The 55,491-nt window shown below is 63.7% G+C and carries 57 protein-coding genes, 1 tRNA gene and 2 riboswitches (2 of these 60 running past the window's edge); of the genes, 19 read left to right on the top strand and 39 right to left on the bottom strand.

Annotation, left to right across the window (positions count from 1 at the left end; all coding sequences use genetic code 11):
* A protein-coding gene (soxG, locus tag SLT36_RS13725; RefSeq protein ID WP_432288141.1) for a sarcosine oxidase subunit gamma family protein crosses the window boundary here: on the top strand, window positions 1–17 show its 3' end. It extends 571 nt beyond the left edge of the window; only the last 17 of its 588 coding nucleotides appear in the window; the start codon falls outside the window, past its left edge; the stop codon is at window positions 15–17.
* A gap of 12 nt (window positions 18–29) precedes the next feature.
* Here the strand turns inward: soxG and SLT36_RS13720 are convergent, their stop codons facing one another.
* Together SLT36_RS13720 and SLT36_RS13715 are read right to left on the bottom strand one after the other, a co-directional pair.
* Complete coding sequence (locus SLT36_RS13720; RefSeq protein WP_432288140.1) at window positions 30–425, bottom strand: VOC family protein; 396 nt, start codon at window positions 423–425, stop codon at window positions 30–32.
* Between the two features lie 22 nt (window positions 426–447).
* A complete protein-coding gene (locus SLT36_RS13715; RefSeq protein WP_432288138.1) occupies window positions 448–921 on the bottom strand; it encodes a DMT family transporter in 474 nt (157 codons plus the stop codon).
* Between the two features lie 82 nt (window positions 922–1,003).
* Here SLT36_RS13715 and SLT36_RS13710 point away from each other — a divergent pair, with 82 nt between their 5' ends.
* The 3 genes from SLT36_RS13710 (at window position 1,004) to SLT36_RS13700 (ending at window position 3,390) form a co-directional block, all read left to right on the top strand.
* Window positions 1,004–1,945: a LysR family transcriptional regulator gene (locus tag SLT36_RS13710; RefSeq protein ID WP_432288136.1), complete on the top strand. Its 942-nt coding sequence runs from the start codon at window positions 1,004–1,006 to the stop codon at window positions 1,943–1,945.
* Between the two features lie 45 nt (window positions 1,946–1,990).
* Complete coding sequence (locus SLT36_RS13705) at window positions 1,991–2,497, top strand: SRPBCC family protein (RefSeq protein ID WP_432288135.1); 507 nt, start codon at window positions 1,991–1,993, stop codon at window positions 2,495–2,497.
* Between the two features lie 173 nt (window positions 2,498–2,670).
* Window positions 2,671–3,390 (top strand): glyoxalase superfamily protein, encoded by a 720-nt coding sequence (locus SLT36_RS13700; RefSeq protein WP_432288133.1) that lies wholly within the window; start codon window positions 2,671–2,673, stop codon window positions 3,388–3,390.
* Between the two features lie 40 nt (window positions 3,391–3,430).
* Here the strand turns inward: SLT36_RS13700 and SLT36_RS13695 are convergent, their stop codons facing one another.
* Window positions 3,431–4,141: a nitroreductase gene (locus SLT36_RS13695; RefSeq protein ID WP_432288131.1), complete on the bottom strand. Its 711-nt coding sequence runs from the start codon at window positions 4,139–4,141 to the stop codon at window positions 3,431–3,433.
* A gap of 182 nt (window positions 4,142–4,323) precedes the next feature.
* Here SLT36_RS13695 and SLT36_RS13690 point away from each other — a divergent pair, with 182 nt between their 5' ends.
* The 6 genes from SLT36_RS13690 to SLT36_RS13665 all read left to right on the top strand — a co-directional run bounded on the left by SLT36_RS13690 (window position 4,324) and on the right by SLT36_RS13665 (window position 12,572).
* On the top strand, window positions 4,324–4,914 hold the full coding sequence (locus SLT36_RS13690) for a helix-turn-helix domain-containing protein (RefSeq protein WP_432288130.1): 591 nt from the start codon (window positions 4,324–4,326) through the stop codon (window positions 4,912–4,914).
* A 21-nt stretch (window positions 4,915–4,935) separates the two neighbouring features.
* Window positions 4,936–7,389, top strand: coding sequence for a GcvT family protein (locus SLT36_RS13685; protein ID WP_432288128.1), 2,454 nt, complete (start codon window positions 4,936–4,938; stop codon window positions 7,387–7,389).
* Entirely contained in the window at window positions 7,386–8,075 is a 690-nt protein-coding gene (locus tag SLT36_RS13680; RefSeq protein WP_432288326.1) for an HAD-IA family hydrolase, read from the top strand. Before SLT36_RS13685 ends, SLT36_RS13680 begins: the two co-directional genes overlap by 4 nt.
* 1 nt (window position 8,076) lies before the next feature.
* Window positions 8,077–9,258, top strand: coding sequence for a pyridoxal phosphate-dependent aminotransferase (locus SLT36_RS13675; RefSeq protein ID WP_432288126.1), 1,182 nt, complete (start codon window positions 8,077–8,079; stop codon window positions 9,256–9,258).
* On the top strand, window positions 9,255–11,699 hold the full coding sequence (locus SLT36_RS13670; protein WP_432288124.1) for a GcvT family protein: 2,445 nt from the start codon (window positions 9,255–9,257) through the stop codon (window positions 11,697–11,699). The genes SLT36_RS13675 and SLT36_RS13670 overlap by 4 nt, the downstream gene beginning before the upstream one ends.
* A gap of 69 nt (window positions 11,700–11,768) precedes the next feature.
* On the top strand, window positions 11,769–12,572 hold the full coding sequence (locus SLT36_RS13665) for a creatininase family protein (protein WP_432288122.1): 804 nt from the start codon (window positions 11,769–11,771) through the stop codon (window positions 12,570–12,572).
* Here SLT36_RS13665 and SLT36_RS13660 read toward each other — a convergent pair.
* Together SLT36_RS13660 and cobD are read right to left on the bottom strand one after the other, a co-directional pair.
* Window positions 12,569–13,072 (bottom strand): tyrosine phosphatase family protein, encoded by a 504-nt coding sequence (locus SLT36_RS13660; protein WP_432288121.1) that lies wholly within the window; start codon window positions 13,070–13,072, stop codon window positions 12,569–12,571. The genes SLT36_RS13665 and SLT36_RS13660 overlap by 4 nt on opposite strands.
* Entirely contained in the window at window positions 13,069–14,127 is a 1,059-nt protein-coding gene (cobD, locus tag SLT36_RS13655; RefSeq protein WP_432288119.1) for a threonine-phosphate decarboxylase CobD, read from the bottom strand. Before cobD ends, SLT36_RS13660 begins: the two co-directional genes overlap by 4 nt.
* On the opposite strand from cobD, the gene cbiB reads away from it, so the two are divergent.
* The gene (gene cbiB / locus SLT36_RS13650; RefSeq protein ID WP_432288118.1) at window positions 14,126–15,091 is read left to right on the top strand and encodes an adenosylcobinamide-phosphate synthase CbiB; all 966 of its coding nucleotides are present in this window, start codon (window positions 14,126–14,128) and stop codon (window positions 15,089–15,091) included. The genes cobD and cbiB overlap by 2 nt on opposite strands.
* Before the next feature lie 10 nt (window positions 15,092–15,101).
* Here the strand turns inward: cbiB and cobO are convergent, their stop codons facing one another.
* From cobO to SLT36_RS13625, 5 genes are all read right to left on the bottom strand, one after another.
* On the bottom strand, window positions 15,102–15,719 hold the full coding sequence (gene cobO / locus SLT36_RS13645; protein ID WP_432288324.1) for a cob(I)yrinic acid a,c-diamide adenosyltransferase: 618 nt from the start codon (window positions 15,717–15,719) through the stop codon (window positions 15,102–15,104).
* The gene (gene cobU, locus SLT36_RS13640; RefSeq protein WP_432288116.1) at window positions 15,719–16,228 is read right to left on the bottom strand and encodes a bifunctional adenosylcobinamide kinase/adenosylcobinamide-phosphate guanylyltransferase; all 510 of its coding nucleotides are present in this window, start codon (window positions 16,226–16,228) and stop codon (window positions 15,719–15,721) included. Before cobU ends, cobO begins: the two co-directional genes overlap by 1 nt.
* Window positions 16,221–16,997 (bottom strand): CbtA family protein, encoded by a 777-nt coding sequence (locus tag SLT36_RS13635; protein WP_432288114.1) that lies wholly within the window; start codon window positions 16,995–16,997, stop codon window positions 16,221–16,223. Before SLT36_RS13635 ends, cobU begins: the two co-directional genes overlap by 8 nt.
* A 16-nt stretch (window positions 16,998–17,013) precedes the next feature.
* On the bottom strand, window positions 17,014–17,190 hold the full coding sequence (locus SLT36_RS13630) for a CbtB domain-containing protein (protein WP_067960811.1): 177 nt from the start codon (window positions 17,188–17,190) through the stop codon (window positions 17,014–17,016).
* 35 nt (window positions 17,191–17,225) lie between these two features.
* Window positions 17,226–17,422, bottom strand: a riboswitch (cobalamin riboswitch).
* Between the two features lie 67 nt (window positions 17,423–17,489).
* Window positions 17,490–18,179 carry a gamma-glutamylcyclotransferase gene (locus tag SLT36_RS13625; protein WP_310317566.1) on the bottom strand — a complete coding sequence of 230 codons (690 nt, stop codon included), beginning with the start codon at window positions 18,177–18,179 and terminating at the stop codon, window positions 17,490–17,492.
* Between the two features lie 121 nt (window positions 18,180–18,300).
* Between SLT36_RS13625 and SLT36_RS13620 the strand changes: the two genes are divergently transcribed.
* Both SLT36_RS13620 and SLT36_RS13615 read left to right on the top strand, forming a co-directional pair.
* Window positions 18,301–19,299 (top strand): DUF1624 domain-containing protein, encoded by a 999-nt coding sequence (locus tag SLT36_RS13620; RefSeq protein ID WP_432288112.1) that lies wholly within the window; start codon window positions 18,301–18,303, stop codon window positions 19,297–19,299.
* Window positions 19,296–19,772: a methyltransferase family protein gene (locus SLT36_RS13615; RefSeq protein ID WP_432288110.1), complete on the top strand. Its 477-nt coding sequence runs from the start codon at window positions 19,296–19,298 to the stop codon at window positions 19,770–19,772. The genes SLT36_RS13620 and SLT36_RS13615 overlap by 4 nt, the downstream gene beginning before the upstream one ends.
* Here the strand turns inward: SLT36_RS13615 and SLT36_RS13610 are convergent.
* The 4 genes from SLT36_RS13610 to SLT36_RS13595 form a co-directional block, all read right to left on the bottom strand.
* Window positions 19,769–20,563: a CPBP family intramembrane glutamic endopeptidase gene (locus SLT36_RS13610; RefSeq protein WP_432288109.1), complete on the bottom strand. Its 795-nt coding sequence runs from the start codon at window positions 20,561–20,563 to the stop codon at window positions 19,769–19,771. The genes SLT36_RS13615 and SLT36_RS13610 overlap by 4 nt on opposite strands.
* Before the next feature lie 88 nt (window positions 20,564–20,651).
* Window positions 20,652–21,038, bottom strand: coding sequence for a MerR family transcriptional regulator (locus SLT36_RS13605; protein WP_055969316.1), 387 nt, complete (start codon window positions 21,036–21,038; stop codon window positions 20,652–20,654).
* Window positions 21,039–21,198: 160 nt separating this feature from the next.
* Window positions 21,199–22,629, bottom strand: coding sequence for a magnesium transporter (gene mgtE, locus SLT36_RS13600; RefSeq protein ID WP_115731607.1), 1,431 nt, complete (start codon window positions 22,627–22,629; stop codon window positions 21,199–21,201).
* A 126-nt stretch (window positions 22,630–22,755) separates the two neighbouring features.
* Window positions 22,756–23,178 carry a MerR family transcriptional regulator gene (locus SLT36_RS13595; protein ID WP_154383897.1) on the bottom strand — a complete coding sequence of 141 codons (423 nt, stop codon included), beginning with the start codon at window positions 23,176–23,178 and terminating at the stop codon, window positions 22,756–22,758.
* A gap of 72 nt (window positions 23,179–23,250) precedes the next feature.
* On the opposite strand from SLT36_RS13595, the gene SLT36_RS13590 reads away from it, so the two are divergent.
* The 3 genes from SLT36_RS13590 to SLT36_RS13580 all read left to right on the top strand — a co-directional run bounded on the left by SLT36_RS13590 (window position 23,251) and on the right by SLT36_RS13580 (window position 27,456).
* A complete protein-coding gene (locus SLT36_RS13590) occupies window positions 23,251–25,530 on the top strand; it encodes a heavy metal translocating P-type ATPase (RefSeq protein ID WP_432288107.1) in 2,280 nt (759 codons plus the stop codon).
* A gap of 268 nt (window positions 25,531–25,798) precedes the next feature.
* Window positions 25,799–26,707 carry a glycosyltransferase family 2 protein gene (locus tag SLT36_RS13585; RefSeq protein WP_432288105.1) on the top strand — a complete coding sequence of 303 codons (909 nt, stop codon included), beginning with the start codon at window positions 25,799–25,801 and terminating at the stop codon, window positions 26,705–26,707.
* Window positions 26,704–27,456: a hypothetical protein gene (locus SLT36_RS13580; RefSeq protein WP_432288103.1), complete on the top strand. Its 753-nt coding sequence runs from the start codon at window positions 26,704–26,706 to the stop codon at window positions 27,454–27,456. The genes SLT36_RS13585 and SLT36_RS13580 overlap by 4 nt, the downstream gene beginning before the upstream one ends.
* A 107-nt stretch (window positions 27,457–27,563) precedes the next feature.
* Here the strand turns inward: SLT36_RS13580 and SLT36_RS13575 are convergent.
* A tRNA-Leu gene (locus SLT36_RS13575) sits at window positions 27,564–27,648 on the bottom strand.
* A gap of 208 nt (window positions 27,649–27,856) precedes the next feature.
* Between SLT36_RS13575 and lipB the strand changes: the two genes are divergently transcribed.
* On the top strand, window positions 27,857–28,597 hold the full coding sequence (gene lipB, locus SLT36_RS13570; protein ID WP_432288101.1) for a lipoyl(octanoyl) transferase LipB: 741 nt from the start codon (window positions 27,857–27,859) through the stop codon (window positions 28,595–28,597).
* A 547-nt stretch (window positions 28,598–29,144) separates the two neighbouring features.
* Here lipB and SLT36_RS13565 read toward each other — a convergent pair.
* The 24 genes from SLT36_RS13565 to SLT36_RS13450 form a co-directional block, all read right to left on the bottom strand.
* The gene (locus tag SLT36_RS13565; protein WP_432288099.1) at window positions 29,145–30,431 is read right to left on the bottom strand and encodes a lipoprotein-releasing ABC transporter permease subunit; all 1,287 of its coding nucleotides are present in this window, start codon (window positions 30,429–30,431) and stop codon (window positions 29,145–29,147) included.
* Window positions 30,428–30,577: a hypothetical protein gene (locus SLT36_RS13560; RefSeq protein WP_432288097.1), complete on the bottom strand. Its 150-nt coding sequence runs from the start codon at window positions 30,575–30,577 to the stop codon at window positions 30,428–30,430. Before SLT36_RS13560 ends, SLT36_RS13565 begins: the two co-directional genes overlap by 4 nt.
* 241 nt (window positions 30,578–30,818) lie before the next feature.
* A complete protein-coding gene (locus tag SLT36_RS13555; RefSeq protein ID WP_067960781.1) occupies window positions 30,819–31,502 on the bottom strand; it encodes an ABC transporter ATP-binding protein in 684 nt (227 codons plus the stop codon).
* Complete coding sequence (locus tag SLT36_RS13550; protein ID WP_432288095.1) at window positions 31,502–32,788, bottom strand: lipoprotein-releasing ABC transporter permease subunit; 1,287 nt, start codon at window positions 32,786–32,788, stop codon at window positions 31,502–31,504. Before SLT36_RS13550 ends, SLT36_RS13555 begins: the two co-directional genes overlap by 1 nt.
* Window positions 32,785–34,113, bottom strand: coding sequence for a proline--tRNA ligase (gene proS / locus SLT36_RS13545; RefSeq protein WP_432288093.1), 1,329 nt, complete (start codon window positions 34,111–34,113; stop codon window positions 32,785–32,787). Before proS ends, SLT36_RS13550 begins: the two co-directional genes overlap by 4 nt.
* A 463-nt stretch (window positions 34,114–34,576) precedes the next feature.
* Complete coding sequence (locus tag SLT36_RS13540) at window positions 34,577–34,846, bottom strand: DUF1467 family protein (protein ID WP_067960771.1); 270 nt, start codon at window positions 34,844–34,846, stop codon at window positions 34,577–34,579.
* Window positions 34,843–35,247 carry a methylmalonyl-CoA epimerase gene (gene mce / locus SLT36_RS13535; protein WP_192315673.1) on the bottom strand — a complete coding sequence of 135 codons (405 nt, stop codon included), beginning with the start codon at window positions 35,245–35,247 and terminating at the stop codon, window positions 34,843–34,845. The genes SLT36_RS13540 and mce overlap by 4 nt, the downstream gene beginning before the upstream one ends.
* Before the next feature lie 95 nt (window positions 35,248–35,342).
* The gene (locus SLT36_RS13530; protein WP_432288091.1) at window positions 35,343–37,013 is read right to left on the bottom strand and encodes a ribonuclease J; all 1,671 of its coding nucleotides are present in this window, start codon (window positions 37,011–37,013) and stop codon (window positions 35,343–35,345) included.
* 22 nt (window positions 37,014–37,035) lie between these two features.
* Window positions 37,036–37,863, bottom strand: a complete 828-nt coding sequence (locus SLT36_RS13525) for a biotin--[acetyl-CoA-carboxylase] ligase (protein ID WP_432288089.1) — start codon at window positions 37,861–37,863, stop codon at window positions 37,036–37,038.
* Window positions 37,864–37,867: 4 nt separating this feature from the next.
* On the bottom strand, window positions 37,868–39,304 hold the full coding sequence (nuoN, locus tag SLT36_RS13520; RefSeq protein ID WP_432288088.1) for an NADH-quinone oxidoreductase subunit NuoN: 1,437 nt from the start codon (window positions 39,302–39,304) through the stop codon (window positions 37,868–37,870).
* A gap of 17 nt (window positions 39,305–39,321) precedes the next feature.
* A complete protein-coding gene (locus tag SLT36_RS13515) occupies window positions 39,322–40,827 on the bottom strand; it encodes an NADH-quinone oxidoreductase subunit M (RefSeq protein ID WP_067960757.1) in 1,506 nt (501 codons plus the stop codon).
* Complete coding sequence (gene nuoL, locus SLT36_RS13510) at window positions 40,827–42,815, bottom strand: NADH-quinone oxidoreductase subunit L (RefSeq protein ID WP_432288322.1); 1,989 nt, start codon at window positions 42,813–42,815, stop codon at window positions 40,827–40,829. Before nuoL ends, SLT36_RS13515 begins: the two co-directional genes overlap by 1 nt.
* A 10-nt stretch (window positions 42,816–42,825) precedes the next feature.
* Window positions 42,826–43,134: an NADH-quinone oxidoreductase subunit NuoK gene (gene nuoK, locus SLT36_RS13505; protein ID WP_067960754.1), complete on the bottom strand. Its 309-nt coding sequence runs from the start codon at window positions 43,132–43,134 to the stop codon at window positions 42,826–42,828.
* A 2-nt stretch (window positions 43,135–43,136) separates the two neighbouring features.
* Complete coding sequence (locus tag SLT36_RS13500; protein ID WP_067960751.1) at window positions 43,137–43,757, bottom strand: NADH-quinone oxidoreductase subunit J; 621 nt, start codon at window positions 43,755–43,757, stop codon at window positions 43,137–43,139.
* Window positions 43,758–43,886: 129 nt separating this feature from the next.
* The gene (gene nuoI / locus SLT36_RS13495) at window positions 43,887–44,378 is read right to left on the bottom strand and encodes an NADH-quinone oxidoreductase subunit NuoI (protein ID WP_055970601.1); all 492 of its coding nucleotides are present in this window, start codon (window positions 44,376–44,378) and stop codon (window positions 43,887–43,889) included.
* A complete protein-coding gene (nuoH, locus tag SLT36_RS13490) occupies window positions 44,378–45,421 on the bottom strand; it encodes an NADH-quinone oxidoreductase subunit NuoH (RefSeq protein WP_067960748.1) in 1,044 nt (347 codons plus the stop codon). The genes nuoI and nuoH overlap by 1 nt, the downstream gene beginning before the upstream one ends.
* Window positions 45,422–45,429: 8 nt before the next feature.
* Window positions 45,430–47,511 (bottom strand): NADH-quinone oxidoreductase subunit NuoG, encoded by a 2,082-nt coding sequence (gene nuoG, locus SLT36_RS13485; protein ID WP_432288086.1) that lies wholly within the window; start codon window positions 47,509–47,511, stop codon window positions 45,430–45,432.
* Between the two features lie 87 nt (window positions 47,512–47,598).
* Entirely contained in the window at window positions 47,599–48,300 is a 702-nt protein-coding gene (locus SLT36_RS13480; RefSeq protein WP_432288084.1) for an NADH-ubiquinone dehydrogenase, read from the bottom strand.
* A gap of 86 nt (window positions 48,301–48,386) precedes the next feature.
* The gene (nuoF, locus tag SLT36_RS13475) at window positions 48,387–49,694 is read right to left on the bottom strand and encodes an NADH-quinone oxidoreductase subunit NuoF (protein ID WP_432288083.1); all 1,308 of its coding nucleotides are present in this window, start codon (window positions 49,692–49,694) and stop codon (window positions 48,387–48,389) included.
* 11 nt (window positions 49,695–49,705) lie between these two features.
* A complete protein-coding gene (locus tag SLT36_RS13470) occupies window positions 49,706–50,830 on the bottom strand; it encodes an NADH-quinone oxidoreductase subunit E (RefSeq protein ID WP_432288081.1) in 1,125 nt (374 codons plus the stop codon).
* Window positions 50,831–52,021: an NADH-quinone oxidoreductase subunit D gene (locus SLT36_RS13465; RefSeq protein WP_067960709.1), complete on the bottom strand. Its 1,191-nt coding sequence runs from the start codon at window positions 52,019–52,021 to the stop codon at window positions 50,831–50,833.
* A gap of 9 nt (window positions 52,022–52,030) precedes the next feature.
* The gene (locus tag SLT36_RS13460; protein WP_067960706.1) at window positions 52,031–52,636 is read right to left on the bottom strand and encodes an NADH-quinone oxidoreductase subunit C; all 606 of its coding nucleotides are present in this window, start codon (window positions 52,634–52,636) and stop codon (window positions 52,031–52,033) included.
* A gap of 6 nt (window positions 52,637–52,642) precedes the next feature.
* Window positions 52,643–53,224, bottom strand: a complete 582-nt coding sequence (locus SLT36_RS13455) for a NuoB/complex I 20 kDa subunit family protein (protein WP_067960703.1) — start codon at window positions 53,222–53,224, stop codon at window positions 52,643–52,645.
* Window positions 53,215–53,580, bottom strand: coding sequence for an NADH-quinone oxidoreductase subunit A (locus SLT36_RS13450; protein ID WP_067960700.1), 366 nt, complete (start codon window positions 53,578–53,580; stop codon window positions 53,215–53,217). The genes SLT36_RS13455 and SLT36_RS13450 overlap by 10 nt, the downstream gene beginning before the upstream one ends.
* 343 nt (window positions 53,581–53,923) lie before the next feature.
* Between SLT36_RS13450 and SLT36_RS13445 the strand changes: the two genes are divergently transcribed.
* The gene (locus SLT36_RS13445; RefSeq protein ID WP_432288079.1) at window positions 53,924–55,150 is read left to right on the top strand and encodes a winged helix-turn-helix domain-containing protein; all 1,227 of its coding nucleotides are present in this window, start codon (window positions 53,924–53,926) and stop codon (window positions 55,148–55,150) included.
* Window positions 55,146–55,348: riboswitch (cobalamin riboswitch) on the top strand. (Overlaps the previous gene by 5 nt.)
* Before the next feature lie 37 nt (window positions 55,349–55,385).
* Window positions 55,386–55,491, top strand: partial view of a DUF1636 family protein gene (locus tag SLT36_RS13440; protein ID WP_067966355.1) — the 5' portion only. The gene runs 329 nt beyond the window's last position; 106 of the gene's 435 nt are visible here — the first part of the coding sequence; it begins with the start codon at window positions 55,386–55,388; its stop codon lies beyond the right edge, outside the window.

Below are 55,491 nucleotides of genomic sequence, written 5' to 3'. Positions count from 1 at the left end.
GCTACGAGGTTAGGTAAGTCAGGCATCGGTCATGGTGCCCAGCCCGCATTCTGCAGCACGACGCGGTAACCATCACAGTCCTCAAAGGTCACGCCTCGCTTGTCCCAGTAGGGATTGAAGGGCGGCACCGGCTGATAGCCATGCGCCTTCATGCGCGCGATCGATGCCTGCCAGTCGTCGCTGTCGGGCAAATAGAACACGACGAGATTGTCCTGCGTCGGCGCCCTGCCGGAGTCATGGCCATGGGCATGGGTGAACTCGAAATGATGCGCTTCGCCAGCCTTGCCGAGCATCACGCCATCGAAACCGTCATGGTTCTCGAAGCGGGCGAGTTCGTCGAGCCCGAGCCCGTCGCGATAAAAGCGGACGGTGGCCTCGAGATCGTTGGTGGGCCGCGCCACGCGCAGGACGACGTTCTTTTTCATGATCTCTCTCCCTGGGTCGAGCCTAGCCTGCCTTCGCCGCATTTGCCCACTGGGTGACGACGAGCCCAATGACGATCAGCACCAGGCCGGCAACCCTGGCGACACTGGCAGGGCGCTGTACGAACCCCATCAGCCCGAAATGGTCAATGACGAGCGACGCCACCATCTGCCCGCCTATGACAGCGACGACGAAGCTCGCCGCCCCCATCTTCGGCGCCAGCAGCAGCGCCGCCGTGACATAGACCACGCCCGCGGCGCCGCCGATCCAGATCCACCAGGGCCCGGTGGCTGCGGCGGTTGCAAAGCTGGGCACTGGGACCTTGAACGCCAGCATGACAGGCACGGCCAGGGCCACGCTGACGGCCAGCGAGACCATCGTCGCCCAGAGCGGATGGCCGAGCAGCCGCCCGAGCATGGCGTTGGCGCCGGCCTGAAACGGGATGGCAGCGCCGGCGACCAGCGCTGCGGCGAGCAGGGATGAACCTAGGTTCGGCATGACATGTCTCCTTGTTTTCCAAGACCTAGGGCATCCGAAATTCTGATGGAAATTCGTAATTCGTAGCCGCAATATGCACAGCATGAATAATCTTGCCGGCATCGATCTCAACCTCCTCGTCGTGCTCGACGCGCTTCTGGCCGAGCGCCACGTCTCCCGAGCCGCCATCCGCCTGAACAAGAGCCAGCCGGCAGTCAGCCACGCGCTTGGCCGTCTCCGCCATCTGCTCGACGATCCGCTGCTGGTCCGGCATGGCGGTGCGCTTCAGCCGTCCATGCGTGCGCTGGAGATTGCGCCGCGGCTCACTGAAGCGCTGGAACGCATGCACGATCTGCTCGCCCCGAGCGGCTTCGATCCGGCCATGGCACGCCGCAGCTTCCGCCTCGCAATGTCCGACTATGGCGCAACCGTCGTTTTGCCGCGCCTGCTGCCGCTTTTGCGCCAGCGCGCGCCAGGCATCGATCTCCATGTCAGCCAGGCCGGCCGCGAAGCCATGGCGGCACAGGTCATGGACGGCGAGGTCGACATCGCGATCGGCGTTTTCCATGCGCTCGACAAAGCCGTCCGGCGGCAGCGGCTGTTCGAGGAGGACTATGCCTGCCTGGCCGACGCCACGTTGCTCGGCAAAGCGGCCGGAATGGACATTGCCGCCTATCTCCAACGGCCCCATGCGCTGGTTGCGTTGCGCGCCGACGTCGAAAGCGAGATCGACGTGGCATTGTCCGCCGCCGGGCACAAACGGCGCATCGCATTGGTGCTACCGCATTGGGGCGTCGCCCCCGGGCTGATCGCCGGAACCGATCTGGTGCTCACCATCGCGCGCCGCCTGCACCCGGCAGTGCCGGCAGCAAGCGGCCTCGCCGCCTTCGAGCCACCATTTGCGATACCGTCCTTCGCCTTCCAGCAGATCTGGCACAGGCGCCGCGACGGCGACGCCGCGCATCAATGGCTGCGCGAGACGATTGCGGGCCTGTTCGAACAGCCTGCAACGCCTGCCATAGCCGAAAAAGAGCCGATGCTTTAAGATCGTCGCCGCTTGAATGGCAGTTGCACATTGGTATCTGCACTCATGGCCAGCAACGCGTTCCGTTTCGATGAGGTCTGGGAAATCCCCGAGGCATCCCCGCAACAGGTGTGGGACGTACTTGCCGACGCGACGCTGCTGCCACTGTGGTGGGGCGACGTCTACAAGGACGTGGAAAAACTGACTTCCCATGACAAGCCGTCGGTCGGTGCCAAGGTCCGCGCGCGCGCCCGGGGTTTTCTGCCCTATGAGCTCAACTTCATTCTCGAAGCGGTGGAACTCGAGCCCGGCAAGGTCGTGGCGGTGAAGACATCAGGCGATTTCGACGGCCACTGGCGTGCCGTGCTCGCACCCTCCGGCCATGGCACCCATGTCGCGCTCACCTGGCGGGTCATCGTCGAGCGCCCGATCCTGCGCCTGTTGTCGCCGCTGCTGCGCCCCGCCTTCGCCTGGAACCATCGCTGGACCACGCCACGCGGCGAAGCCGGTCTGCGCCGCTATCTTGCCGAGCGAAAGGCCGGTCGAGCCTGGTCGCCTTATCCGCAAGATTGACAGTTCGGACCGGAATCGCGTCATGTTGTCGGTGGCCCGTGCAGCCTGCCGCTCGCCCCTTCCGGGAAGGTGAATGCACGACGTTTGACGCGGTTTGACCTTTTGCACGGGCGATCCGCCAGAATGCGAGCACTGGCACTTTCCAAAAGTTCGCCCGGGCCAAGGATCGAACTATGCATTCCTTTCTCGACGCCAAACTGATGGCCAAGGCGCTGCGCAAGGCCATGGCCGAACGTCATGTCGAATTGTCCCACACCGATTGCCTCGAAGTCGTATCCCGGCAGTTCGGCCTTGCCGACTGGAACACGCTTGCCGCCCGCATCGCCGCTGCCACGGGTGACGACGCGCTCCCGCTTCCCGAGGGCTGGTTCATCACCGGCAACACCGAGCGCACCAACTACCGCATCGGCCTCGACCCTACTCAGCCCGGAACGGCCATCATCGAATGCCGCTTCCACCGCCAGGGCGGCATCGTGCTGCGCGAAGACCATTATGGCGTGCTGATGCAGAGCATCCAGGCCGACGACTATCGCGGTGGTCGCATCAGGCTGTCGGCAACGTTGAAGGCTGATGACGCCGACGCCGGATCCATCTGGATGCGCGTCGACAAATCGGAGGGCAAGGTCCTCCAGTTCGACAACATGATGACGCGGGAAGTCGACGGCGCACTGAGGGGCTCCACCGGCTGGCTCGAGCGCAGCGTCGTGCTCGACGTTCCGGCCGAAGCCTCGAGCATCCACTACGGCTTGTTGCTGCAGGGATATGGTCGCATTTCGGCGCAGTTGTTCCAGGTCGAGGCCGTCGACGCAAAGGTGAGCCCGACGCCACGGAGCCCGAAACATCTCCCACGGCCGACCAATCTCGACCTGAGGTCGAGTGGACTGTCCGCCTGACGGGTATTGGCCGGCGCTGCGCGGCGCCGGCATTTCCCGGCTATTTCAGGAACTGCACCCACTCGTCGAGGGGCGCGCGGTCGGTGCGGAAGGTGCTTTCCGGCTTCGACGTGTCTTCGTGGCCCAGCGCCATGCCGCAGACCACGACCTCTTCCTCGGGAATGCCGAGCACCGGCCGGATCTGGCGGTGATAGGGCGCAAACGCTGCCTGCGGGCAGGTGTGCAGCCCCCGCGCCCGCGCCGCGATCATGATGTTCTGCAGGAACATGCCGTAGTCGATCCACGAGCCCTGGTTGAGCCTGCGGTCGATGGTGAAGATCATGCCGACCGGCGCGTCGAAGAAGACGAAATTGCGGTCATGCTGGGCGCGCATGCGGTCGACGTCGCGGCGGCCGATGCCGAGCGTGCTGTAGAGCCCGAAGCCGTTGGCGCGGCGGCGGCCGAGATAGGGCTCGAAGAACTGGTCCGGGTAATATTTGTATTCGTCCCAGACGGCCTTTTCGGCACGCACGCCGGAATTCAGGATGGCCTCGCTGATGCCGCGCAACGTCTCGCCCGAGGTCACATAGACCTTCCACGGCTGCATGTTGGTGCCGGAAGGCGCACGTGCGGCAACGTCGAGGATGTCCCTGATGACGCTGTCGTCGACCGGCGTCGGCAGGAATGCACGCACCGACCGACGCGACACGATGGCCTCATCAACGATATCGGTTTCGTCGTAGTGCTGCGGTTTTTGGTCCGGTGCCAGCATCAGCTGTCCCTATGGCATGGCTATTGTCGGATCGCCCCTCACCGCCCGTCCGAAACCGAGCCTTTGCACTCTCTCCCGGAGTCTCGCAAGAGAAACTTGCTGGACTATGAAAATGGGCTTGAATTTTTCACCGCAATGCCATTTCATGAAATTCTGCCTTGAAATTTCACGAGGACCGCATTTTGAGTTCCACCCTGTCGCTGCGCAAGGAAGGCAACGTCGCCGGCGATGTGCTGGCTAATGACCTGCGCGCGCTGCGCAAGTCGCGCGGGCTGACGCTCGCCGAGATCGCGCTCAAGCTAGGCCGCTCGGTCGGCTGGGTGAGCCAGGTCGAACGCGGATTGTCGACGCCCTCGATCGGCGACCTTCGCGCCTTTGCCGAACTGTTCGGCGTGCCGATCAGCCTGTTCTTCGGCCATGAAGCCACCAATGACATCGAGCGCGGCGTCGTTGTCCGCTCCGGACGGCGGCGCTCGCTGGGCAGCAACGAATCCGGGCTGGTCGAAGAGCTCCTGTCACCCGACCTCGGCGGTAGCTTCGAAATGCTGCGCTCGATTTTCGCGCCCGGCGCCGGCATGGCAAAGCCTGTGACGCGCCCCACCGAAGAGGCCGGCTATGTCGTCTCGGGCGGCTTCGACATCGAGATCGACGGCACCTGGCACAGCCTGGGCGAAGGCGACAGCTTCCGCTTCGACCACAAGCCATTCCGGTGGCGCAACCCCGGTTCGGTTCCGGCAGTGGTCATATGGGTCGTATCGCCACCGGTTTACTGATTGCTTTTTTGGGAGGAAAAGATGGCTGAGTTGCCGAGCACGGCCCGCGTGGTGATCATCGGCGGAGGCGCGGTCGGAGTCTCGTCGCTCTATCACCTCGCCAAATCAGGCTGGACCGACTGCGTCTTGCTCGAAAAGAACGAGCTGACCTCCGGCTCGACCTGGCATGCCGCCGGCAACGTGCCCACCTTCTCGTCGTCCTGGTCGCTGATGAACATGCAGCGCTATTCGACCGAGCTTTATCGCAGGCTGGCGACCGAGGTCGACTACCCGATGAACTACCACGTCACCGGCTCGCTCCGCCTCGCCCACAGCAAGGAGCGCATGCAGGAGTTCCAGCGCGCCAAGGGCATGGGCCGCTACCAGGGCATGGATATCGACGTCATTGGCTCAGACGAAATCAGGCGCCGCTACCCTTTCATCGAGACGCATGATCTCAAGGGCGCGCTCTACGATCCCAGTGACGGCGACATCGACCCGGCACAGTTGACCCAGGCGCTGGCCAAGGGGGCGCGCGACATGGGCGCAAAGATCATCCGCTTCTGCCCTGTCATTTCGGTCCGCCGCGACAAGGACGAATGGGTCGTTTCGACCGAAAAGGGCGATATCCGCTGCGAAAAGGTGGTGAATGCGGCCGGTTATCGCGCCGCCGAAGTGGGAAAAATGTTCGGCCGCGACGTGCCGATGATGGTGATGAGCCACCAGTACATCCTGTTCGACGAAATCCCCGAGCTGGCTGCATGGTCGCGAGAAGCAGGCCAAAAGCTGCCGCTTCTGCGCGACGTCGACACCTCCTACTATCTCCGCCAGGAGAAGAACGGCATGAATCTCGGCCCCTATGAGCGCAACTGCCGCGCCCATTGGGCAACGCCTGACGACCAGATGCCCGCGGATTTTTCCTTCCAGCTCTACCCCGACGATCTAGAGCGGCTGGAATGGTATCTCGATGACGCCGTCCGCCGTGTGCCGATCCTCGGCACCGCCGGCCTGTCCAAGATCATCAACGGCCCGATCCCCTACGCCCCCGACGGCAACCCGCTGATCGGCCCGATGCCCGGCGTGCCAAATGCCTTCGAAGCCTGCGTCTTCACCTTCGGCATCGCCCAGGCCGGTGGCGCCGGCAAGGTGTTGGCCGAGTGGGTTACCAAGGGCGAGACCGAATGGGACATGTGGTCCTGCGACCCACGCCGTTTCACGTCGTTTGCCTCAGCGACCGACTATGCGGTTGCCAAGGGGATGGAGATCTACGGCCACGAATACGCCATCCATTTCCCCCGCCACGCCTGGCCCGCGGCGCGTAACCGCAAGCTCTCGCCGATCCACGACCGGATCGCCGCCCTCGGCGCGCAGTTCAACGCCTATAATGGCTGGGAGCGCGCCACTTGGTATGCCCAACCCGGCGACGACACCTCGGAAGAATCGACCCAGACCTTCGCCCGTTCCGGCCCCTGGGAGAAACGCATCCGCGAGGAATGCCTCGCTGTCCGCGATGCCGCCGGCATCCTCGACCTGCCCGGATTCAGCCGCTTCAATCTCGACGGGCCGGGTGCCGCCGCGTGGCTCGAGACGCAGGTCACCGGCACCGTGCCCAAGGTCGGCCGCATCGGGCTGTGCTATTTCGCCGACGATCACGGCCGCATCGTCACCGAGATGTCGGTTGTCCGCCATTCCGACGACCTGATGACGCTGATAACCGCAGCGGTTGCCCAGTGGCACGATTTCGAGTGGCTGAAAGCGCACATGCCTGCCGGCGCCACTTTCAAGCTGATAGACCGCACCGAGGAGTATTCGACCCAGATCCTCGCTGGCCCCAACTCCAGGAAAATCCTGGCCGAGGTCTGCGAGGCGGACCTCGCGGCCCCTTGGCTGACGCATCAGGAGATGACCATCGCCGGGCGCTGGGCCAAGCTGGTGCGCGTTTCATTTGCCGGTGAGCTCGGCTGGGAGATCCACACGAAGGTCGCCGACACGGCGACCGTGTTCGACGCTCTCTGGGCCGCCGGCCAGAAGCACGGGCTAAATCCCTTCGGCATGTTCGCGCTCGACGCGCTGCGGCTGGAAAAGGGTTACCGCGCCTGGAAAGGCGATCTTTCGACCGACTACACCATCCTGCAGGGCGGGCTCGAGCGTTTCGTCAAATGGGACAAGGCCGACTTTCGCGGCAAGACGGCGCTGCTCAACGAGAAGCAACAGGGCACAAAGAAGCGTTTCGTCACGCTTGTCATCGACACGCCGGGCGAATGCGACGCGCCCTACATGTCGACGCTCTGGCACAATGGCGCAATTGTCGGTGAGACCACGTCAGGAGGATGGGGCCACAGGGTAGACAAATCGATCGCGCTGGGCATGCTGCGAACCGATCTGGCCGTGCCGGGCGTTACCATCGAAGTCGAGATTTTCGGGGAGCGCTTCAGCGCCACGGTCCAAGAGGACAAGCCCTTGTGGGATCCCGAAAACGAAAGGCTACGCTCATAATGTCCCTTCCCCATTCCGGTCGCGCCTTCGGCGCCTTCATGTTCGACATGGACGGCACCATCCTGAGCTCGATCGCCTCGACTGAACGCGTCTGGAGCGCATGGGCAATCAAGTACGGCCTCGACGTCGAGAGCTTCCTGCCGACCATCCATGGCGTTCGGGCCTATGAGACCATCCGCAGGCTGAACCTGCCCGGCGTCGACGTCATGGCGGAAGTCGAGGCGCTGACCCAGGCCGAGTTCGACGACGTCGACGGCATCGAATCGATCCATGGTGCAGCGAACTTCCTCAATGCACTGCCTGTCGAGCGCTGGGCGATCGTGACGTCGGCACCGCGCCGGCTGGCACTGCGCCGGCTGGAGGCCGCGGGCCTGCCTGTCCCGCCGATCATGGTCACCGGCGAGGATGTCGCCAACGGCAAGCCTGCGCCCGACTGCTTCCTGCTCGGTGCTGAGCGGCTCGGCTACAGGCCGGAAGATTGCCTGGTGTTCGAGGATGCGCCGGCAGGCATTCGCGCTGCGGAAGCCGCTGGCGCGCAGGTGCTGGTCGTCACCGCCACCCACAACCATGCCAGCGGCACCCCGCATCCTTCGGTTACTGGCTATGGCGCGCTGACGCCCCGGCTCGACGGCGCGAGCAGGCTGACACTCGCCCGTCTGGCGGCCTTGCAGGATGCAGGAGCCTGAGATGCCGAAACCATCCGCCCGCATCTCCGACATCGTCCCATCAGGCAAGGATGGCTGGGAAGTGCATTTCGCCGCCATGACACGCAAGCAGGCCGGCGAAGACATCATCATGCTGTCGGTCGGCGACCACGATTTCGATACGCCGTCGGAGACGGTCGAGGCCTGTGTCGACGCAGTGCGCGCGGGCTACCACCACTACACACAACTGCCCGGCCTGCCGCGCCTGCGTGCTGCCATGGCCAGGATCTCCACCCGCTGCACCGGCGTCGACACGGCGCTCTCCGAAATCATTGCCACGCCGGGCGGCCAGGCCGCACTTTACGCCGCGGTCCAGGCAACGCATGATCCGGGTGACCACGCCGTGGTCGTGGCACCCTATTACGCCACCTACCCCGGCACCTTCCGCGCCGCCGGTGCCGGTTACACCGTCGTCGAGGCCCACGCATCAGATGGCTTCCAGCCGCGTGCGGCGGACATCGAGAAGGCGCTGAAACCCAACACGCGCTCGATCCTCATCAACACGCCGAACAATCCGACCGGCGCGGTCTATAGCAGGAAATGCCTGGAGGAAATCGCCGAGCTTTGCATCCGGCGCGACCTCTGGCTGCTCTCGGACGAAGTCTACTGGACGCTCGGCGGCGGCGAGCATGTGTCGCCCCGGGCCCTTCCCGGCCTGGCCGAGCGCACGCTCATCATCAACTCGATGTCCAAAAGCCACGGCATGACCGGCTGGCGCATCGGCTGGCTCACCGCCCCAGCCGACCTCGTCTCGCTGGTCATCAACCTCAACCTCGTCACCACCTACGGCCTGACCGACTTCGTCAGCCGCGCGGCGATCGAAGCGCTGGAAAACGATTTCGGCGTTGAATGGATCGCGACCACCTATGCCGGCCGCCGCAGCCTGTTCGTCGACCAGATGCGTGGACTGAACAACGTCACCGTGCGCGGCTCCGAAGGCGGCATGTATGTCATGCTCGACGTCAGCGCCATCGAACCCGACTGCGAGAAATTCGCCTGGGATCTGCTCGAGGCCGAGAAGGTCGCCGTCATGCCTGGCAAGAGCTTCGGCGACGCCGCCGCAGGTCACATCCGCATCAGTCTGTGCCAGCCCGACGACGTTCTGAGGGAGGCCGCCGGCCGCCTGAGGCGCTTCGCCAACAGCTACGAGAGGTCTGCCGCATGACCGAAATCCCCACCCGTGCCCGCGCCGTCATCATTGGCGGCGGTGTGTCCGGCTGCTCCGTCGCCTATCATCTGGCGAAGCTCGGCTGGACCGACATCGTGCTTCTGGAGCGCAAGCAGCTCACGTCAGGCACGACATGGCACGCGGCGGGGTTGATCGGACAGCTGCGCGCCTCGCAGAACATGACGCGGCTGGCCAAATATTCGGCCGATCTCTACGTCAAGCTCGAAGAGGAGACCGGCGTCGCCACCGGCATGCGCCAGGTCGGCTCGATCACCGTGGCACTGACCGAAGAGCGCAAGCACGAGATCTACCGCCAGGCGTCGCTCGCCCGTGCCTTCAATGTCGATGTGCGTGAGATTTCTCCTGACGAAGTCAAGCAGATGTACCCGCATCTCAATGTCGCCGACGTGGTCGGCGCTGTCCACCTGCCGCTCGACGGCCAATGCGATCCGGCCAACATCGCAATGGCTCTGGCCAAAGGCGCACGCCAGCGCGGCGCGAAGATCGTCGAAAACGTTAAAGTGTCGAAGGTCCACACCAGAGATGGCCGCGTCTCCGGCGTGTCGTGGACGCAAGGCGGTGCACAGGGCACCATCGAGGCCGACATCGTCGTCAACTGCGCCGGCATGTGGGCGCGCGAGCTCGGCGCCCAGAACGGCGTCTCCATTCCGCTGCATGCCTGCGAGCATTTTTACCTCGTCACCGAAGCCATCCCCGGCCTCGGCCGGCTGCCGGTGCTGCGCGTTCCCGACGAATGCGCCTACTACAAGGAGGATGCCGGCAAGATGATGCTCGGCGCCTTCGAGCCGGTTGCAAAACCCTGGGGCATGGACGGCATCCGCGAGGATTTCTGCTTCGACCAGTTGCCCGAGGACATGGACCATTTCGCCCCGATCCTGGAAATGGGCGTCAACCGCATGCCGATGCTGGAAACCGCCGGCATCCACACCTTCTTCAATGGCCCCGAGAGTTTCACCCCCGACGACCGCTATTATCTCGGCGAGGCACCGGAGCTCGGCGGCTACTGGGTCGCCGCCGGCTACAATTCCATCGGCATCGTCTCATCAGGCGGCGCCGGCATGGCACTGGCGCAGTGGATTCACGACGGCGAAGCGCCGTTCGATCTCTGGGAAGTCGACATCCGTCGTGCCCAGCCGTTCCAGAAGAACCGGCGTTATCTCAAGGAGCGCGTCTCGGAGACGCTGGGCCTGCTCTATGCCGACCATTTTCCCTATCGCCAGATGGCGACATCGCGGAACATCAGGCGCTCGCCCCTGCATGAGCACCTGAAGGCGCGCGGAGCGGTGTTCGGCGAAGTCGCCGGCTGGGAGCGCGCCAACTGGTTTGCGCGCGAAGGCCAGGAGCGCGAATACAGATATTCCTGGAAGCGGCAGAACTGGTTCGACAACCAGCGTGACGAACACCTGGCAGTCCGCAACGGCGTCGGCCTGTTCGACATGACTTCCTTCGGTAAAATCAAGATCGAGGGCCGTGACGCGCTGGCCTATCTGCAGCGCCTCTGCGCCAACGACATGGATGTCGAGCCCGGCCGGATCGTCTACACCCAGATGCTCAACCAGCGCGGCGGCATCGAAAGCGACCTGACGGTCACACGGCTTTCACCGACGGTCTTCCTGGCCGTCGTGCCCGGCGCCACGCTTCGCCGCGACCTCGCCTGGCTGCGGAGGCATCTTCGCGACGAATTCGTCGTCATCACCGACGTAACTCCGGCAGGATCGGTGCTCTGCCTGATGGGACCGAATTCGCGGGAGCTGATCGAAAAAGTCAGCCCCAACGATTTCTCCAACGACAAAAATCCGTTCGGAACCTGGCAGGAGATCGAGATCGGCATGGGCCTCGGCCGCGCCCATCGCGTCACCTATGTCGGCGAACTCGGTTGGGAGCTCTACATTCCGACCGACCAGGCGGCGCATGTATTCGAGGTCATCGAGGAAGCCGGCGCCGATCTTGGGCTAAAGCTGTGCGGCCTCCATGCGCTCGATTCCTGCCGCATCGAGAAGGCTTTTCGGCATTTCGGCCATGACATCACCGACGAGGACCATGTTCTGGAGGCCGGACTCGGCTTTGCGGTCAAGACCGGCAAGGGCGACTTCATCGGCCGCGACGCGGTGCTGCGCAAGCGCGAGACGGGTCCTGCCCGCCGGTTGGTGCAATTCCGGCTGACCGATCCCGAGCCGCTGCTGTTCCACAACGAGGCCATCGTCCGTGACGGCAAGATCGTCGGCACGATCACCTCGGGCAATTATGGCCACTATCTTGGCGGCGCCATCGGGCTCGGTTATGTCCCCTCAGCCAACGAGACCGAGGCAGACGTGCTCAGTTCGCGCTACGAGATCGAGATCGCCGGCGAACGTTTTGCCGCCGAAGCCTCGCTGAAGCCGATGTACGATCCCAAGGCCGAACGCGTGCGCATGTAGCCGCCCCTTACAAAATCGCCCGCGCTGACATATTCAGACGGAGGCGAATTCATGCGGCGAGGCCGGGCAGTGACGAAAAAGCAGCGACGCGTCTGGTGGGGCGACTTCAAGGCGGCCGATTTCGCCGGTCTCGATCCGGAAATGACGATCGCCGTCATCCCTGTCGCGGCCATCGAGCAACACGGCCCGCATCTGCCCGTCTCGACCGACCTTTCGATCATGGAAGGCATGCTGGCCGAGACCTTTGCCCATCTGCCTGACGATCTCGACGCCCGCTTCCTGCCGATCCAGGCAATCGGCAAATCCGACGAGCACATGCAGGCACCCGGCACGCTCAGCCTGCCGGCCAACATGCTGGTCGACGCCTGGACCGAGCTCGGCGCCGCGATCGCCCGCGCGGGCATCCGCAAGTTCGTGTTCGTCACCTCGCATGGCGGCAATGAGGAGGTGATGGGCATCGTCTCGCGCGAACTGCGGGTGCGCTTCGACGCCCTGTCGGTGCGCTCGAGCTGGGGCCGCTTCGGCACGCCCGACGGCCTCTACCTTCCTCGCGAGATCCAGCTGGGCATTCATGGCGGCGATGTCGAGACCTCGCTGATGCTGCATTTCCGCCCGGAACTGGTCGAGATGACCAGGGCCCAGGACTTTGCCTCCAGCTTCGAGCGCACCGAGGCCGAATTTGACCTGCTGCGCTCACATGGCCCACATGGCTTCTCGTGGATCGCGAGCGATCTCAACCCGCATGGCGTGGTCGGCAATGCGCTTGCTGCGACTGCCGAGAAAGGCCGGCTGACGGCCGCCCATCAGGCCAAGGGCTTCGTCCGCCTGCTGCAGGACATCCGCAAGGCCCGATTGGCCGACTGGATTGCCTAGACCTTGAGCCCGAATGGCACGCCCTCGAAACAGTCGGTGCCGCGTCCGATGGCGGTGATCGCCGTCACCATCCGCCCGTTGCGTCCCAAAATCTGGTCTGCCACCGCAATCAGCCGTGGATTGGGCGTCGCCGTTGGTGAAAGTCTCCGCAACAGCAGGGCAAGCTCCGTCTCGTCGCGTGACGGATCGAATGCCGCAGCGATGATGTAGGCGGATGCCGTCGACCGGCTCACACCAGCCCAGCAATTGATCGCCAGCGGCCGCGAGCGGTCCCAGGCACGGGCGAAGTCGAGCAGCTGCCGCACATGCGCCTCGCCGGGCAGCGTCATGCCGTCCTGCTCGGCCGCTATGTCGTGCATGTTCATCAAAAGGTGGTGCTCGGGGCGGATCGACACTGGCCGCGTCATTTCCGTTCCTGCCGACAGCAGCGAGACAAGCCGCTCCGCGCCGATGCGCGCTACTGTCTCGTCGACCTTCGAAAGCGGGCAGACAAAGATCACCGCGCCGCCTCCTTCCTAGCCGTTTCCCGGTCCTGCGCCCAGTCACCCAGCGCCACGTCAAGCCGCCGCCACTCGACCTCATGACTCGGCAGGCCGCAGCGCAACTGGGTCGGTCGATCGGCGAAACAGCGCACCAGGACACCCTCGCGCCCCAGCGCCTTGAACAGCCCGGCGGCGTCGGCAATGTCGACATGGCGGAACAGCGACGTGCCGCCGGTGACGATCACGCCAGCGCCGGCAAAGGCCTGGTCGAGACGATGCGCGGCATGCGCCAGCGTCGTCCGCATCTCACGCTGCCAGTCAGCATCCGACAGCGCCTTGATGCCGTATTCGAGCGACGGCACGGCCACCGACCAGGGCCCGAGCTCTTCCTCCAGTCGACCGGCAATATCCGGGTGGGCCAGCGCGAAGCCGAGACGGATGCCGGCCAGCCCGTAGAACTTGCCGAAGGAGCGCAGCACCACGAGGCCACCCTGCTCGACGTCGCCGGCAAGGCTCTGCGCCTGCGGGCCGACATCCATGAACGCCTCGTCGACGACCAGAAGTCCACCGCGGGCGTGCAGGCCAGCGGCCAGTTCAAGCAGCTCCTTGCGCTGCACGACACGGCCGTCGGGGTTGTTCGGATTGACCACGACGGCGAGGTCGGCGTCGAAAAGCTGCCCGAAATCACGAGTTTCGGCCACCTGGTGACCGGCGATCGCAGCGGCGCGGGCGTGTTCCTGGTAGGTCGGCCCGAGCACGAAGGCACGGCCGGGCCGTACCAGCGAGGCGATGCGCGGCAAAAGGATCTGCGTGCCCGGCGCCGGCACCACATGGGCGGCCGACGGCGCACCGTAAGCAGTGGCGGCAACGGCTGCGAGGTCGCGCGCCCGGCCCGGCTCGGGCAGGCGTGACAAGGCTGTGGCAGGCAGCTCGAAAAGCGGATAGGAGTTTGGATTGATCCCGGTCGACAGGTCGACGAATGGTTCGGGCGCTCCCGGAAACAGCGCCCTCGCCCGTTCCAGGCTGCCGCCGTGGTCCACGGTCCCTGTCCTACGTCCTGCAAGAAGCGTCATGTCTTTTCCGCTCGCCTTCCTGTCGCTTCTGGTTGAACTCGGTCTCGGCTACCCGGACCGGCTTGTCCGCAAGATCGGCCATCCGGTGATCTGGATCGGCAAGCTGATATCCTTTCTCGACACCAGCCTCAACCGAGCCACCGATACCGACGCCCTGCGCCGCATCTGGGGTGTGGTCGCCCTCTTGGTCATTGTCGTCGTGCCCGCCACGATCGCTTTCGCGCTCGAACGCCTCTTCGGCCTGTTACCTCTAGGCATGCTGCTCACCGCCATCGCCGCCTCCAGCCTCGTCGCCCAGCGCAGCCTCGGCAGCCACGTAAAGGCGGTTGCCGACGCACTCGACAGCGGCGGTATCATTGCCGGCCGCAAGGCCGTGTCGCAGATCGTCGGCCGCGATCCCGAGCGGCTTGACGAAGCAGGCGTCTGCCGCGCGGCGATCGAGAGCCTGGCCGAAAATTTCTCGGACGGCATTACCGCACCTGCCTTCTGGCTCGCCATTGGCGGCTTTGCCGGCGGTGCCGCCTACAAGGCCGCCAACACCGCCGATTCGATGATCGGCCACCGCACCAGCCGCCATGAAGCCTTCGGCTGGGCCGCCGCCCGTTTCGACGACCTCATCAACCTGCCGGCCTCACGCCTGACAGCGCTTGCCATCGTGCTCGCCGCCTTCCTCGTGCCCGGCGCCGACCCGAAGGCCGCCTGGGAGGCCGTCTGGCGCGACGCCCAAAAACATCGTTCACCCAATGCCGGCTGGCCCGAGGCCGCCATGGCCGGCGCGCTCGGCCTCGCCCTTGCCGGCCCTCGCGCCTATGGCGGCGTTTTGGTCGAGGACGCCTTCATGGGCGCGGGCGGCCGCCGGGACGCCAATGCGCGCGATATCCGCGCAGCACTACGCCTCTACTGGACCGCCGACGCCATCCTGGTCGGCGCCATCGGCCTGATCGGCTTCGCCATCTGGCTCTGACACAGCGGCGCTAGAACTCGATTCCCTTCTGAGCCTTCACGCCGGCCGAGAAGTGATGCTTGGTCGCGCCCATCTCGGTGACAAGGTCGGCAGCCTCGACCAGCGCCGGCTTGGCGTTGCGGCCGGTGACCACGACATGCAGGCCCTCGCGACGGTTCTTCAGCGTCGCGACCACCGCCACCAGATCGAGATAGTCATAGCGCAGCGCGATATTGAGCTCGTCGAGCACGACAAGCGAAATTGTCGGGTCGGCCAGCAGTTCCTGCGCCTTTGCCCAGGCTGCTTCGGCGGCGGCGATGTCGCGCTTGATGTCCTGCGTCTCCCAGGTAAAGCCCTCGCCCATCGTGTGCCAGACGGCGCGGTCGCCGAAGGCGGCGAATGCGTCCTGCTCGCCCGAATGCCAGGCGCCCTTGATGAACTGCACGACGCCAACCCGCTGGCCATAACCCAGCATGCGCAGCGCCAGACCGAATGCCGCGGTCGACTTGCCTTTGCCGGGACCCGTGTTGACGATCAGCAGCCCCTTCTCGACGATGGTCTTGCCGGCGACCTCGGCATCCTGAACCGCCTTGCGCTTGGCCATCTTGGCGCGGTGGCGTTCGGCTTCCTGCTCGTCGATCGTCTTCATCATTTCACCTTCATCGGCAGGCCGGCGACAAGAAACAGCACCTCTTCGGCCACGGCCGCTACCTTCTGATTGAGCCTGCCGGCATCGTCACGAAAACGGCGGGCCAGTGCATTGTCGGGCACGATGCCGAGCCCGACCTCGTTGGAGACCACGAACCACGGCCCGCGCGGTCGCGACAGTGCCTCGACGAGCGCCGCACATTCGGCCTCGACGTCATGATCGGCCAGCAGATGATTGCTAAGCCAAAGCGTCAGGCAATCGACCAGAACAGGCGCGCCATCGGGCAGGCTGGCGAGCGCGCCGACCAGATCCAGCGGCGCGTCGAGCGTCCGCCAGCCCTCGCCGCGGCGTCCCAGATGGATCGAAATGCGCTCACGCATCTCGTCGTCATAAGCCTGCGCCGTGGCAACATAGGTCCACGGCGCAGAAAAATGGGTGATGAGCCGCTCGGCATGCGCGCTCTTGCCGGAGCGCGCGCCGCCGAGCAGGAAGGTCAGCTTCTCAGGCAAGGCGGCCGTTCAGCGACGGCGCCGGTTCGCTCATGAAGCGGTTGCGCACATAGCCCGCCACCGCACCCAGAACGACCCAGAACACCAGATTGGTGATTGTGACGGCGACGACGAAGCTGTGGTGCAGGTCTGCCGGAATCGGCGACTCGTGGCTTTCCGGTTGCGGTGCACCGACGATGTGCGGCGCAACGATCAGCGCGACGCCGAGTATCGCCAGCGGCAGCGACTGCTTGAAGGCGATCAGCGCGAGACCCGCTGCGGTGGCGACGACGGTCAGCGTCCACCAGATCTGGCGTGCGCCAAGATCGGCGGCCGGCATCGCCGGCAGCTCTGGCGGCAGGCCAAGACCGGGAGCCAGGGTAAACACGGCAAAGCCGGCAAAGCCCCAGAACACGCCCTGGCGCCAGTTGGCGATGCCACCGGCAAACTCGGAAACGGCGACCAGGATCAGGCCGAAAGCGATGCCGCTGACAATATTGGCGAGCGCCGAATAGGCAAAACGTTCAGCGCCGTCGGCCGGAGCCCATGCTTCTTCCTCGGCTGGCGCCGCAGTCTGTGCCGCCGTGGTTTCGGCGCCGGCCGCAGGGGCGTTCGCCTCAGTGCCGGCAACTGGTGCCGCGGCGTGCTCATGGCCGCCGCCGGCGTTCTCATAGGTCTCCGCCTTGAGGATCAGCGGGACGGTTGCATAGGTCTGGAGTGCAGCAAGGACCACGCCGGCCAATAGCCCGCTGATCGCCGCGATGAACACGACGTTTCTGAAGATGGACATTGTTGGATCGCCTTGGTTAGTGGCAGGGGAAAGCCATCGAGTGGCGATAGTCGTGGGCAGCGTTGTGCACCACGTCCATATGCGAGAACCCGAGGAAGCCAACAACGAAAAGGCCGAGCAGCGCGGCAAGCGCCAGCTGCATGCTACGCGACTGCGAAGAGACGTCGGTGCCGAGAGCAGAAACAGTGTTCATCGTAAGTCCTTTCGCCCTCCACCCGAGGGCACAGAGATAAGTGCCTGTCGCCGGCAGGTCTCCTGGCTTGCGGATCGGCACCCTTCCCCGCCTTCCCGAAGCAAGCTTCAGTGGCATTTGGGGAGAGCTAACCGCATACAGTTGCGGGGGCAGCCACGGCTTCGGACCTTCAAATGGCCCTTACCGCATTCCCTCTTGATTCCGTTACGGAACCGACGACGCCGCAACTATAGAAACAAATGGCTTGGGCGGCAAACCAAATTCCGACGCCGCCGCGCTCGAAAGCGGCGTTCCGGCGATCATCCGCGGGCCACGATTCGCTCGGCCACCAGATGCTGGAGCCGCCACAGATGCCGGTCGTGGATCGCCCGCTGCTCGAGGTTGCTGACCACATTATAGAGGTAGTCCGCAGCCGAACCCCAATGGCCGCATGTCGTCGCCAGTCGCTCCGCCACCGCGTCCTCGCCCAGCGCGCCGGCATAGGCGTGGCCTTTGCGGTTGATGACGAAGGCGAGCGCGGTCAACGGACCTTCATCGGTGGCGAGATTCAGCCAGCGCGGCTTGTAGGTGGAGGGTTTCAGCGTCATCTCGCGGCGAAACAGCTTGTCCAGCTGCTCGCGGCGGTCGCCGTCCGTCAGCCTGAGCGCCACGCCCTTGCACTGGCCGCCACGATCCATGCCCATCATCAGTCCAGGCTCAGCCTTTGTGGCGCGCCAGCGGGTCATGTTGATGCAGAACGAACGGTGCCAGCCGCGTGCCAGCGCCACCCTTTCGTCGGTGTGCTCCACCTCGGGTTTCCAGATCAGCGATCCATAGGCAAACAGCCACAACGGACCATTGCCAGGGCGCGCGGCAAGCGTCTCGTCGATCATCACCTCATAGTCGGCGTCGTCGAGATGCATCGCATCGGGGTCGGGGCCCGTGTCGGCGACCTCGCGATGGCAACGCGCCACCAGCTCTTCGGTCAGCGCCATCTTTCGTCCGCTCATGCCCGCCCCATCAATTGCTTAACCCTGTGCACGACAGACAGTTCTGCTCTCTTCCGCCCCGCTTCAACCATGATAGTGCTGCATGGGCGCTGCAACACCCGAAAACGCAGAAGCGAACAACATGACGATGCAACTGGACCCAGACCAGATCAAAGCACCTTCTCGGCGCGTATCGGTCATCGACATCGCCCGCGGCGTAGCCCTGATCGCCATGGCGATCTACCACTTCGCCTGGGACCTCGAATTCTTCGGCTATGCCGATCCGGGCATGACCGCCTATGGCAACTGGAAGCTGTTCGCGCGCTGCATCGCCTCGAGCTTCCTGTTCCTCGTCGGTGTCAGCCTGGTGCTGGCACATGCCAAGGGCATCCGCTGGCCCGGCTATTTCAGGCGGCTCGCCATGGTGGCGGCGGCGGCACTGCTGATCACCGTCGCCACCTGGTTCGCCACGCCCGACACCTTCATCTTCTTCGGCATCCTGCATCATATCGCGCTCGCCAGCGTGCTTGGCCTCGCCTTCCTGCGCGTCCCGCCGGTGCTGACGCTGATCGCCGCCGCTCTGGTGATCGTAGCACCCCAGTATCTGCGCTCGGAGGCGTTCAATCACCCCGCCCTGGTCTGGATCGGCCTTTCCACCGCCAACCCGCGCTCCAACGATTTCGTCCCGCTGTTCCCCTTCTTCGGCGCGGTGCTGGCTGGCATCGGCGTCGCCGGACTGGCGCTCAGGGCAGGCCTGATCGAAAAGATGGCGCGGCTTCAGCCCGGCGCCTGGTCGCGCCCCCTCTCCTTCTTCGGTCGCCACAGCCTTGCCTTCTACCTCATTCACCAGCCGGTGATGATCTCGCTGGTCTGGCTCTTCGCCCAGCTCTTCCCGGCCCCGGTCGAAACCCGCGAGGTCACTTTCCTGAAATCCTGCCAGGTATCCTGCGAGCAGAGCCGCGACACCGATTTCTGCTCGCGCTACTGTGTCTGCATGCTCGACGAGTTGCAGAAGGATGATTCGTTCGATCGGCTCTATGCCTCCGACCAGAGCCCGGAGTTGAAGGCCCATGTCGGGCAGACCGCCGCCATGTGCACGACAAGCACCGAAAATCAGACGATACCAGGAGGAGCGCAGTGACCAATCCCAACGCCGCCCCCAGCAAGGTGCCATGGCCGCCGATCCTCTACCTCGCAGCAATCGTGGTGGCGGCGGTGCTCGGACTGCTCTATCCCTTGCCGTGGATCACCGAACCGCTGTCGGACCTGCTTTTTGCCGCCGGCTGGCTGGCGGTCGCCGGCGTCGTTGCGATCTATTATTCGGCCATGCAGACGATGAAGCGGGCCAAGACCACCATCCGCCCCGACAGGCCGTCAGAGCATCTGGTCACGTCGGGCGCCTTCTCCTTCACCCGCAACCCGATCTATTTCGCAAACACGCTGCTGATGATCGCAATCGGGCTGATCACCGCCAATGTCTGGTTCCTGGCGCTGGCGCTCATTGCCGCCTTTGCCACGCAAAAGCTCGCCATCGTACCGGAGGAAAAGCACCTGCAGGCCCGTTTCGGCAAGAGATACATCGATTACGCGAAGAAGGTCCGGCGCTGGATCTAACCGGTGACGGCGGTCGCTTGCCTTCGGCGAAAACTGATCGTCCCATAGATCGCGATGATCGCCAGCGCGAATACCAACCACAAGATCAAGCCGATCCATTGATGCTGGACCGCATCGCCGCCTTCAAACACGCGGCCGAGAAACCGGACGCTGTTCTGGTGAGATGTGTGCATCAGGATTGCCGGCAGCACGCTTCCGGCCGAGTTCTGGTACAGCCACGTGAACACCACCGCTGCGGCCATGACATTGAGCGCACTGGAAATGCTGTAGTCGTTCAGCAGCACCAGAGGCAGGTGCCAGGCCGTCCAGATCAGCCCGAGCACCAGACTGGCAGTCAGCGCGCCACGCTTGCCGAGAAGCAAGGGTAGCGCAAAGCCACGCCATCCCGGCTCCTCGCCAAGCGGACCGCTGAAAACCATGAGCAACGCGACCATGACAGCGATTTCCGTGACGGCCGGCACATTCGCCCAGTTTGGCGGGGCCGAGCCGAACATCGGATTGAGCCAGATCGCAAACAGTTGCACCGCCAGTGGCATGCCGATCGCCACCAGGTACCACACCGGAGGCACACGCCACTTAACAACCGAGGCAAGCAGGGCACGTACCCTTGGCCAGCCGCCCAGGACAGCCGAAATGACGATGGCAGCGACAAACGGGCCGAAGGTGAACCAGGCAATGTCTTCGCCGCCTGCCCGATAGAACGGAATGAAGCCTATCCAGGTGATCGCGAATGCCAGCAGCACGAAGCTCACGACCGGCCAGTCGCGAACCATCCTGACGAGCATGGACATTGGGGCTACTCCCGAGGGGTAGTTGACCATACCACAATGCCGTAGGCGAGTCCGGGCTGCCGCCCGCAGAGCGTGACCGGATCGGGCGTCAGGTGTTGACGCCGAGTTCGACCAGCCGCTCGACGCAGGATTCCTCGGCCTGGTCGAGCTCGGCCAGCGTCTCCTCGAGGTCGCGGCGCTTCTGGCGCAGGTCCTCGCGCTTCTCCTCGATGCGCTTGATCATCAGCTTGAGTTGACCGACTTCGCCGGGCGGCTCGCGATACATCTGGATGATCTCGCGGATCTCGTTGATCGAGAAGCCGAGCCTTTTGCCGCGCATGATCTGGCGAATGAGATGCCGGTCGGATGGTCTGAACAGGCGGGTGCGGCCACGGCGGACGGGCTGGACCAGCCCCTCGTCCTCGTAGAAGCGCAGCGTGCGCGTCGAAATGTCGAATTCCCGGGTCAGTTCGGTAATCGAGTAATATTCCCGCATCGTCTCTCCACCCGGCGGACGCTATCGCCCCGCCTCAAATTCATGCCGGGCACTAGCCGAGGCGATCATGCCGCGCGACTGATCCGCGCAAGCCGAGGAACCGTCACCGATCCCTTGCGGAGTCTGGCACGCGATTTACGTAAAAGTCAATCGAGCACAACTATCCCGGAGCGGCTCCGAGATGCAGCCACCAGGTGGCGAGACTGAGGAAGGCCAGGAAGCCGATGACGTCAGTGATCATCGTCGTGAAGATCGATGACGAGATCGCCGGATCGGCGCCGAATTTGTCGAGCAGCAACGGAATGAGGATTCCGCCGAGTGCCGCCGCCAGCATGTTGAGGATCATCGCCGCTGCAATGACAAAGCCGAGGTCCGGGTTGTGGAACCACAGGCCGGCAACGAGCCCGAGGATGGTCGCGATGACCGCGCCGTTGAGCAGACCGACCATCACCTCGCGGCGAATGACGCGGCCGGCATTGTAGATGTCGAGGTCGCGGGTCGCGAGTGCGCGCACCGTCACCGTCATCGTCTGCGTGCCGGCATTGCCGCCGAGCGAGGCGACGATCGGCATCAGTGCCGCCAGTGCCACCATTTCCTCGATCGTCGCGCCGAACTGGCTGATGACGGATGCCGAGATGAACGCGGTGCCGAGATTGACCAGCAGCCAGGGCACGCGCGAACGCGACGTCGCCGCCACCGTGTCGGACAGCTCTTCGTCGCCGACACCGCCCATGCGCAGCAGATCTTCCTCGGCCTCCTGCTGGATGACGTCGACGACATCGTCGATGGTCAGCACGCCGACAAGACGCTCGTTCTCATCGACGACGGCAGCGGAAAGCAGATCGTATTGCTCGAATTCGCGCGCCGCCTCTTCCTGGTCCATCGTTGCAGGAATGGCATGGCGCGTTTCGTGCATCACCTCTTCGATCTTGACTGCGCGCTTGGTGCGCAGGATCTGGTCGAGGTCGACAGCGCCGAGCAGCTTGAAGGTCGGGTCGATGACGAAGACCTGGCTGAAGCGGTCAGGCAGGTCCTTGTCGTCGCGCAGATAGTCGATCGTCTGGCCTATGCTCCAGAAAGGCGGCACGGCGACGAACTCGGTCTGCATGCGCCGGCCGGCCGATTCCTCGGGATAGTCGAGCGAACGGCGCAGCCGGATGCGTTCGGTGAACGGCAGCTGCGCCAGGATCTCGTCCTGGTCCTCGGTGTCGAGATCCTCGAGAATGTAGACCGCGTCGTCGGAATCGAGTTCCTGGACGGCCTGGGCGATCTGCTCGTTGGGCAGGTTGTCGACGATGTCGAGGCGGATCGCCTCGTCGACCTCGGTCAGCGCCGAGAAGTCGAAGTCCGAGCCCATCAGCTCGACAAGCGCCAGCCGCTGCTCCGGCAGCAGCGCCTCCAGCAGGTCGCCAAGTTCGGACTGGTGCAGGACGGAGACGTCGCGCTTCAGCGTCAGCGTATCGCGGTCGGCGATCGCCGCCCCGATATGGGCCAGGAACGGCGCGAGAATCACCCCGTCATCGCCATAGATTTCGGCGCGGACAGCGTCAGCGGCGTCGGCGCCGTGGCTATGGTCGTGTCGGGCTTCCATCGGCGCTTCCCGCTTGCGGATTTCGGGATTCGAGGTGGGTTATCCCTAGCCCGCAAAGGGCCGGAATATCAAATGAAATACGGCCCGGACGCAGCACTTCGAACAGGCGGCGCGCGCCTGTCTCAATCAGGCCACATGATCGGCGGCGCAGTGGCCGTGATCGGCCAGAACCTCGATGATGCGGCAGTCGCAGATACGGCCATGGCCGCACTCGTCGATCATGCGGGCGAGCTCGCCGCGCAGCCGCTTGAGCTTCTCGATGCGACGGTCGACCTCAAGCAGATGCGACTGGGCGATGCTGTCGGCCTGATGACAGGAGGCCTGCGGCTCCTGTGACATGGCAAGCAGTTCGCGGATGTGATCGACTTCGAAGCCGAGTTCGCGGGCGTGGCGGATGAAATTCAGCCGGTCGATCTCGGTCTTGCCATAGCGGCGCTGGTTGCCCTCGGTGCGCGGCGGCGCGGCGATCAGCCCAATCTGTTCGTAGAAGCGGATCGTCGGCACTTTGACACCGGTTCGCCGCGCCAATTCGCCAATCGGCAGATTCATCGAAAAATCCTCTTGATCCTCTAGTGGCTAGAGATTCTAGCATCGCTTCATATAGGATTGAAAGGACCTGAAATGAACGACGCCAGCCACGGCAAGACACGCTTCCGCGTCGGCGGCATGGATTGCGCCTCTTGCGCGACCAAGATCGAAAACGCGGTCAGCCGCCTGCCCGGCATCACCGAGGTCGGCATTTCGGTGTCGGCCGGCACCATGATCGTCACCCATCAGGGCCCCGCCCCCTCCGCCGCCATCTCGAAACAGGTGAAGGCGCTTGGCTACTCGGTTGCCGAAGTGGGCGCAGCCAGGACCGCGGCACCGACGGCTCATGTCCATGAGCACGGCCCGAACTGCAGCCACGACCACGCCGGCCATGACCATGCAGGTCACGTCCATTCCGCCCACGATCATGGCGACCATTCCGGACACGGCCATGGCGCGGCGGCGGCAAATGTTGCCGGGGCCGGCCACGATCATTTCGACCTCGACGACGGCCCGTGGTGGAAATCGCGCAAGGCCAAGCTCACCATCACCTGCGGTGCAGCACTTGTCGCCGCCTACGCCATCGGCCAGCTCTTGCCGCAGATCGGGCATTGGGCTTTTCTGGCAGCACTTGCGGTCGGCTTGGTGCCGGTCGCCCGTCGCGCATATGCCGGTGCCATATCGGGCACGCCGTTCTCCATCGAGACCTTGATGACCATCGCTGCCGTCGGCGCGGTGTTCATCGGCGCGACCGAAGAAGCAACGATGGTCGTCCTGCTGTTCCTCATCGGCGAATTGCTCGAAGGCGTCGCCGCCCGCCGCGCACGCGCCAGCATTCGCGGCCTTGCCGACCTCGTCCCCAAGACCGCCCTGGTCGAGGAAGGTGGCACGACGCGCGAAGTTGCCGCCGACACGCTTCAGGTCGGCGCGATCATGTTGGTCCGGCCGGGCGACCGCGTTGCCGCCGACGGCACAATCGTCGAAGGATCGAGCACGCTCGACGAAGCCCCTGTCACCGGCGAGAGCGTGCCCAAGTCGAAGAGTGCAGGCGACGACGTCTTTGCCGGCACGATCAACACCGATGCGGTGCTCAGGGTCCGCGTTACCGCAGCTGCCGCCGACAACACCATTGCTCGCGTCATCAAGCTGGTCGAGGAAGCGCAGGAGAGCAAGGCGCCGACCGAGCGCTTCATCGACAGCTTCTCGCGCTATTACACCCCTGCCGTCCTCGTCGTCGGCGCGCTGGTCGCCATCCTGCCGCCTTTGGTTGCCGGCGGCGACTGGTCGGAGTGGATCTACAAGGGCCTCGCCATCCTGCTGATCGGCTGTCCCTGCGCGCTGGTCATCTCGACGCCTGCCGCGATCGCCGCCGGCCTGTCCGCCGGCGCCCGCCGCGGCCTGCTGCTCAAGGGCGGCGCCGTGCTCGAGGGCATGCGCCGCGTCACCACGGTCGCGCTCGACAAGACCGGCACGCTGACCGAAGGCAAACCGAAAGTCACCGACATCATCGGCATCGGCCTCTCCGAGGCCAATGTCCTGTCGCGCGCCGCCGCATTGGAAACAGGCTCCAGCCATCCGCTGGCGCTGGCCATCCTCGGGCGCGCCAAGGCCGATGGCGTGCCAATACCACCGGCCAATGCCGCCAAGGCCATCGCCGGCAAGGGCGTGACAGCCAGGGTCGGCGGCGAGGAGGTTTTCCTCGCCTCACCTGGTGCTGCCGAAGAAATGGCCGGGCTGTCAGCCGAACAAAAGGAGCGGATCGCCGCCTTCAATGCCGACGGCAAGACAGTCTCGGTGCTGCTCGTCGACGGCAGGGTCGCGGGCATTCTCGCCATGCGCGACGAGCCGCGCGCCGATGCCATCGCCGCTCTCGCCCGGCTCAAGGACGATGGCATCGCCACAGTCATGCTGACCGGCGACAACGAGGCCACTGCCAAAGCCATCGGCAAGGGACTCGGCATCAACGTCCGCGCCGGGTTGATGCCAGACGACAAGCAGCGCATCGTGCGCGAACTACAGAAGCAGGGCCAAGTTGTCGCCAAGGTCGGTGACGGCATCAACGACGCCCCTGCTTTGGCCGCGGCCGACTTCGGCGTCGCCATGGGCGGCGGCACAGATGTCGCGCTCGAAACTGCCGACGCCGCGATCCTGCATGGCCGCGTCAGCGATATCCCCGACATGATCGCACTGTCCAGGACGGTGATGGGCAACATCGCCCAGAACATCACCATCGCGCTCGGCCTCAAGGCGGTCTTCCTGGTGACGACGATCATGGGCATCACCGGCCTGTGGCCGGCGATCCTGGCCGACACAGGCGCGACCGTGCTGGTCACCGCAAACGCAATGCGCCTGCTCGCCTGGCGCGGGCGCTGACGAAAGCCGGCTCTGCCAGGTCTCAAGCGCGCAGAGCCGCCCCGGCACACTGCTTCAGCTCGCGAGCTTGCCCGGCTCCACCATCCCTTGGGCATCGCCGCCTGGCCGGCGGCGATGCGGCGCACGTCACCGCCGACGCCACGCCCTGTTCGCATGGCGTCGGCCCTTAAGACAGACACCACTACTTGAGCGCGACGGAATGTGTGTTATCGTCCCTGCATTGCGAAGGGACGATCGCAGTGTAACGTGGATAACATGCGCGCACTGAATGTCGTCACAACCAGCACCTGCTCCTGAACTTGCCACCATCGTCATTGGCTACCGGGCTCCGGCGGAAATCGTCGGCGCCGTCCGCTCGTTGCGCGAACAGTCGGTGGCGACCGACATTCTCGTCGTCAATTCCGGCGGCGGTGACATCGGCGCCCTGCTCCGCCGCCACGGCCTCGACGTCGCTTTCGTCGAATTCGAGGAGCGCCTTTATGTCGGCGCCGCCAGAAACCGCGGCATCGAACGAACCAGGGCGCCCTACGTCGCCTTCCTCGCCGATGATTGCCGCGCCGCACCCGGCTGGGTCGAGCGCCGCCTTGCGCGCCATAAGGCCGGCGCGCCTGTCGTCGCCAGTGCTGTGATCAACAGCAAGCCGCAAAATCTGGTCGCATGCGCCGCCCATCTCAGCCTGTTCATGCGCCGCCTGCCCGGATTGCCGGAGGAACAGGCGATTCGCTATGGCGCCTCCTTCGAGCGCGGCCTGTTTGCGCGTCATGGCCTCTATGACGAGACGATGGCGACGGGCGAGGACAGCGAATTCCTGTTGCGCCTGCCCGCCGAGCTCAAGCCGGCCTGGGATGGCGACATAAGAACGGTCCACCTCAACGAAACGAGGATCTTGCGCTTGCTGATCGACCAGTATCAGCGCGGTACCAACTACGGCCGCGAAATGCACCGGCTGTCCGGCAAATCCTTGCGCAAGATCGCCCGCGATGTGCTGCGCCAGCACCGCCCCGCCCGCCAGCTGGCCATGGCGGGGCTCTCCGGGGGCGAACTCATCCAGACGCTGCGGGCCATGCCCATCCTGCGGCTCAGCCTGCTCGCCAAGGCCGCCGGCGTTTTGATGGCGGCCGACAGCAGGGACAAATCTATAATCGCTCCCCTAAGCCGGCACGGGCTGCGGCCATGATCACCGTCACCGCCAAGCCACAGCGCCGACGCGGTTGGCGCGATTTTTTCCGCCGCCGGCAGACGGTACTTGCCGTTTTCAGCTACCGCTACGACGCCCATCTGGTGCCCGACCTGCTGACCAACATCGATCCGATCGTCGACGGCTGGGTCGCGCTGGACGACCGCGCCTCCACCGGGATTGTCAGCAGTGAGTTCGAGCGCCAGCGCACCCTCATCGGCGCCGCGCGGACCGCCGGCGCCGACTGGATTCTTGCCATGGATCCGGACGAGCGATTCGAGATCGGCGCTGCGACCGCCATTCGCAAGCTGCTTCGTCCGCGCAAGCCGACGGCCTGGGGCTTCAACCTGCGCGAACTCTACGAGGCAGACGCCTATCGCATCGACGGCATCTGGGGACAGAAGGTCCGCTACCGGCTCTTCCCCGCCTTTGATGCAGCCGAACTGCCCGACCGTGGCATGCATGCATGCTGGTATCCGCGCGACGGCCGCTATCTCGAGCGGCCCTGCGACCTGAACCTCTATCATCTCAAGATGATTGCCCCGGTCAGGCGTACGGCGCGCCGCGATCTTTACAATCACCTCGATCCGCAGCTTCGCGACCAGCCGATCGGCTACGACTATCTTGCCGACGAAACAGGCGCCCGCTTCGAAACGATTCCGCAGGGCCGCGCCTACGCGCCGCCACATCATGATGACGGCGGCTTGTGGATGGCCGACCTGGCTGCAGCAGTTCAGACGGAACCTTAAAAAGGGCCGTCAACATCCTGCATGTGTTTGATGATTGAGGAATTTCCAGCTTTTCAGCCTACCGGCGCATCTGGCCGGCCAAGCGGGCATGTCCGCTTAGGAGTGACTGGTGCGGTCGAGAAGACTCGAACTTCCACGGGTTGCCCCACAGCGACCTCAACGCTGCGCGTCTACCAATTCCGCCACGACCGCACTGTCACGAAGGGCCGGTCCGAACCGGCTCGCGGCATGTAGCAAATCGTTTCCGGGGAAACAAGCGCCCTGTGCGATATTCGTCCATCATTCTTGCATACCCCAAGGGAAGCCGCATGACGGAGGCTGCGATAGCCGGCTTTCTAAGCCTGACCACTGGACGTTTTATCCCCAAGCCGCCATATCAGGTCGACGAACGGACCCCAGAATGACCGAACGCAGCCTGATCGCCACGTCGTTTCTTGCCCTTCCCGGTTCAGCACCGGTCGAATGGCGAATCGAACCAGGCCTGACGCCCTACGATCAGGCGCTCGCCTTCATGGAACAGCGCGCAGATGCGATTCGCCAGGGCACATCAGGCGAGATGGTCTGGCTCGTCGAGCACCCGCCTGTTTACACCGCCGGCACCAGCGCCCAGGAACAGGACCTTGTCGAGCCCGACCGGTTTCCCGTCTTCAAGACCGGGCGCGGTGGCGAATACACCTATCATGGGCCCGGCCAACGCGTGGCCTATGTCATGCTCGACCTCAAGCGAAGGCACGAGGACGTCCGCGCCTTCGTTGCGGCACTCGAAGCCTGGATCATTTCGGCGCTTGCCGCCTTCAACGTGAAGGGCGAACGGCGAGAGGACCGCGTCGGCGTCTGGGTGGTGCGGCCCGAGCGCCCGGCCCTGCCCGACGGCTCGCCAGCGGAAGACAAGATCGCAGCCATCGGCATCCGTCTTCGCCGCTGGGTCAGTTTCCACGGCATCGCCATCAACGTCGAACCAGAGCTCGGCCATTTCTCCGGCATCGTGCCGTGCGGCGTCACCGACCACGGCGTTACCAGCCTCGTCGACCTTGGCCTACCGGTGACCATTGATGACCTGGATGTCGCGCTTAAAACTGCCTTCGAAGAGATATTCGGGCCGGCCGAAATCACCGCGACCGCTGTCCGGAAGACGGCCTGAGGCCGCCTTCCCGCGCGGCAGCTGAGATCCGCGCTTGATTCAACTCATTTTGCGCCAAGCGACGCTGGCTCAGTCTTTTCCGTCGTGGCGATTTCAGCCCGCACGGTGTCGGCATTTACCCGGTGCCCTGTTTCAGGTTGGGATCCAGCTCGCGCTGCTCACCAGGCACTCCAATCAGAGTGCGCCGATCCACACAGCCATGGTGACAAGGAAGGTGCTCATGCAGACCATCGAAATGACATCCTGTACCAGCTCGGTCATCTGTTGCTCCTGTTTTTAATATGTTCGTAATTTGTTCTATTTTTGTTCAAATGTCAACGCGAGCCATTGCATCCGGCAGCAGCCACTCGCCGCAACCGATTCGACAGTAAATGAAGGGTTTATCCAGGCGCACCGAGACCTTCGCCCGTTAACGAACAGGCGACGGCATCATCAGGCGATAGGGACAGCGGTTGAGAACAGATTCGTCCGGCTCAAGCGCCGGGCGCCTTCGGCAAGCGTCAGTGGCGCTCGACGCCCTTGAGCTCGATGACATGCTCGATGCCCATCATTCATACCTCAGGGCTTCGACCGGATCGAGCGCGGCCGCCCGCCATGCCGGAACCAACGTCGCCAGGAACGACAGCACCAGCGCCATCAGCACCACCGAGATGGTCTCGCCGACATCCATCTTGGCCGGCAGCTGGCTGAGGAAATAGAGCTCGGGGTTGAACAGCACGGTGCCCGACAGCCAGGAAAGGAACTGCCTGATGCGCTCGACATTGAGGCAGATGACCACGCCAAGCAGCACGCCGGCGAGCGTGCCGGCCATGCCGATGGCAGCTCCCGTCATCAGGAAGATTCGCATCACCGCACCGCGTGTCGCGCCCATCGTGCGCAGGATGGCGATGTCGTGGCCCTTGTCCTTCACCAGCATGATCAGGCCGGAAATGATGTTCAGCGCCGCCACCAGCACGATCAGCGTCAGGATCATGAACATGACGTTGCGCTGGACCTGCAGCGCCGAAAAGAAGGTCTGGTTGCGCTCGCGCCAGTCGGTCAGGAAGATTGGCCGCTGTACTGCCTCCTCCACCTTGGACCTGATCGCGTCAACATTGTCGGGATTGTCGAGATAGACCTCGAGGCTCTGCGCCTTGCCTTCGGAGTTGAAGTACGTCTGCGCTTCAGACAACGGCATGTAGATGATCGAGGCGTCGTATTCCGACATGCCGACTTCGAAGATCGCCGTGACCGCATAGCCTTGCAGGCGTGGCGTCGTGCCAAGCTGACTGACATCGCCGTCAGGCGCGATCACCGTAATGATGTCGCCCAGCGCCAGGCCGTGATTCCTAGCCATGCGGCTGCCGATTGCGACGCCGCCGGCCGTATCGAAACCGGCGATGTCCCCCTGTTTGATGTTGTTGGCAACCAGCGTGATCTTGCCGAGATCCTCTCCGCGGATGCCGCGCACCAGCGCGCCGGAACCGGCGCCGACATTGCCCCGTGCCAGCACCTGACCTTCGACCAGTGGAATGGCGTATTTGACGCCTGGGACACCATTGATCCGCTTGGCAAGCTCGGCATAGTCCTCCAGCGGCAAATCGACCGGCGTGACGATGAGATGGCCGTTGATGCCAAGAATCCGCGACAGCAGCTCCGCACGGAAACCGTTCAGCACCGCCATCACGACAATCAGCGTGGCGACACCCAGCATGATGCCAAGGAAAGAGATCGAGGCGATCACCGATACCATCGTTTCGTTGCGACGCGAGCGCAGATAGCGCCACGCCACCATGCGCTCGAAACTCGAAAAAGGTCCCGCGCCTGCCGGCTTGGCTGCGCTTGTCTGGCTCATGCGGCAACGCCCAGGCGCTGGAGGGTGCTGGCCAGTCGCACCGTTTCGCGCGTGTCGCTCTTGCGGTTGATTTCGAACTCGCCGGCGGCAACGCGACGCGGTCCGACGATGACCTGCCGGGGCAGGAAACTGCACGACAAACGCATGGGCTGGTCCGCAAAATGAGGAACGATGCGCCGGAATCGGCGCACAGCTTCAGTGCACAGGCTTCATAGCCATTTCGTGGCGGAATGGAAACTCGCGGGCGCGAGGCAACCGCAGAGCATGCGGCCGCGTCAGCCTGCCTTGTGAGAAGGGCCGCGGACCACCAGCGGTAACGGACCGCACGAGATGTGAAGCGGGCAGCAGCTCGCTTCTGGAAACACCGTGGACGGAAGAAAGGCAGCCCTACAAGGGCACGATCTTGCCTTCGGAAAGCGTAACGCGACGATCCATGCGTCCTGCAAGTTCGTGGTTGTGGGTGGCGATCAGGGCCGCCAAGCCCGACTGCCGCACAAGTGCTGAAAGCGCGTCGAAGACATAACCCGCCGTCACCGGGTCGAGATTGCCAGTCGGCTCGTCGGCCAAAAGCACCAGCGGCGCATTGGCCACCGCGCGGGCAATCGCCACGCGCTGCTGCTCGCCGCCTGACAGCTCCGACGGCCTATGCTGCGCCCGCTTGCCGATCTTCATGTAGTCGAGCAGCATACCGGCTCGCTCGGCCGCTTCTTTGCGCGACAGGCCCTTCACCAGTTGCGGCATCATCACATTCTCCTGCGCGGAGAATTCGGGCAGCAGGTGATGGAACTGATAGACGAAGCCGACGTCGTTGCGACGGATGGCGGTTCGCTCATCGTCCGACAGCCGCCCGCAGGCACGCCCATTCAGGATGACGTCGCCGGCGTCGGGTCGCTCGAGCAGCCCCGCCGTGTGCAAAAGCGTCGACTTGCCGGCACCCGAAGGCGCCACCAGCGCCACCATCTCGCCGGGCTTCAGCGCGAAGCTGGCATTGTTGAGGATCGTCAGCTTGCGCGAACCCTGCTCATAGTGGCGCTCGACGCCCTTGAGCTCGATGACATGCTCGATGCCCATCATTCATACCTCAGGGCTTCGACCGGATCGAGCGTTGCCGCCCGCCATGCCGGAAACAGCGTCGCCAGGAACGACAGCACCAGTGCCATCAGCACAACAGAGATGGTCTCGCTCATGTCCATCTTGGCCGGCAGCTGGCTGAGGAAATAGAGCTCGGGGTTGAACAGCACGGTGCCCGACAGCCAGGAGAAGAACTGCCTGATACGCTCGACATTGAGGCAGATGACGACGCCGAGCAGCACGCCGGCGAGCGTTCCGGTCATGCCGATGGCCGCCCCCGTCATCAGGAAGATTCGCATCACCGCGCCGCGTGTCGCCCCCATCGTGCGCAGGATGGCGATGTCGTGGCCCTTGTCCTTCACCAGCATGATCAGGCCGGAAATGATGTTCAGCGCCGCCACCAGAACGATCAGCGTCAGGATCATGAACATGACGTTGCGCTCGACCTGCAGCGCCGAAAAGAAGGTCTGGTTGCGCTCGCGCCAGTCGGTGAGGAAGATCGGCCGTTGCGCCGCTTCCTCGACCTTGGGTTTCAGCGCGTCGACATTGTCGGGATTGTCGACATAAATCTCGATCGAGCCGACCTTGCCTTCGGAGTTGAAGTAGAGCTGCGCCTCGTTGAGCGGCATGAACACGATCGAGCTGTCATATTCCGACATTCCGACTTCGAAGATGCCTGTGATCGGATAGGCCTTGGCTCTCGGCGTCGTTCCCATCGGTGTCACGTCGCCGTCGGGCGAAATCAGCCGGATGGAATCGCCCAGCACCAGCCCCATGTTCTCGGCCATGCGCTTGCCGATCACCACGCCCTCGCCCTGATCGAAGCCAACGATCGAACCCTGCCTGATGTTGTTGGCGACCAAGGTCACCTTGCCTAAGTCGTCGCCCCTGATGCCACGCACCAGTGCGCCGGAACCAGCGCCGACATTGCCCTGGGCGAGCACCTGGCCCTCGACCAGCGGGATCGCGTATCTCACGCCGGCCACACCGTTGATGCGGTCGGCGACGGCGGCATAGTCCTCCAGCGGCGTATCGGTCGCCGTCACCACCAGATGGCCGTTGACGCCAAGGATGCGGGTCAGCAGCTCGGCGCGAAAGCCGTTCATCACCGCCATCACCACGATCAGCGTGGCGACACCCAGCATGATGCCGAGGAAGGAGATCGAAGCGATGACGGAAATCACCGTCTCCTTGCGCTTCGAACGCAGGTAGCGCCATGCCACCATGCGTTCGAACACCGAGAAAGGCCCAGCCCCTGCCGGTTTCGCCGCCACCGCCTGGTTCATGCGTTGGCGCCCAGCTTGGCCAGCGCCTCGGCCACCGGCAGCGTCAGGCGTTCGCCGGACTTGCGGTTCTTGATCTCGACCTCGCCAACAGCCGCACCACGCGGGCCGACGATGACCTGCCAGGGCAGGCCGATCAGATCGGCGGTGGCGAACTTGCCGCCCGCGCGCTGGTCGGTATCGTCATACAGCACGTCCTTGCCGGCCGCTTCGAACGCCTTGTAGAGCTCGTCGCAGATGCGGTCGCAGTCGGCGTCGCCGACCTTCATGTTGATCAGGCCGATGTCGAACGGCGCCACGGCCTCCGGCCAGATGATGCCGTTCTCGTCGTGGCTTGCCTCGATGATCGCGGCGATCAGGCGGCTCGGGCCGATTCCGTAGGAGCCCATCGACACAAAATGCTCCTTGCCGTCGGGGCCCATGACCTTGGCGCCCATGGGCTTGGAATACTTCTCGCCGAAGTGAAAGATGTGGCCGACCTCGATGCCGCGCGCCGACACCTTGTCGGCCTCGGGCACCGCCGCCCAGCCGGCCTCGTCATGCATCTCTTCGGTTGCCGCATAAGGCGTCGTCCACTGCTTGACGATGCCGTCGATCTCGCCGTCATTGGCGAAATCGGTCGCAGCGCCCGGCACAGGTAAAGCAAGGTAGTCGCGGTGGCAGAACACCTGGCTTTCGCCCGTCTCGGCCAGGATGATGAATTCGTGGCTGAGATCGCCGCCGATCGGGCCGGTGTCGGCGCGCATCGGGATCGCCTGCAGGCCCATCCGGGTGAAGGTGCGCAGGTAGGAAACGAACATGCGGTTGTAGGCAGCTTTCGCGCCTTCGTAGTCGAGGTCGAACGAGTAGGCGTCCTTCATCAGGAATTCGCGCGAACGCATGACGCCGAAGCGCGGACGCATCTCGTCGCGGAACTTCCACTGGATGTGGTACAGATTGAGCGGCAGATCCTTGTAGGACTTGACGTAGGACCGGAAGATTTCCGTGACCATCTCTTCATTGGTCGGGCCGAACAGCATGTCGCGTTCGTTGCGATCCTTGATGCGCAGCATCTCCTTGCCGTAGTCGTCATAGCGGCCGCTTTCGCGCCACAGCTCGGCCGACTGGATGGTCGGCATCAGGATTTCCAGCGCCCCTGCCCGGTCCTGCTCCTCGCGCACGATGCGGCAGATCTTGTCGAGCACACGCTTGCCCAGCGGCAACCAGGAGAAGCTGCCCTGGCCCTGCTGCCTGATCATGCCCGCGCGCAACATCAACCGGTGCGAAACGATCTCCGCCTCGCGGGGATTCTCTTTCAGGATGGGCAGGAAATAGCGCGACAGACGCATCGAATGTTCCATGAAATCGGTGATGCCGGAATCGGCATGACAAGGAGGCTTGCTTGAACGGGCTTCATAGCCATTTCAAGGCGGAATGAAAACCCGCGCATGCCGTTTCGACGCAGCGTCACAATGCGCTTTGTGGTTGATTGAGGGCACTTGCCAATCAATTGTGCAACGCAGCACAGGATTGCCCGCCAGGAAGCAAAATTCCGCGTGACAATTCATTTCGGCTTGGTCTAATGTGCCCCGATAACCGAGAGGGCGGAGAAAAAATCCGCTCTCCTACGCGGTCAAAGTCTTGGGAGGATGCGATCTAGGCGCGATAACTCGCTGCCGCCGGCAACGGAAAGCAGATCGGACGCGTTTAAATTGCAAGGCTTCGTGCCTTGCATTTTTTTTGGGCAATCATCAGCTTATGCTGCTTCGCTATGAAGCAACACTAACTGCGTTTCTCACCCCTAGGAATGCGTCAATTGATCTCGGGAATGAACTGCGGGAAATCGTCGAAGCTGTAGCCTAGCCCCTTAGTGACGAAATAGAACGCCCCGATCACCACAGCGGTCACCACCGTCGTCCACAGCATAGCGCGCAGCATATGCGGTCCGCGCGGCGCACTTGCCTCCGTGCCGAGCGTCACGTCACGGTCGTCGTCCTGGGTCTTCAGACCAAAAGGCAGGATGGCGAACAAGGTCAGCCACCAGAAGACAAAATACATCGCGGCGAGTGATACCCAGGTCATACCTGCTCCAGTTCTACCAGCGTGCCCTGGAAATCCTTGGGGTGGAGAAACAGCACCGGCTTGCCGTGCGCCCCAATCTTCGGATTGCCGTCGCCGAGCACCCGAGCACCCGTCGCCTTGAGATGGTCGCGCGCGGCCAGGATGTCGTCAACCTCGTAGCAGACATGGTGCATGCCGCCCGACGGGCTTTTGGCCAGGAACGCCGCAATCGGCGACCCCTCGCCCAGCGGCTCGAGCAGCTCGATCTTGGTGTTGCCGACGTCGATGAAGACCACGGTCACGCCATGCTCCGGGAGCGCCTGCGGCGCGCCGACATTGGCGCCGAGCGTATCGCGATAGACGGCACTTGCCGCTGCGAGGTCGGGCACGGCGATCGCGACGTGGTTGAGACGTCCAAGCATAGTTCCAAATCCCAGCGAATGGCGACCAGTGAGCGCGGAACAGGACGAAACGGCCACAACAGCCGTCTGTTCGCTATTCACCACTCCCTGTCCGCTCACCTCGTGACGAACACCGTCACCAGCGGTTTCTTGCCCCAGGCTTCGTTGGCGGCACCGCGCACAGCGCGACGCACGGCTTCCTGCACCAGGTCGAGGTCTTTTCGCCGCGCGCGGGGTATCGAGTCCACGGCGCCGATTGCCGCATCGAGCATCAGCTCCTCGAGATCTTCGCCGGCAGCATCGGTTTCGGCGACGCCGATCGCCACCAGATCCGGGTCGCCGGCGAGCTCGTACTTGTCGTCGAGCACGACGTTGACTGCAACATGGCCGGCAAACGACAGCTTGCGCCGGTCGCGAATGCCCATTGCCTCGTCGGAACCGATCAGCTTGCCATCCTTGTAGACGCGGCCGAACGGCACCTGGTCGATGATCTCGGCAGCTCCCGGCCACAGCCTCAGCATGTCGCCGTCGCGGATTTGCGCCACCTCGGGAATGCCCGACAGCGACATCAACGAACCCTGACCGACAAGGTGGGCGGCCTCACCATGCACCGGCACGCCGATGCGCGGGCGAACCCACTCATACATGCGCTTGAGTTCCGAGCGGCGTGGATGGCCGGAGACGTGAACCAGCGCGTCACCGTCCTCGATGATCTTGATGCCTTGATCGATGAGCAGGTTCTTGATCTCGAGGATCGCCTTCTCGTTGCCGGGAATGGTGCGCGAGGAAAACACCACGGTATCGCCGGGCGAAAGCGCCACCGACTTCATCTCGTCACGCGCGAGCTTGGCAAGCGCTGCGCGCGGTTCGCCCTGGCTGCCGGTGCAGATGACGACGAGGTTTTCGCGCGGGATGTAGCCGTAATCCTCTTCGGATACGAACTCGGGCAGCCCGTCCATGTAGCCGAGTTCGCTCGACACGTCGATGACGCGCTTGAGCGAACGGCCCATGACGAGAACCTGTCGACCGGCATCGCGCGCGGCTTCCGCGATCGAGCGGATGCGACCGACATTGGACGAGAAGGTCGTGACCGCGACACGGCCCTTGGCTTCCTCGATGACCTTGCGCAGCCCCTGCCCGACCTGCTGCTCCGACGGCGAGTCGCCCTCGCGCAGCGCATTGGTCGAATCGCAGACGAGTGCCAGCACGCCCTTGTCGCCATAAGCGCGGAAGCGGGCCTCGTCGGTCATCGGGCCGATTTCGGGCGCGGGATCGATCTTCCAGTCGCCGGTATGGATCACGGTGCCGGCCGGCGAGGTGATCGCCAGCGACACGGGCTCCGGGATCGAATGGCTGACAGCGATCGCCTCGATCTCGAACGGACCGACGGTGAATTTTTCGCCGGCACGGTAGACAGTCACCGGGATCTTCGGCGCACCCTGCTCCGACTGGCGCTTGGCTTCCAGCAGGCCGGCGGCGAACGGCGTCATCCACACAGGTGCCTTCAGCTTCGGCCAGGTGTCGTGCAGTGCACCATAATGGTCTTCATGCGCATGCGTGATGATGATGCCGCGGAGGTTTTCCAGCTCCTTCTCGATGAAGCGCGTGTCGGGCAGCACAAGGTCGACGCCGGGCAGCGTCGCGTCGGGGAACGTCACGCCGACGTCGATGATGATCCATTCACGCTTGTTCGCCGGGCCGAAGCCATAGAGAGCGAAGTTCATGCCGATCTCGCCGACACCGCCCAGCGGCACGAATACGAGCTCGGCTTTTTCCGCTTTAGCCATACCAGAAATCCTTTCAGGCCTGTCAGGCCGCGCCGGCCGAAGCGACCGCGCCGAAATGCACGTCGCCGGCGGCGATCTTTACCGTCTCACCTTTAGTGTCACGGATCACGAAGCGGCAATCCTCGTCGATGGTCTCGAAGACGCCGCGCACCACATTTCCCTCGATCCGCACGGCGACTTCGCTGCCGAGGCCGGCCGCGCGCGCAAGCCAGCGCTTGCGGATCGCCGCCAGTCCCCTGCCGCCGGCCCAGATGCCTTCGTTTTCGCTCCAGGCATCGGAAAGCGCCAGGAACAGGGTCTCGGCATTGACGCCAGCCCCCAGGCTGGCGAGCGAGGTCGCGGGATAAGGCACGTCGGTCGGATGCGCCACGACATTGACGCCGATGCCTATGGCGATCGCTAGCCTGCCTTGCCCGAGCAATGTCGATTCAAGCAGGATGCCGGCAAGCTTGGCGCCGGAAGCCAAGACGTCGTTCGGCCATTTCAGCTCGAAACGCTTGACGCCCGGCCCGCTGCCGCCGTCGACGCCGACCGAAAAGCGCGCATTCGGCGCAACTGCGTCGAGCGCATCGGCAAGCGCCAGTCCGGCGACAAAGCCAAGCGTCGCCGCATAGTGCAGGTCGTGGTCGAGAACCTTGAGCAGGGTCGCTGCGAGATTGCCTTCCGGCGTCGCCCAGGCGCGGCCACGTCGGCCACGCCCGCTTTCCTGTTTCTTCGAAACGACCCAGAGTTTTCCAGGGTCGCCGGCCATCGCCCGTTCCAGCGCCAGTGCGTTGGTCGAGCCCACGGCGTCATGGGCTTCGAGGCGGAAACCGTCGGCAGTTGCTGTCGGTGCGAGCTGGAACCCCATACCGTCAGAAGAAGGTCTTGGCAGCAGCTTCCGCCATCTGCCCGATCGGGCCGCCGATCAGCACGTAGAACAGCACGAACGCACCCGACAGGCCGAGCACGAGCCGCAGCTCGCCCGCCATCGGCTGGAAACCGCCAACCGGCTCATCGAACCACATGATCTTGATGATGCGCAGATAGTAGAACGCACCGACCACCGAAGCCAGCACGCCGATGACCGCCAGCGCGTAGAGATTGGCGTTGATCGCGGCGAGGAAGACGTACCACTTCCCCCAGAAGCCCGCGAGCGGCGGGATGCCGGCCAGCGAGAACATCAGGATGGTCAGGATCGTCGCCATGACAGGATTGGTCGAGGACAGGCCGGCGAGGTCGGAAATCTGCTCGACATTGCCGTCCTTGCGCCGCATGGCGAGGATGAAGGCGAAGGTGCCGAGCGTCATCACCAGGTAGATCAGCATGTAGATGACCACGCCGCGCACGCCGGCTTCACTGTTGGCGGCAAGGCCGACAAGCGCGTAGCCCATGTGGCCGATCGACGAATAGGCCATCAGGCGCTTGATGTTCTTCTGGCCGATTGCGGCGAAGGCGCCGAGCGCCATCGAGGCGATCGAGACGAAGACGATAATCTGCTGCCAGTCGGTGCCGATCGGCTCGAACGCGCCCATGGTGACACGCACGATCAGCGCCATCGCCGCCATCTTCGGAGCAGCGGCGAAGAATGCCGTGACCGGCGTCGGCGCGCCTTCATAGACGTCTGGTGTCCACATGTGGAACGGCACCGCCGAGATCTTGAAGCACAGGCCAGCAAGCACGAAGACCAAGCCGAAGACCAGGCCGAGCTGGCGCTCGCCACCGGTCAGGGCCGCGGCAATCGCCTCGAACGAGGTGTGACCGGTGTAGCCGTAGACGAGGCTGATGCCGTAGAGCAGCATGCCCGACGACAGCGCGCCGAGGACGAAGTACTTGAGGCCAGCTTCGGTCGATCGCACGTTGTCGCGGTTGATCGCGGCAATGACGTAGAGCGCCAGCGACTGCAGCTCGAGGCCGAGATAGAGCGCCAGCATGTCGTTGGCCGAGATCATCAAGAGCATGCCGAGCGTCGCCAGCAGCACCAGCACCGGGAACTCGAACTTGTCGAACTTCTCGGCCTTGGCGAAACCAACCGACATGATCAGTGTGACCGCGGCACCGAGCAGCGTCAGGAATTTCATGAAGCGCGCGAAGGCATCAGAAACGAAGGCCGTGCCGTAGCCCGCGCCGTCATGGCCGAACACCAGCATCCAGGCGCCAGCCGCCACCAGCAGGGCTACGGCCAGACCGGTCACGGTCGAGTTGGCGCGCTCGCCGGAGAACACGCCGATCATCAGAAGCGCCAGAGCGCCCAGGACGATGATCAGCTCCGGAGCGGAGAGCGAGAGGCTCGAAAGGAGTTCGGGCGTCATGGTTCGCAAAACCCCTGTCAGTTCGCCGCCGCGGTCTGCGCGGCGTCGATCGATACGGTTACGTTGTTGATCAGCGCCTTGACCGAAGCTGTCGTAGCGTCGAACACCGGCGCCGGATAGACGCCGTAGAAGATGACCAGGATGATCAGCGGATAGAGCACCACCTTCTCGCGGCCCGACAGGTCGAACAGACCCTTCAGGCTTTCCTTGGTCAGCGCGCCGAACACGACGCGGCGGTAGAGCCACAGTGCATAGGCCGCCGACAGGATCACGCCGGTTGCCGCGATCAGCGCCACCCAGGTGTTGACCTGGAAGACACCGAACAGCGTCAGAAACTCGCCGACGAAGCCGGAAGTGCCGGGCAGACCGACATTGGCCATGGTGAAGATCAGGAAGGCCACCGCATATTTCGGCATGTTGTTGACCAGACCGCCATAAGCCGCGATCTCGCGGGTATGCATGCGGTCATAGACGACGCCGACGCAGAGGAACAGCGCTCCTGAGACCAGGCCGTGGCTGAGCATCTGGAAGATCGCGCCCTGCACGCCGGCCTCGTTCATCGCGAAGATGCCCATGGTCACGTAGCCCATGTGGGCAACCGACGAGTAGGCGATCAGCTTCTTGATGTCTTCCTGCATCAGCGCCACCAGCGAGGTGTAGACGATGGCGATTGCCGACATCGCAAACACCAGCGGGGCGAAGAATTCGGACGCCAACGGGAACATCGGCAGCGAGAAGCGCAGGAAGCCGTAACCGCCCATCTTCAGCAGGATGCCCGCCAGGATCACCGAGCCCGCCGTCGGCGCCTCGACGTGAGCGTCCGGCAGCCAGGTATGAACGGGCCACATCGGCATCTTCACCGCAAACGAGGCAAAGAACGCCAGCCACAGCCATGTCTGCATGTTGGCCGGGAAGTCATAGGCCAGCAGCGTCGGGATGTCGGTCGTGCCGGCCTGCCAGAACATCGCCATGACGGCGAGCAGCATCAGCACCGAGCCGAGCAGTGTGAACAGGAAGAATTTGAAGCTGGCATAGACGCGACGCTTGCCGCCCCACACACCGATGATGATGAACATCGGGATCAGGCCAGCTTCGAAGAAGACGTAGAACAGCACGATATCCAGTGCGCAGAACACGCCAATCATCAGCGTTTCCAGGATCAGGAACGCGATCATGTATTCCTTGACGCGCTTCTCCACCGACTCCCAGCTTGCCAGGATGCACAGTGGCATCAGGAAGGTCGTCAGGATGACGAACAGCATCGAAATGCCGTCCACGCCCATGTGGTAAGAGATGCCGGAGTCGAGCCAGGCGGCCTTCTCGACGAACTGGAAACCAGCTTCCGCATTGTCGAAATAGATCCAGATCAGCAGCGACACCGCGAAGGTGAACACCGTCGTCAGAAGCGCGACGTTGCGGATATTGCGGCGGGCAGCGTCACCATCGTCTCTGATCAGCAGGATCAGGAGCGCGCCGACCAGCGGCAGAAAGGTGACCAGCGATAGAATGGGAACGCCAGACATCAGAAGGAGCTCCCGAGCATCATCCAGGTAACGAGGGCCGCCACGCCGATCAGCATGGCGAATGCGTAGTGATAGAGGTAACCGGTCTGCAGCTTGACGACGCGGTTGGTAACGTCAACGACGCGCGCCGAGATGCCGTCGGCACCGAAACCGTCGATCAACCAGCCGTCGCCCTTCTTCCAGAGGAAGCTGCCGAGCCACTTGGCCGGGCGCACGAACAGGAAGTCGTAGAGCTCGTCGAAGTACCACTTGTTGAGCAGGAAGGCGTAGAGCCCGCGGTGGCGTTCCGCCAGCACCTTCGGCATCTCCGGCGAGCGGATGTAGAACAGGTAGGCCATGGCAAACCCGCCGATCATCGCCGCGAACGGTGCCAGCTTCACCCACATCGGCACGCCGTGGAAATCGTGCAGGATGTGGTTGGTGTCGAGCGTGAACAGCGCGCCCTTCCAGAACTCGTTGTAGGCTTCGCCGATAAACTGGTCGTGGAAGACGACGCCCGCCAACAGCGCACCGACAGCCAAGACAAACAGCGGCACCAACATGACCGGCGGCGATTCATGCACATGGTGCATGACGTCGGCGGTGGCGCGCGGCTTGCCGTGGAAGGTCATGAAAATCAGGCGCCAGGAGTAGAAGCTGGTGAAGCAGGCAGCGATGACCAGCATCGCGAAAGCGAAGCCCGCGACCGCATTGTGGCCGACGAATGCGCCTTCGATGATGGCATCCTTGGAGAAGAAGCCGGCCGTGCCGATGATCGTCGCCGGGATGCCGACGCCGGTCAGCGCCAGCGTGCCGATGACCATCATCCAGTAGGTGGTCGGGATCAGCTTGCGGAGGCCGCCCATCTTGCGCATGTCCTGCTCGTCGGAGACGGCATGGATCACCGAGCCCGACCCCAGGAACAGCAGCGCCTTGAAGAAGGCATGCGTGAACAGGTGGAAGATCGCCGCCGAGTAGAAGCCCATGCCGAGTGCCACGAACATGTAGCCGAGTTGCGAGCAGGTCGAATAGGCGATGACGCGCTTGATGTCGTTTTGCACCAGGCCAACGGTTGCCGCGAAGATCGCCGTGATCGCGCCGATGAAGGTGACGACGGTGAGCGCGGTGTGCGACAGTTCGAAGACCGGCGACAGACGCGCCAGCATGAACACACCGGCGGTGACCATGGTCGCCGCGTGGATCAGTGCCGACACAGGCGTCGGGCCTTCCATGGCGTCGGGCAGCCAGGTGTGCAGCGGCACCTGCGCCGACTTGCCCATGGCGCCCATGAACAGCAGCAGGCAGACGATGGTCAATGCATTGTGCTTGTCCAGCGCGTAGCCGAGGAAGTTCAGCACGGTGCCACCGTGTTCGGCGGCGCCTTCAGCCGGCAGGTAGGAGGCAGCGCTGGCAAAGATGGTGCTGAATTCGACCGAGCCGAACAGCACGTAGAGGCCGAAAATGCCGAGCAGGAAGCCGAAGTCGCCGACGCGGTTGACGACGAAGGCCTTGATCGCGGCAGCGTTCGCCGACGGCTTCTTGTACCAGAACCCGATCAGCAGGTAGGACGCGAGGCCCACCCCTTCCCAGCCAAAAAACATCTGGACGAGGTTGTCAGACGTCACCAGCATCAGCATGGCGAAGGTGAACAGCGACAGATAGGCAAAGAAGCGCGGCCGATGCGGATCGTGGTGCATGTAGCCGATCGAGTAGATGTGGACCAGCGCCGACACAGTGTTGACCACCACCAGCATGACGGCGGTCAGCGTATCGATGCGCAGAGCCCAGTCGGCCTGCAGTCCGCCGACGTCCAGGAAACGCAGCACCGGCACGGTGAAGGCTTCGACGCCGCCCAGGGCCACTGTCACGAAGGCGATCCAGGACAGGACCGCCGATATCACCAGGAAGCCCGAGGTGACGTATTCGGACGCCTTGGCTCCGATCGAGCGGCCCAACAGGCCGGCGATCAGGAAGCCGAGAAGCGGAAGAAAGACGATGAAGTGGTATATCATTGGCCGATCAGCCCTTCATCATGTTCACGTCTTCGACCGCGATGGAGCCGCGGTTGCGGAAGAAGACGACGAGGATTGCAAGTCCGATCGCCGCTTCGGCGGCGGCAACCGTGAGCACGAACAGCGCGAACACCTGGCCGACGAGATCGCCGAGCTGGGCCGAGAACGCCACGAAGTTGATATTGACCGCGAGCAGGATCAGCTCGACCGACATCAGGATGACGATGACGTTCTTGCGGTTCAGGAAGATACCGAACACGCCGAGCGTGAACAGGACCGCCGAAAGCGTCAGATAATGAGCGATGCCGACAACCATGGTCAGATTCCCTTGCCTGTCTCGACCTTCTTGACCTCGATCGCGGTCGCCGGGGTACGGGCGACCTGAGCCGAGATGTCCTGGCGCTTGACGTTAGGCTTGTGGCGCAGCGTCAGCACGATGGCGCCGATCATGGCGACCAAAAGCACGAGGCCGGCGATCTGGAAGAAGTAGATGTAGTCTGTGTACAGAATGTCGCCGAGCGCTGCCGTGTTGTGGCGCGTCGCGATATCGGGCGTCGGCTGCGCAACGGCTGTCGCCAGTTTCGGCGCGAAGGCGTAGCCGCCGGTGACAACGATCAGTTCGGCAGCGAGGATCAGGCCGACAAGCGCGCCGATCGGCGCATATTGCAGCGCGCCCGACTTCAGCTCGGCGAAGTCGACGTCGAGCATCATGACGACGAACAGGAACAGCACCGCCACCGCGCCGACATAAACGACGAGCAGGATCATCGCCAGGAACTCGGCGCCGGTCAAAAGGAACAGGCCCGCCGCGTTGAAGAACGTCAGGATCAGGTAGAGCACCGAGTGAACCGGGTTGCGCGCCGAAATGACCATGAAGGCCGACGCCACCGCGATGAAGGCGAAGAGGTAGAAAAATACCGCTTCAAGTCCGTTGAGCATGGGTTCCCCCGGGTTTCCGTTCGGGCAGCGCGCCTTGTGCGCCCTGCCCTGTTCACGTCCTCGCTCCGCCTCCGAAGCAGACCGCGCGTTCCTTAGACGAGCCGATTGGGCCCGTCCATTGTTCAGGCATCAGCGATACGGCGAATCCATAGCGATGTTGCGCGCGATTTCGCGCTCCCACCGGTCGCCATTCGCAAGCAGCTTGTCCTTGTCGTAGTACAGCTCCTCGCGCGTTTCCGTCGCGAATTCGAAGTTCGGCCCCTCGACGATGGCGTCGACCGGGCAGGCTTCCTGGCAGAAGCCGCAATAGATGCACTTCACCATGTCGATGTCGTAACGCACCGTGCGGCGGGTGCCGTCGTTGCGGCGCGGGCCGGCTTCGATGGTGATCGCCTGGGCCGGGCAGATCGCCTCGCACAGCTTACAGGCGATGCAGCGCTCTTCGCCGTTGGGATAGCGGCGCAGCGCATGCTCGCCACGGAAGCGCGGGCTGACCGGGCCCTTTTCATGCGGATAGTTCAGCGTCGCCTTGGGCGCGAAGAACTGGCGCATCGACAGGAAGAAGGCGCCGACGAAGTCCTGCAGCAGCAGCGATTTGGCGGCTTGTGCGAGAGCGGACATCATGCGGCTCCGGTAAGCTTGAGGACGGCGGCGGTGATGACGACCATCGCCAGCGAGATCGGCAGGAACACCTTCCAGCCCAGGCGCATCAGCTGGTCGTAGCGGTAGCGCGGCACGAAGGACTTCACCATGGCGAACATGAAGAACACCATGCAGACCTTGAGCACGAACCAGATCACGCCGGGAACCCAGGTGAAGGGTGCGAAGTCGAACGGCGGCAGCCATCCGCCGAGGAACAGGATCGTCGTCAGCGCGCACATCAGCACGATTGCGACATACTCGCCGAGGAAGAACAGCAGGAACGGCGTCGACGAATATTCGATCATGTGACCGGCGACGAGTTCCGACTCGGCTTCGACCAGATCGAAGGGCGGACGGTTGGTCTCGGCCAGCGCCGAGATGAAGAAGATCACGAACATCGGGAACAGGACGAGCCAGTTCCAGTCGAGGAAGGTATTCGGCAGGCCAAGGCGCGTGCCGATGCCGTCGCCCTGCGACAGGACGATGTCGGTGAGATTCAGCGAGCCGACGGTGAGCAGCACGCAGACGATGACGAAGCCGATCGAGACTTCATAGGACACCATCTGCGCCGCCGAACGCAGCGCGCCGAGGAACGGATATTTCGAGTTCGAGGCCCAGCCGCCCATGATCACGCCATAGACCTCGAGCGAGGAAATGGCGAAGACATAGAGGATGCCGACATTGACGTTGGCGATCGCCCAGCCTTCGCTGACCGGGATCACCGCCCAGGCCGAGATCGCCAGCACCGCCGAGACGACGGGCGCGAGCAGGAACACGCCCTTGTTGGAGCCCGACGGGATGATCGGCTCTTTGAAGACAAACTTCAAAAGATCGGCGAAGGCCTGCAGCAGGCCCCAGGGGCCGACGACGTTCGGGCCGCGGCGCAGCTGGACGGCGGCCCAGATCTTGCGGTCGGCATAGAGGATGTAGGCGACAAAGATCAGCAGGACGACGATCAGGACGACCGACTTCAAGAGGATGATCAACGCCGGCAGGACGTAGAAGGAGAAAAAGGTATCCATGACAGCCTTTACTCCGCCGCCTGCTTGAAGCCGTTCTTGGCCAATGCCGAACATTCGGCCATCACCGCCGACGCGCGAGCGATCGGGTTGGTGAGGTAGAAGTCCTTCACCGCCGAGGTGAAGGCGCCCTTGTTCAGCCGGCCACCAAGCTTGGCGACCTTGGCAATGTCGTCGTTGTCGCCGGCGTCGATCGCGTCGATGCGGCGCAGATGCGGGAAGTCCTGATAGAGCCTGGCGCGAAGCTGCTGCAGCGAATCGAAGGGCAGCTTGTGGCCAAGCACGTCGGACAGCGCACGCAGGATCGCCCAGTCTTCCTTGGCCTCGCCCGGCGCGAAGCCGGCGCGGCTGGTCTGCTGCACCCGGCCTTCGGTGTTGACGTAGGTGCCGGACTTTTCGGTGTAGGCGGCAGCCGGCAGGATGACGTCGGCGCGGTGCGCGCCGGTATCGCCATGGGTGCCGATGTAGACCACGAATGCGTTCGCAGCCTTGGCCAGATCGAGTTCGTCGGCACCGAGCAGGAACAGCACGTCGCTGTCGCCGAGCATGCCGGCGACGTTCTTGCCGCCCTCGCCCGGCACGAAGCCGACGTCGAGGCCGCCGACGCGGGCAGCTGCGGTGTGCAGCACGGCAAAGCCGTTCCAGTCCGGGCGGCTCGCCTTGACTGCAGTCGCGAGCTTCGCCGCCTGGCCGAGCACGGCAGCACCGTCGGAGCGCGCGATGGCGCCCTGGCCGACGATGATCAGCGGGTGCGAGGCCTTCTTGAGAACCGAGAAGAACTTGCCGTTGCCTTCGGCCAGATCCTTGAGCGTATCCGGGCCCGAGCCGAGCTGTTCGTAATCGTAGCGGGTGTCGCCGATCTCGCCGATGACGGCAACCGGCACATTGGCCGCGCGCCAGTGCTTGCGGATACGCGCATTGAGCACCGAAGCCTCGAAGCGCGGGTTGGCGCCGATGATCAGGATGGCGTCAGCCTGCTCGATGCCTTCGATGGTCGGGTTGAAGATATAGCTGGCGCGGCCGAGCGACGGATCGAGCGCAGCGCCATCCTGGCGGCAGTCGATGTTCTTCGAACCGAGCGAGGAAATCAGCTGCTTGAGCGCATACATTTCCTCTGTTGTCGCGAGATCGCCGGCGATCGCACCGATGCGCTCGGCCGAGGTCTTGGCGACGGCGTCCTTGATGGCGGCAAAAGCTTCCGGCCAGGTCGCCGGAGCGAGCTTTCCGCCCTTGCGGACGTAAGGCCGATCGAGGCGCTGCGTGCGCAGGCCGTCCCAGATGAAGCGGGTCTTGTCGGAGATCCACTCCTCGTTCACCTGCTCGTTGATGCGCGGCATGATGCGCATCACTTCGCGGCCACGCGTGTCGACGCGGATGGCCGAGCCGACGGCGTCCATCACGTCGATGGATTCAGTCTTGGTCAGCTCCCACGGACGTGCCTGGAAGGCGTAGGGCTTGGAGGTCAGCGCGCCGACCGGGCACAGGTCGATGACGTTTCCCTGCAGCTCGGAGGTCATCGCCTGCTCGAGATAGGTGGTGATCTCGGCGTCCTCGCCACGGCCGATCAGGCCAAGCTCGGAGATGCCGGCAACTTCGGTGGTGAAGCGGACGCAGCGCGTGCAGTGGATGCAGCGCGTCATGATCGTCTTGACCAGCGGGCCGATGTACTTGTCTTCGACCGCACGCTTGCTTTCGTTGTAGCGGGAGCCGTCGAGGCCGAAGGCCATCGCCTGGTCCTGCAGATCGCATTCGCCGCCCTGGTCGCAGATCGGGCAATCGAGCGGATGGTTGATCAGCAGGAATTCCATCACGCCTTCGCGGGCCTTCTTGACCATCGGCGTGTTGGTGAAGATTTCGGGCGTCTCGCCGTTCGGGCCGGGACGCAGGTCGCGCACGCCCATGGCGCAGGATGCCGCCGGCTTGGGCGGTCCGCCCTTCACCTCGACAAGGCACATGCGGCAGTTGCCGGCGATCGACAGCCGCTCATGGAAGCAGAAGCGCGGCACTTCCGCGCCCGCCTCTTCCGCCGCCTGCAGCAGCGTATAGTGGTCGGGTACCGAAATCTCTTTCCCGTCGACCTTAAGCTTTGCCATAGCGCCTCAAATCCCGCGGATGATCCGCATTCCGTCCTGCAAGGGGCGCGGCCAGCGCTGCGCCCCGAAATCCACAATTCAAGCGGCTCAGTTGCCGCCGGCAAGCGTTGCCGCCTGCCCTATCCAATCATCACGACCGATCCGACCCTTGAAGCCGAGATAGTCGTCGGCCCAGGCCACCTCTTCCGCCGTCCAGCCGGCGATCTGGCCATAGGTCCAGATACCGAGACCGTTCAGCACCTGCTCCAGCTTCGGGCCGATGCCCGAAATGGCCTTGAGATCGTCAGGCGTCTCAGGCCTTTCGATCGATGCAGGCTGCCTGAAATCCTCAGGCTGAAGCCCCGCCGGAGCTTCTTCAAAGACAGCGGTCCCGATGACCGCCGGTTCGACCGTGGCAGCAACCGCAGGCTTCGCCTCGGCCTGCTCCAGTTTGCGCGCCAGGGTCTTGACCTCGGCGATCAGCGACGCCGTTTCATCGTCCCCGCGCCTGACGATCTTCGTACCCGCGGGCGCGAAGCTCGCCACGTCGCCGGCATAGTCGGCAAAGGGCGACAGCAGGCGTTGCGCGGCTTCCGATGCGCCCGACACGGCTCCCATCCAGACGCCCATGGCGTGACTGGCGAGACCAACGCCGAGAGCCGAAGCAGCGGCGAAACCTGCGGCGGGATGCACCATGAGGTTCGCCGATCCGGCAAACTCCTTGGGCAGCATCGCCACGAAGTCCCTGTTCATCTGCTCCAAACGTTCCATTTCAGGCACTGCATTTTTGGGAAAGGGAAATGTCGACATTGATAGCTCCTTGTCGCCTTCGCCGTTCGCCTCTGCCTCGTCGTTTCCTGTTTCGGACCTTTGGCCCGCACTTTCTGACTTAACCCTTACTCAGCCGCCACCAACACCGGCTCGCTGCGGTGCGCATTGCGCGAGAACTCGTCGATGCGCCGCTCGATTTCCGGGCGGAAGTTGCGGATCAGGCCCTGGATCGGCCATGCCGCCGCATCACCCAGCGCGCAGATCGTGTGACCTTCAATCTGCTTGGTGACGTCGAGCAGCATGTCGATCTCGCGCTTGTGCGCTTCGCCACGCACCAGGCGCTCCATGACGCGCCACATCCAGCCCGTGCCTTCGCGGCACGGCGTGCACTGACCACAGCTCTCATGCTTGAAGAAGTAGCTGAGACGCGCGATCGCCTTCACGACATCGGTCGACTTGTCCATGACGATCACGGCAGCCGTGCCGAAGGACGACTTGCGCTCGCGCAGGCCGTCGAAATCCATCGGGCAGTCGATGATGTCCTCGGCCTTGACCAATGGGCAGGACGCGCCGCCAGGAATGACGGCAAGCAAATTGTCCCAGCCGCCGCGGATGCCGCCACCGTGCTTTTCGACCAGCTCGCGGAAGCTGATGCCCATAGCCTCTTCGACCGTGCAGGGGGTGTTGACGTGACCGACCAGCATGAACAGCTTGGTGCCGACATTGTTCGGGCGGCCGATGCCGGAGAACCAGGCCGCACCACGGCGCAGGATGGTCGGCGCAACGGCGATCGACTCGACGTTGTTGACCGTCGTCGGGCAACCATAGAGGCCGACATTGGCCGGGAACGGCGGCTTCAGGCGCGGCTGGCCCTTCTTGCCCTCGAGGCTTTCCAGCAGCGCGGTTTCTTCGCCACAGATATAGGCGCCGGCACCGTGATGGACATAGATGTCGAAGTCGTAGCCGTTCTTGTTGTTCTTGCCGATCAGCTTGGCGTCATAGGCCTCGTCGATCGCGCGCTGCAGCGCTTCGCGCTCGCGGATGAACTCGCCGCGCACATAGATGTAGGCCGCAACCGCACCCATGGCGAAACCGGCCAGCAGGCAGCCCTCGACCAGCGTGTGCGGGTCATGGCGCAGGATGTCGCGGTCCTTGCAGGTGCCCGGTTCGGATTCGTCGGCGTTGACGACGAGGTAGGACGGACGGCCATCCGGGTTGCTCTTGGGCATGAACGACCACTTGAGACCCGTCGGGAAGCCGGCGCCGCCGCGGCCACGCAGACCCGACGCCTTCATCTCGTTGATGATCCACTCACGGCCCTTCTCGATGATGCCGGCGGTGCCATCCCAGGCGCCACGCGACATCGCGCCGGCCAGCGACTGGTCGAAGCGGCCGTAGATGTTGGTGAAGATGCGATCCTTGTCTTCAAGCATGCTCTTGCTCCTCAGACCGGCTTCTTGCCGAAGACGCGGACGTATTCGGCCACACCGCCCTTGGCGAGTGCCTTGGCCTGCTTGACCCAGTCGTCACGCTCGATGCGGCCCTTGAAATTCAGGTAACCGTCGACCCAGTCGCGCTCGGCCTTCTTCCAGGAAGCGACCTGGCCGAAGGTGAAGATACCGAGCTCGTGCAACGTGCCCTCGATCTTCGGACCGACACCCGAGATCAGCTTGAGGTCGTCGACGGCAGCCGGCTTGGCGATGCCGGCCGGACGGTTCTTGTCTTCGAGCGACGGCTTGGCCGCAGTTGCTGCCTTGGGCGCTGCGACACTTGCTGCCTTCTCGGCTGCGGGTGCTGCCTTGACCTTCGACGGCGACTTTACAGCCGGGCTGGTCTCGATCGCGTCGGTCTTCGGCCTGGCGGCGTTCGACGGCGGAACGGCCGTTTCGACGGCAGCGGCCTTGGCAGCCTTTGCCGCGGCCTTGGCTGCCTTGTCGCGGGTCGTCTTGAGCACGCCCTTCTCGTCGGCCAGCGAGGTCAAGCCTGTCAGCGGGGCGGAAAACACGCGGCCGGTCTGCGGTCCGGTCTTGACCTGCGCGCCCTTGCCGGCTTCGAACTGGTCGATGATCTCGCCTAGGCGTTCCGGCGTCAGGTCCTCGTAGGTGTCCTTGAAGATCATGACCATCGGTGCGTTGACGCAGGCGCCAAGGCACTCGACCTCCTCCCACGACAGCGTTCCCGCCTCGTTGGTGTGGAACTGGTCGTGATGGATCTTCGAGCGGCAGACGTCCATCAGCTCTTCCGAGCCGCGCAGCATGCAGGGCGTGGTGCCGCAGACCTGGATGTGGGCGCGCGTGCCGACCGGCTTGAGCTGGAACTGCGTGTAGAAGGTCGCGACTTCGAGCGCACGGATATAAGGCATGGCAAGCATGTCGGCGACATGCTCGATGGCAGCCTTGGTCACCCAGCCGTCCTGCTCCTGCGCCAGCATCAGCAGCGGGATGACGGCCGACTGTTCGCGGCCCTTGGGATACTTCTTGATCCAGGTCTTGGCTTGCGCCGTGAACGCCTTGTTGAAGGCGAATGACGCTGGCTGGACGCTGGCTTCTGCGAGACGGCGGACTGACATTTAGCGGTCGACCTCACCAAACACGATGTCGAGGGAGCCGAGAACGGCCGAGATATCCGCCAGCATGTGGCCGCGGCACAGGAAATCCATTGCCTGGAGATGGGCGAAGCCCGGTGCGCGCAGCTTGCAGCGGTAAGGCTTGTTGGTGCCGTCGGAGACCAGGAAGACGCCGAATTCGCCCTTAGGCGCCTCGACGGCTGCATAAACCTCGCCAGCCGGCACACGATAGCCTTCGGTGTAGAGCTTGAAGTGATGGATCAGCGATTCCATCGAACGCTTCATCGCCTGGCGCTTCGGCGGAACCACCTTGCCGTCCACGTTTGACACGGGACCGGTCGCTTCCTTGCCGAGCAGCAGATCGACGCACTGGCGCATGATCTTCGCCGACTGGCGCATCTCTTCCATGCGGATCAGGTAGCGGTCGTAGCAGTCACCGTTCTTGCCGATCGGAATGTCGAATTCCATCTCCGAATAGCATTCGTAGGGCTGGCTCTTGCGCAGGTCCCAGGCCGCACCCGAACCGCGCACCATGACGCCCGAGAAACCCCAGGCCCATGCGTCGTCGAGCGAGACCACGCCGATGTCGACATTGCGCTGCTTGAAGATGCGGTTCGGCGTCAGAAGGTCGTCGAGATTCTGTACGGTCTGCAGGAACGGGTCGATCCACTTGCCGATGTCTTCGACAAGCTTCTGCGGCAGGTCCTGATGGACACCACCTGGACGGAAATAGGCCGCGTGCATGCGCGCGCCGCAGGCGCGCTCATAAAACACCATCAGCTTTTCGCGCTCTTCGAAACCCCACAGCGGTGGGGTCAGCGCACCGACGTCCATCGCCTGCGTGGTGACGTTGAGCAGGTGCGACAGGATGCGGCCGATCTCGGAATAGAGCACGCGGATGATCTGGCCACGCTTCGGCACTTCGAGGCCGAGCAGGCGCTCGACCGCGAGCGCAAAGGCATGCTCCTGGTTCATCGGCGCGACATAGTCGAGGCGATCGAAATAGGGCACGGCCTGCAGATAGGTCTTCTGCTCAATCAGCTTTTCGGTGCCGCGATGCAAAAGGCCGATATGCGGATCGACACGGTCGACGACTTCGCCGTCGAGCTCGAGCACCAGGCGCAGCACGCCGTGTGCCGCCGGATGCTGCGGGCCGAAATTGATGTTGAAGTTGCGGACGGAGGTTTCAGCCATTTCGGCGCCTCAATTCGTCTTGGCTTTTTCGTCACCCGGCAGCACGTATTCGGTGCCTTCCCAGGGAGACAAAAAGTCGAAATTGCGGAATTCCTGCTTGAGCTCGACCGGCTCGTAGACGACACGTTTCTGCTCGTCGTCGTAGCGAACCTCGACGAAGCCGGTGAGCGGAAAGTCCTTGCGCAGCGGGTGACCTTCGAAACCGTAGTCGGTCAAAAGCCGACGCAGGTCGGGATGGCCCGAAAACAGGATGCCGTACATGTCATAGGCTTCGCGCTCGAACCAGTCGGCACCCGGATAGACCGAGGTGATCGACGGAACCGGCGTGTCCTCGTCGGTGGCGACCTTGACGCGGATGCGCAGGTTCTGGCGCGGCGACATCAGATGATAGACGACATCGAAACGCTTGCGACGCTGCGGGTAGTCGACACCGGCAGCATCGATGAAGGAGACGAACTGGCACTGTACATCGCTGCGCAGGAAGGTCATCACGTCGACGATGTCGGCGGCCTTCACCGTCAGCGTCAGCTCGCCATAGGCGACGACGCTTTCTTCGATGTCCGCATCGAGCTTTTCCGCAATGTACGCGGCAAGGTCGTTCAGGGCTTCACTCATCTGGGATCACCGCTCGATCGTGCCGGTGCGGCGGATCTTCTTCTGGAGAAGAAGGATGCCGTAGAGAAGTGCTTCGGCGGTCGGAGGACAGCCGGGCACATAGATGTCGACGGGCACCACGCGATCGCAGCCGCGCACCACCGAATAGGAATAGTGATAGTAGCCGCCGCCATTGGCGCACGAGCCCATCGAGATGACGTAGCGCGGTTCCGGCATCTGGTCGTAGACCTTGCGCAGCGCCGGCGCCATCTTGTTGGTCAGCGTGCCGGCGACGATCATCACGTCCGACTGGCGCGGTGAGGCACGCGGCGCGATGCCGAAGCGCTCGGCGTCATAGCGCGGCATCGAGATGTGCATCATCTCGACGGCGCAGCAGGCCAGACCAAAGGTCATCCACATCAACGAACCGGTACGCGCCCAGGTAATCAGAGCCTCGGACGAGGTGACGAGGAAACCCTTGTCGGACAACTCGTTGTTCAGTTCGCCGAAGAAGGCGTCGTCTGAACCGATGGGCTTGCCGGTGTTCGGATCGATGATGCCTTTCGGCTTCGGCGCGATCAGGGTGCCGGAGGCGTCGTTCAATCCCATTCCAGCGCTCCCTTTTTCCACTCATAGACAAAGCCGATGGTCAGCACGGCCAGGAAGATCATCATCGACCAGAAGCCGAGCATGCCGATCTCGCCGAAGGACACCGCCCACGGGAACAGGAACGCCACTTCGAGATCGAAGATGATGAACAGGATGGAGACCAGATAGAAGCGGATGTCGAACTTCATGCGGGCGTCGTCAAACGAGTTGAAGCCGCACTCATAGGCTGAAAGCTTTTCCGGATCCGGACTGCGGTAGGCGACAAGGAAAGGCGCCACGATAAGCGCAATGCCGACAATAAGCGCCACACCGATAAAAATGACGATGGGCAGATACGAACTCAGGAGAGCGTTCATGCTGCGAATTCCGTTGGTGGCCTATCCACCCAGATTTACAGCACGGGGTCCGTTTCCGGAAGCGCGACAGATTCTCGCCGAGCCGGACGAAACGGTCGTGCTGCAATGCGGCGACGGTTAGCGCAGCCGGTCGGTCGAAGCAAGTCCAACCTTGGCCAAAACGTGGCAAAGCCCACTGCTGGACCAAAATCCTGCGCGTGTGGCTCCCCTTTGATTTCCTTCGTCTTTTACTCAAGTTTACGCTCCTGACAAGACCGGGACCGCAGTTCTGCTAGCATTTGCAGCAAAGACCGATTCTCGTGCCCTAGCGTCATGCCTCCGGAGACTGCGATAGCTTGCCGCAATGAAGGAAAAACTCTCACTCGCCACCGCCCGCCGCATCGCTTTGGCGGCCCAGGGATTTGCCGACCCGCGCCCCACCGGCGCGATCACGCGGCGTCACCTGCAGCGTGTGCTCGACCGTACCGGCCTGCTGCAGATCGACTCGGTCAGCGCCGTCGTGCGCGCCCACTACATGCCGCTCTATTCGCGACTCGGCCCCTACCCCATGGCCCTGCTCGACGACGCCATGGCTCCGAAGAAGCGCATGCTGTTCGAATACTGGGCGCATGAAGCGTCGCTGCTGCCGCTGGAGACCTTTCCGCTGTTGCGCTGGCGCATGGCGCGGGCCGAGGACGGGATGTATGGCGGGCTCGCCAAGTTCGGCCGTGCCAACAGGCCCTATATAGAAGAGATCTTTCGCCAGGTGGTCGACCGCGGCCCGATCGCCGCTTCCGACATCGAAGGCGCCAAGGGTTCCGGCGGCTGGTGGGGCTGGAGCCAGGAAAAGCATGCCTTCGAATGGCTGTTTTGGGCCGGTCGCATCACTACCCATTCGCGCCGTGGTTTCGAACGTCTCTACGATCTGCCCGAGCGCGTGCTCCCGGCCGACATCTACGACCGCCCTGTTCCGCAGGCCGAGGATGCGCATCGCGATCTCTTGCGAATCTCCGCCCGCGCCCATGGCGTCGCCACCGGCATCTGCCTGCGCGACTATTTCCGCCTGTCGCCAGCCGACATGAAAGGCCGGCTCGAAGAGCTGGTCGAGACCGGCGAACTGATTCCCGTGCGCGTCGAAGGCTGGGACCGGCAGGCCTATCTCCACGCCGATGCGCGCATTCCGCGCAAGATCCAGGCACGCGCCCTGCTTGCGCCCTTCGATCCGCTCGTCTTCGAGCGCACCCGTGCCGAGCAATTGTTCGACTTCCGCTACCGCATCGAAATCTACACCCCGGCTGAGAAGCGCCAGTACGGCTACTACGTCCTGCCCTTCCTTCTGGGCGAGCGCATCGTCGCCCGCATCGATCTGAAGGCCGACCGACCGGCGGGTATCCTGCGCGTCCACGCCGCCTATGCAGAGCCCTGTGCGCCACCGGAAACCGCAGCCGAACTTTACGAAGAACTCCAGCAGATGCGCGACTGGCTCGGCCTCGAACGCATCGAGGTGACGCCCGCGGGCGATCTCGGACCCGGCCTGAGCGACATTGCGGGTCGCTCCGCCTCGTTGACTCCACCCCTCGCGAAAGCCTAAATCGCCCACAGACGGTCCTTCGCCCGCAACGGCGAAGGCTAAGAGGGAATGCGGTGCGCGCCGATGGCGTCAAATCCGCGGCTGTCCCCGCAACTGTGAGCGAAGAGCCAAGCTCGAAGACCACTGGGATATTCCCGGGAAGGCGAGCGAAGGCGACGATCCGCAAGCCAGGAGACCTGCCGTCGCAGACATTGATCCGATCGCCTGGCGGGTGCCCCGGGCAAGGAGCCTGGATTTGGACTTCGACGACAACCTTCCAGTCGCATCAGCCGACGCATCCTGCGATGCAGCCGACGCGCGCCCATGCGACGTGACCATCCTCGTCTGCTCATCCTGCCGCG

Origin of the sequence: Aminobacter sp. BA135, from assembly GCF_050859125.1 — a bacterium.
Classification (GTDB): domain Bacteria; phylum Pseudomonadota; class Alphaproteobacteria; order Rhizobiales; family Rhizobiaceae; genus Aminobacter; species Aminobacter ciceronei.
The sequence above is the reverse complement of the archived record's forward strand: the minus strand, read 5'-3'. Positions and strand labels throughout refer to the sequence as shown.

Excerpts from the sequence above, each read along its gene's own strand:
- SLT36_RS13720 (WP_432288140.1), bottom strand. The coding sequence starts at position 425 with ATGAAAAAGAACGTCGTCCTGCGCGTGGCGCGGCCCACCAACGATCTC.
- SLT36_RS13715 (WP_432288138.1), bottom strand. The coding sequence starts at position 921 with ATGCCGAACCTAGGTTCATCCCTGCTCGCCGCAGCGCTGGTCGCCGGC.
- SLT36_RS13710 (WP_432288136.1), top strand. The coding sequence starts at position 1,004 with ATGAATAATCTTGCCGGCATCGATCTCAACCTCCTCGTCGTGCTCGAC.
- SLT36_RS13705 (WP_432288135.1), top strand. The coding sequence starts at position 1,991 with ATGGCCAGCAACGCGTTCCGTTTCGATGAGGTCTGGGAAATCCCCGAG.
- SLT36_RS13700 (WP_432288133.1), top strand. The coding sequence starts at position 2,671 with ATGCATTCCTTTCTCGACGCCAAACTGATGGCCAAGGCGCTGCGCAAG.
- SLT36_RS13695 (WP_432288131.1), bottom strand. The coding sequence starts at position 4,141 with ATGCTGGCACCGGACCAAAAACCGCAGCACTACGACGAAACCGATATC.
- SLT36_RS13685 (WP_432288128.1), top strand. The coding sequence starts at position 4,936 with ATGGCTGAGTTGCCGAGCACGGCCCGCGTGGTGATCATCGGCGGAGGC.
- SLT36_RS13675 (WP_432288126.1), top strand. The coding sequence starts at position 8,077 with ATGCCGAAACCATCCGCCCGCATCTCCGACATCGTCCCATCAGGCAAG.
- SLT36_RS13670 (WP_432288124.1), top strand. The coding sequence starts at position 9,255 with ATGACCGAAATCCCCACCCGTGCCCGCGCCGTCATCATTGGCGGCGGT.
- cbiB (WP_432288118.1), top strand. The coding sequence starts at position 14,126 with ATGTCTTTTCCGCTCGCCTTCCTGTCGCTTCTGGTTGAACTCGGTCTC.
- cobD (WP_432288119.1), bottom strand. The coding sequence starts at position 14,127 with ATGACGCTTCTTGCAGGACGTAGGACAGGGACCGTGGACCACGGCGGC.
- cobO (WP_432288324.1), bottom strand. The coding sequence starts at position 15,719 with ATGAAGACGATCGACGAGCAGGAAGCCGAACGCCACCGCGCCAAGATG.
- SLT36_RS13635 (WP_432288114.1), bottom strand. The coding sequence starts at position 16,997 with ATGTCCATCTTCAGAAACGTCGTGTTCATCGCGGCGATCAGCGGGCTA.
- SLT36_RS13630 (WP_067960811.1), bottom strand. The coding sequence starts at position 17,190 with ATGAACACTGTTTCTGCTCTCGGCACCGACGTCTCTTCGCAGTCGCGT.
- SLT36_RS13625 (WP_310317566.1), bottom strand. The coding sequence starts at position 18,179 with ATGAGCGGACGAAAGATGGCGCTGACCGAAGAGCTGGTGGCGCGTTGC.
- SLT36_RS13620 (WP_432288112.1), top strand. The coding sequence starts at position 18,301 with ATGACGATGCAACTGGACCCAGACCAGATCAAAGCACCTTCTCGGCGC.
- SLT36_RS13610 (WP_432288109.1), bottom strand. The coding sequence starts at position 20,563 with ATGTCCATGCTCGTCAGGATGGTTCGCGACTGGCCGGTCGTGAGCTTC.
- SLT36_RS13605 (WP_055969316.1), bottom strand. The coding sequence starts at position 21,038 with ATGCGGGAATATTACTCGATTACCGAACTGACCCGGGAATTCGACATT.
- mgtE (WP_115731607.1), bottom strand. The coding sequence starts at position 22,629 with ATGGAAGCCCGACACGACCATAGCCACGGCGCCGACGCCGCTGACGCT.
- SLT36_RS13595 (WP_154383897.1), bottom strand. The coding sequence starts at position 23,178 with ATGAATCTGCCGATTGGCGAATTGGCGCGGCGAACCGGTGTCAAAGTG.
- SLT36_RS13590 (WP_432288107.1), top strand. The coding sequence starts at position 23,251 with ATGAACGACGCCAGCCACGGCAAGACACGCTTCCGCGTCGGCGGCATG.
- SLT36_RS13585 (WP_432288105.1), top strand. The coding sequence starts at position 25,799 with ATGTCGTCACAACCAGCACCTGCTCCTGAACTTGCCACCATCGTCATT.
- SLT36_RS13580 (WP_432288103.1), top strand. The coding sequence starts at position 26,704 with ATGATCACCGTCACCGCCAAGCCACAGCGCCGACGCGGTTGGCGCGAT.
- lipB (WP_432288101.1), top strand. The coding sequence starts at position 27,857 with ATGACCGAACGCAGCCTGATCGCCACGTCGTTTCTTGCCCTTCCCGGT.
- SLT36_RS13565 (WP_432288099.1), bottom strand. The coding sequence starts at position 30,431 with ATGAGCCAGACAAGCGCAGCCAAGCCGGCAGGCGCGGGACCTTTTTCG.
- SLT36_RS13560 (WP_432288097.1), bottom strand. The coding sequence starts at position 30,577 with ATGCGTTTGTCGTGCAGTTTCCTGCCCCGGCAGGTCATCGTCGGACCG.
- SLT36_RS13555 (WP_067960781.1), bottom strand. The coding sequence starts at position 31,502 with ATGGGCATCGAGCATGTCATCGAGCTCAAGGGCGTCGAGCGCCACTAT.
- SLT36_RS13550 (WP_432288095.1), bottom strand. The coding sequence starts at position 32,788 with ATGAACCAGGCGGTGGCGGCGAAACCGGCAGGGGCTGGGCCTTTCTCG.
- proS (WP_432288093.1), bottom strand. The coding sequence starts at position 34,113 with ATGCGTCTGTCGCGCTATTTCCTGCCCATCCTGAAAGAGAATCCCCGC.
- SLT36_RS13540 (WP_067960771.1), bottom strand. The coding sequence starts at position 34,846 with ATGACCTGGGTATCACTCGCCGCGATGTATTTTGTCTTCTGGTGGCTG.
- mce (WP_192315673.1), bottom strand. The coding sequence starts at position 35,247 with ATGCTTGGACGTCTCAACCACGTCGCGATCGCCGTGCCCGACCTCGCA.
- SLT36_RS13530 (WP_432288091.1), bottom strand. The coding sequence starts at position 37,013 with ATGGCTAAAGCGGAAAAAGCCGAGCTCGTATTCGTGCCGCTGGGCGGT.
- SLT36_RS13525 (WP_432288089.1), bottom strand. The coding sequence starts at position 37,863 with ATGGGGTTCCAGCTCGCACCGACAGCAACTGCCGACGGTTTCCGCCTC.
- nuoN (WP_432288088.1), bottom strand. The coding sequence starts at position 39,304 with ATGACGCCCGAACTCCTTTCGAGCCTCTCGCTCTCCGCTCCGGAGCTG.
- SLT36_RS13515 (WP_067960757.1), bottom strand. The coding sequence starts at position 40,827 with ATGTCTGGCGTTCCCATTCTATCGCTGGTCACCTTTCTGCCGCTGGTC.
- nuoK (WP_067960754.1), bottom strand. The coding sequence starts at position 43,134 with ATGGTTGTCGGCATCGCTCATTATCTGACGCTTTCGGCGGTCCTGTTC.
- SLT36_RS13500 (WP_067960751.1), bottom strand. The coding sequence starts at position 43,757 with ATGCTCAACGGACTTGAAGCGGTATTTTTCTACCTCTTCGCCTTCATC.
- nuoI (WP_055970601.1), bottom strand. The coding sequence starts at position 44,378 with ATGTCCGCTCTCGCACAAGCCGCCAAATCGCTGCTGCTGCAGGACTTC.
- nuoH (WP_067960748.1), bottom strand. The coding sequence starts at position 45,421 with ATGGATACCTTTTTCTCCTTCTACGTCCTGCCGGCGTTGATCATCCTC.
- nuoG (WP_432288086.1), bottom strand. The coding sequence starts at position 47,511 with ATGGCAAAGCTTAAGGTCGACGGGAAAGAGATTTCGGTACCCGACCAC.
- SLT36_RS13480 (WP_432288084.1), bottom strand. The coding sequence starts at position 48,300 with ATGTCGACATTTCCCTTTCCCAAAAATGCAGTGCCTGAAATGGAACGT.
- nuoF (WP_432288083.1), bottom strand. The coding sequence starts at position 49,694 with ATGCTTGAAGACAAGGATCGCATCTTCACCAACATCTACGGCCGCTTC.
- SLT36_RS13470 (WP_432288081.1), bottom strand. The coding sequence starts at position 50,830 with ATGTCAGTCCGCCGTCTCGCAGAAGCCAGCGTCCAGCCAGCGTCATTC.
- SLT36_RS13465 (WP_067960709.1), bottom strand. The coding sequence starts at position 52,021 with ATGGCTGAAACCTCCGTCCGCAACTTCAACATCAATTTCGGCCCGCAG.
- SLT36_RS13460 (WP_067960706.1), bottom strand. The coding sequence starts at position 52,636 with ATGAGTGAAGCCCTGAACGACCTTGCCGCGTACATTGCGGAAAAGCTC.
- SLT36_RS13455 (WP_067960703.1), bottom strand. The coding sequence starts at position 53,224 with ATGGGATTGAACGACGCCTCCGGCACCCTGATCGCGCCGAAGCCGAAA.
- SLT36_RS13450 (WP_067960700.1), bottom strand. The coding sequence starts at position 53,580 with ATGAACGCTCTCCTGAGTTCGTATCTGCCCATCGTCATTTTTATCGGT.
- SLT36_RS13445 (WP_432288079.1), top strand. The coding sequence starts at position 53,924 with ATGAAGGAAAAACTCTCACTCGCCACCGCCCGCCGCATCGCTTTGGCG.